The sequence below is a fragment of the Mycobacterium sp. NGS29 genome, from assembly GCF_059812965.1.
Genome location: NZ_JCALDR010000008.1, coordinates 167472 through 211277, shown reverse-complemented (window position 1 = coordinate 211277; position 43806 = coordinate 167472). Strand labels below are relative to the sequence as shown.

At 66.4% G+C, this 43806-nt stretch carries 42 protein-coding genes (1 of these 42 cut by a window edge); 20 read left to right on the top strand and 22 right to left on the bottom strand.

What is annotated here, in order from left to right; genetic code table 11:
- Positions 1-137: 137 nt before the first annotated feature.
- Positions 138-1367 carry a cytochrome P450 gene (locus AC5Y5Z_RS14045; protein WP_463828644.1) on the bottom strand — a complete coding sequence of 410 codons (1230 nt, stop codon included), beginning with the start codon at positions 1365-1367 and terminating at the stop codon, positions 138-140.
- Positions 1368-1412: 45 nt separating this feature from the next.
- Between AC5Y5Z_RS14045 and AC5Y5Z_RS14040 the strand changes: the two genes are divergently transcribed.
- The gene (locus tag AC5Y5Z_RS14040; protein ID WP_499925652.1) at positions 1413-2123 is read left to right on the top strand and encodes an acetoacetate decarboxylase family protein; all 711 of its coding nucleotides are present in this window, start codon (positions 1413-1415) and stop codon (positions 2121-2123) included.
- A 57-nt stretch (positions 2124-2180) separates the two neighbouring features.
- Here AC5Y5Z_RS14040 and AC5Y5Z_RS14035 read toward each other — a convergent pair whose 3' ends face one another.
- Positions 2181-3212, bottom strand: coding sequence for an LLM class F420-dependent oxidoreductase (locus AC5Y5Z_RS14035; protein WP_499925650.1), 1032 nt, complete (start codon positions 3210-3212; stop codon positions 2181-2183).
- A 69-nt stretch (positions 3213-3281) separates the two neighbouring features.
- On the opposite strand from AC5Y5Z_RS14035, the gene AC5Y5Z_RS14030 reads away from it, so the two are divergent.
- The 6 genes from AC5Y5Z_RS14030 (at position 3282) to AC5Y5Z_RS14005 (ending at position 11358) form a co-directional block, all read left to right on the top strand.
- Positions 3282-4277 carry a Zn-ribbon domain-containing OB-fold protein gene (locus AC5Y5Z_RS14030; protein ID WP_463828641.1) on the top strand — a complete coding sequence of 332 codons (996 nt, stop codon included), beginning with the start codon at positions 3282-3284 and terminating at the stop codon, positions 4275-4277.
- Positions 4278-4293: 16 nt separating this feature from the next.
- Positions 4294-5355: a thiolase family protein gene (locus tag AC5Y5Z_RS14025; protein WP_473140334.1), complete on the top strand. Its 1062-nt coding sequence runs from the start codon at positions 4294-4296 to the stop codon at positions 5353-5355.
- The gene (locus AC5Y5Z_RS14020; RefSeq protein ID WP_473140335.1) at positions 5355-6548 is read left to right on the top strand and encodes a thiolase family protein; all 1194 of its coding nucleotides are present in this window, start codon (positions 5355-5357) and stop codon (positions 6546-6548) included. Before AC5Y5Z_RS14025 ends, AC5Y5Z_RS14020 begins: the two co-directional genes overlap by 1 nt.
- Entirely contained in the window at positions 6545-7426 is an 882-nt protein-coding gene (locus AC5Y5Z_RS14015) for a TIGR03619 family F420-dependent LLM class oxidoreductase (protein ID WP_463828638.1), read from the top strand. Before AC5Y5Z_RS14020 ends, AC5Y5Z_RS14015 begins: the two co-directional genes overlap by 4 nt.
- The gene (locus tag AC5Y5Z_RS14010; RefSeq protein WP_463828637.1) at positions 7423-7833 is read left to right on the top strand and encodes a nuclear transport factor 2 family protein; all 411 of its coding nucleotides are present in this window, start codon (positions 7423-7425) and stop codon (positions 7831-7833) included. Before AC5Y5Z_RS14015 ends, AC5Y5Z_RS14010 begins: the two co-directional genes overlap by 4 nt.
- A gap of 273 nt (positions 7834-8106) precedes the next feature.
- Positions 8107-11358, top strand: a complete 3252-nt coding sequence (locus tag AC5Y5Z_RS14005) for a PE family protein (protein ID WP_499925647.1) — start codon at positions 8107-8109, stop codon at positions 11356-11358.
- Positions 11359-11449: 91 nt separating this feature from the next.
- On the opposite strand, the gene AC5Y5Z_RS14000 is transcribed toward AC5Y5Z_RS14005, so the two are convergent.
- The gene (locus tag AC5Y5Z_RS14000; protein WP_499925645.1) at positions 11450-11977 is read right to left on the bottom strand and encodes a gamma carbonic anhydrase family protein; all 528 of its coding nucleotides are present in this window, start codon (positions 11975-11977) and stop codon (positions 11450-11452) included.
- Between the two features lie 128 nt (positions 11978-12105).
- On the opposite strand from AC5Y5Z_RS14000, the gene AC5Y5Z_RS13995 reads away from it, so the two are divergent.
- Both AC5Y5Z_RS13995 and AC5Y5Z_RS13990 read left to right on the top strand, forming a co-directional pair.
- A complete protein-coding gene (locus tag AC5Y5Z_RS13995) occupies positions 12106-13275 on the top strand; it encodes a 3-ketosteroid-9-alpha-monooxygenase, oxygenase component (RefSeq protein WP_463828634.1) in 1170 nt (389 codons plus the stop codon).
- Positions 13276-13279: 4 nt separating this feature from the next.
- Complete coding sequence (locus tag AC5Y5Z_RS13990) at positions 13280-13729, top strand: hypothetical protein (protein ID WP_499925642.1); 450 nt, start codon at positions 13280-13282, stop codon at positions 13727-13729.
- Between the two features lie 135 nt (positions 13730-13864).
- Here the strand turns inward: AC5Y5Z_RS13990 and AC5Y5Z_RS13985 are convergent, their stop codons facing one another.
- The 7 genes from AC5Y5Z_RS13985 to AC5Y5Z_RS13955 form a co-directional block, all read right to left on the bottom strand.
- On the bottom strand, positions 13865-15010 hold the full coding sequence (locus AC5Y5Z_RS13985) for a sulfotransferase family protein (RefSeq protein WP_463828632.1): 1146 nt from the start codon (positions 15008-15010) through the stop codon (positions 13865-13867).
- Positions 15010-15792 (bottom strand): SDR family oxidoreductase, encoded by a 783-nt coding sequence (locus tag AC5Y5Z_RS13980; protein WP_463828631.1) that lies wholly within the window; start codon positions 15790-15792, stop codon positions 15010-15012. The genes AC5Y5Z_RS13985 and AC5Y5Z_RS13980 overlap by 1 nt, the downstream gene beginning before the upstream one ends.
- Positions 15789-16928, bottom strand: coding sequence for a hypothetical protein (locus AC5Y5Z_RS13975; protein WP_499925640.1), 1140 nt, complete (start codon positions 16926-16928; stop codon positions 15789-15791). Before AC5Y5Z_RS13975 ends, AC5Y5Z_RS13980 begins: the two co-directional genes overlap by 4 nt.
- 91 nt (positions 16929-17019) lie before the next feature.
- On the bottom strand, positions 17020-17301 hold the full coding sequence (locus tag AC5Y5Z_RS13970; protein WP_499925638.1) for a hypothetical protein: 282 nt from the start codon (positions 17299-17301) through the stop codon (positions 17020-17022).
- A gap of 113 nt (positions 17302-17414) precedes the next feature.
- The gene (dmpG, locus tag AC5Y5Z_RS13965; RefSeq protein ID WP_473140339.1) at positions 17415-18464 is read right to left on the bottom strand and encodes a 4-hydroxy-2-oxovalerate aldolase; all 1050 of its coding nucleotides are present in this window, start codon (positions 18462-18464) and stop codon (positions 17415-17417) included.
- Entirely contained in the window at positions 18461-19375 is a 915-nt protein-coding gene (locus tag AC5Y5Z_RS13960; protein ID WP_473140340.1) for an acetaldehyde dehydrogenase (acetylating), read from the bottom strand. Before AC5Y5Z_RS13960 ends, dmpG begins: the two co-directional genes overlap by 4 nt.
- A 47-nt stretch (positions 19376-19422) precedes the next feature.
- Entirely contained in the window at positions 19423-20208 is a 786-nt protein-coding gene (locus tag AC5Y5Z_RS13955; protein ID WP_463828626.1) for a 2-keto-4-pentenoate hydratase, read from the bottom strand.
- Positions 20209-20280: 72 nt separating this feature from the next.
- Here AC5Y5Z_RS13955 and kstD point away from each other — a divergent pair, with 72 nt between their 5' ends.
- Positions 20281-21975, top strand: coding sequence for a 3-oxosteroid 1-dehydrogenase (gene kstD / locus AC5Y5Z_RS13950; protein WP_499925635.1), 1695 nt, complete (start codon positions 20281-20283; stop codon positions 21973-21975).
- A gap of 1 nt (position 21976) precedes the next feature.
- Complete coding sequence (chsH3, locus tag AC5Y5Z_RS13945) at positions 21977-22837, top strand: enoyl-CoA hydratase ChsH3 (RefSeq protein ID WP_463828624.1); 861 nt, start codon at positions 21977-21979, stop codon at positions 22835-22837.
- Positions 22838-23181: 344 nt separating this feature from the next.
- Here the strand turns inward: chsH3 and AC5Y5Z_RS13940 are convergent, their stop codons facing one another.
- The 7 genes from AC5Y5Z_RS13940 to AC5Y5Z_RS13910 all read right to left on the bottom strand — a co-directional run bounded on the left by AC5Y5Z_RS13940 (position 23182) and on the right by AC5Y5Z_RS13910 (position 30383).
- On the bottom strand, positions 23182-24048 hold the full coding sequence (locus AC5Y5Z_RS13940; RefSeq protein ID WP_499925633.1) for a hypothetical protein: 867 nt from the start codon (positions 24046-24048) through the stop codon (positions 23182-23184).
- A 400-nt stretch (positions 24049-24448) separates the two neighbouring features.
- A complete protein-coding gene (ltp2, locus tag AC5Y5Z_RS13935) occupies positions 24449-25618 on the bottom strand; it encodes a 17-hydroxy-3-oxo-4-pregnene-20-carboxyl-CoA lyase (protein ID WP_473139805.1) in 1170 nt (389 codons plus the stop codon).
- The gene (locus tag AC5Y5Z_RS13930) at positions 25618-26019 is read right to left on the bottom strand and encodes a MaoC family dehydratase (RefSeq protein ID WP_463828622.1); all 402 of its coding nucleotides are present in this window, start codon (positions 26017-26019) and stop codon (positions 25618-25620) included. The genes ltp2 and AC5Y5Z_RS13930 overlap by 1 nt, the downstream gene beginning before the upstream one ends.
- On the bottom strand, positions 26016-26969 hold the full coding sequence (locus AC5Y5Z_RS13925; protein WP_499925630.1) for a bifunctional MaoC family dehydratase N-terminal/OB-fold nucleic acid binding domain-containing protein: 954 nt from the start codon (positions 26967-26969) through the stop codon (positions 26016-26018). The genes AC5Y5Z_RS13930 and AC5Y5Z_RS13925 overlap by 4 nt, the downstream gene beginning before the upstream one ends.
- Positions 26966-28129 (bottom strand): acyl-CoA dehydrogenase FadE29, encoded by a 1164-nt coding sequence (gene fadE29, locus AC5Y5Z_RS13920; RefSeq protein ID WP_463828620.1) that lies wholly within the window; start codon positions 28127-28129, stop codon positions 26966-26968. Before fadE29 ends, AC5Y5Z_RS13925 begins: the two co-directional genes overlap by 4 nt.
- Positions 28120-29133, bottom strand: a complete 1014-nt coding sequence (locus AC5Y5Z_RS13915; protein ID WP_499925628.1) for an acyl-CoA dehydrogenase family protein — start codon at positions 29131-29133, stop codon at positions 28120-28122. Before AC5Y5Z_RS13915 ends, fadE29 begins: the two co-directional genes overlap by 10 nt.
- The gene (locus tag AC5Y5Z_RS13910; RefSeq protein ID WP_499925626.1) at positions 29133-30383 is read right to left on the bottom strand and encodes a cytochrome P450; all 1251 of its coding nucleotides are present in this window, start codon (positions 30381-30383) and stop codon (positions 29133-29135) included. Before AC5Y5Z_RS13910 ends, AC5Y5Z_RS13915 begins: the two co-directional genes overlap by 1 nt.
- A gap of 122 nt (positions 30384-30505) precedes the next feature.
- Here AC5Y5Z_RS13910 and AC5Y5Z_RS13905 point away from each other — a divergent pair, with 122 nt between their 5' ends.
- Genes AC5Y5Z_RS13905 through AC5Y5Z_RS13890 form a run of 4 tightly spaced genes read left to right on the top strand, consistent with a single transcriptional unit; the run spans position 30506 to position 33777 of the window.
- Complete coding sequence (locus AC5Y5Z_RS13905; RefSeq protein ID WP_463828617.1) at positions 30506-31681, top strand: steroid 3-ketoacyl-CoA thiolase; 1176 nt, start codon at positions 30506-30508, stop codon at positions 31679-31681.
- A gap of 7 nt (positions 31682-31688) precedes the next feature.
- A complete protein-coding gene (locus AC5Y5Z_RS13900) occupies positions 31689-32075 on the top strand; it encodes a DUF8021 domain-containing protein (protein ID WP_499925624.1) in 387 nt (128 codons plus the stop codon).
- 8 nt (positions 32076-32083) lie between these two features.
- Positions 32084-32539, top strand: coding sequence for a nitroreductase family deazaflavin-dependent oxidoreductase (locus AC5Y5Z_RS13895; protein WP_473139811.1), 456 nt, complete (start codon positions 32084-32086; stop codon positions 32537-32539).
- 11 nt (positions 32540-32550) lie between these two features.
- Positions 32551-33777, top strand: coding sequence for a class I SAM-dependent methyltransferase (locus AC5Y5Z_RS13890; RefSeq protein ID WP_499925622.1), 1227 nt, complete (start codon positions 32551-32553; stop codon positions 33775-33777).
- A 4-nt stretch (positions 33778-33781) separates the two neighbouring features.
- Here the strand turns inward: AC5Y5Z_RS13890 and AC5Y5Z_RS13885 are convergent, their stop codons facing one another.
- Positions 33782-34702, bottom strand: coding sequence for an SDR family oxidoreductase (locus AC5Y5Z_RS13885; RefSeq protein WP_463828613.1), 921 nt, complete (start codon positions 34700-34702; stop codon positions 33782-33784).
- A gap of 16 nt (positions 34703-34718) precedes the next feature.
- Positions 34719-35516 (bottom strand): SDR family oxidoreductase, encoded by a 798-nt coding sequence (locus AC5Y5Z_RS13880; RefSeq protein WP_499925620.1) that lies wholly within the window; start codon positions 35514-35516, stop codon positions 34719-34721.
- 66 nt (positions 35517-35582) lie between these two features.
- Here AC5Y5Z_RS13880 and echA20 point away from each other — a divergent pair, with 66 nt between their 5' ends.
- From echA20 to AC5Y5Z_RS13855, 5 genes are read left to right on the top strand one after another with little or no spacing between them, the layout of a single operon-like run.
- The gene (echA20, locus tag AC5Y5Z_RS13875) at positions 35583-36344 is read left to right on the top strand and encodes a (7aS)-7a-methyl-1,5-dioxo-2,3,5,6,7,7a-hexahydro-1H-indene-carboxyl-CoA hydrolase (protein ID WP_499925619.1); all 762 of its coding nucleotides are present in this window, start codon (positions 35583-35585) and stop codon (positions 36342-36344) included.
- Positions 36337-37218: a cholesterol ring-cleaving hydrolase subunit IpdA gene (ipdA, locus tag AC5Y5Z_RS13870; protein ID WP_473139815.1), complete on the top strand. Its 882-nt coding sequence runs from the start codon at positions 36337-36339 to the stop codon at positions 37216-37218. Before echA20 ends, ipdA begins: the two co-directional genes overlap by 8 nt.
- The gene (gene ipdB / locus AC5Y5Z_RS13865; protein WP_499925617.1) at positions 37215-37961 is read left to right on the top strand and encodes a cholesterol ring-cleaving hydrolase subunit IpdB; all 747 of its coding nucleotides are present in this window, start codon (positions 37215-37217) and stop codon (positions 37959-37961) included. The genes ipdA and ipdB overlap by 4 nt, the downstream gene beginning before the upstream one ends.
- Positions 37958-39025, top strand: a complete 1068-nt coding sequence (ipdC, locus tag AC5Y5Z_RS13860; protein WP_463828608.1) for a (3aS,4S,5R,7aS)-5-hydroxy-7a-methyl-1-oxo-octahydro-1H-indene-4-carboxyl-CoA dehydrogenase — start codon at positions 37958-37960, stop codon at positions 39023-39025. The genes ipdB and ipdC overlap by 4 nt, the downstream gene beginning before the upstream one ends.
- A 34-nt stretch (positions 39026-39059) precedes the next feature.
- The gene (locus tag AC5Y5Z_RS13855; RefSeq protein ID WP_499925615.1) at positions 39060-41066 is read left to right on the top strand and encodes a fatty acid desaturase; all 2007 of its coding nucleotides are present in this window, start codon (positions 39060-39062) and stop codon (positions 41064-41066) included.
- A gap of 130 nt (positions 41067-41196) precedes the next feature.
- Here the strand turns inward: AC5Y5Z_RS13855 and AC5Y5Z_RS13850 are convergent, their stop codons facing one another.
- The 3 genes from AC5Y5Z_RS13850 to kstR2 all read right to left on the bottom strand — a co-directional run.
- Positions 41197-42057, bottom strand: coding sequence for a type IV toxin-antitoxin system AbiEi family antitoxin (locus AC5Y5Z_RS13850; protein WP_473139818.1), 861 nt, complete (start codon positions 42055-42057; stop codon positions 41197-41199).
- Positions 42058-42229: 172 nt separating this feature from the next.
- Positions 42230-43390 (bottom strand): steroid 3-ketoacyl-CoA thiolase FadA6, encoded by a 1161-nt coding sequence (fadA6, locus tag AC5Y5Z_RS13845; protein WP_463828606.1) that lies wholly within the window; start codon positions 43388-43390, stop codon positions 42230-42232.
- 1 nt (position 43391) lies between these two features.
- Positions 43392-43806, bottom strand: the 3' portion of a protein-coding gene (gene kstR2, locus AC5Y5Z_RS13840) for a TetR family transcriptional regulator KstR2 (RefSeq protein ID WP_463828605.1). 188 nt of this gene lie beyond the right edge of the window; 415 of the gene's 603 nt are visible here — the last part of the coding sequence; its start codon lies beyond the right edge, outside the window — the gene reads right to left on this strand; the stop codon is at positions 43392-43394.

Sequence of the window (43806 nt, the reverse complement as noted above, 5' to 3'; positions counted from 1 at the left end):
CCTTCGCGCTGCCCTGCAGCCATAACGATAGGGATTAGCCGGACGACGTACCCATGAACCTCAAATTTTCTGGCATCGTCGGATCAGGTCGGGCAAATCGCGCCGCAGCCCGCCGGGACCGGATGCGCGAACGCTCTTCAGCAGACTCGCGGGCTCGGGGTGAATACCACCGGCATCGACTCCAGCCCGGACACGAAGTTCGCCGGACGCAGCGGCAACGCCGATTCATCGGCAAGCCGCAGATCGGGTAGCCGCTCGAGCACCCGCGACGTCATCAGCGACAGCTCCAGGCGGGCCAGCTGATTACCCATGCAGAAATGGGTGCCGAATCCGAATGCCAAGTGGCTGTTCGGGTTTCGTCGGATGTCGAAGTTCTCCGGCTGGTCGAACTGCGACTCGTCAAAGTTCGCCGACTCGAAGAGCAGCATGATCTTCTCGCCCGCCCGCATCGAGGTGCCGTGAAATTCCGTGTCACTGGTCAGCGTCCTGCACATGTTCTTCACCGGCGACGTCCAGCGCAGCATCTCCTCGATCGCCCCCGGCAGCAACGACGGGTCGGCGACCAGCGCCTCCCACTGATCGCGATGCCGTACCAGTTGCTCGGTCCCCCCGCTCAGCGTGTGCCGGGTGGTCTCGTCGCCGCCGATCAGGATCAGCAGTGTCTCCATCACGATCTCGTCGTCCGACATCCGCTGACCTTCGACCTCGGCGTTGATCAGGATGGAGTACAGGTCGTCGGTCGGTTCCGCACGGCGCTTACCGATCAGATCCATCGTGAAAGCGGTGTACGCGGCGAAGGCTTCCATCACCGTCTGGAATTCCGCCGACGTCGGGTCGATGTGCGAGCTGAGCCCGCAGACCAGGTCATCCGACCATTTCAGCAACATCCCGCGGTCCTCGGGCAGTACGCCCAGCATGTCGCCGATCACCGCCATCGGCAGCGGCGCGGCGATGTCCCGGACGAAGTCGCACTCGCCACGCTCGCACACCGCGTCGATCAGGGTGTCGCACAGCTCGCCGATCGATGCTTCTTTGTCCTTCACCCGCTTGCGGGTGAACCCGGCGTTGACCAATTTCCGGCGGATCAGGTGGGCCGGGTCGTCCATGTCGATCATGTAGGGCATGCCGGGCTGATCGGGGCGGATACCGCCGGTGCTGGAGAACAGTTCCGGGTTGCGTTCGGCGTCCAGGATTGCTTGATAGGTGGTGGCTCCGGCCAGTCCGTTGCGATCCCGAAACACCGGCTGATTGGCCCGCATCCAGCGGTAAGCTGCCCGCGCCGCGACGCCGTCGGCATAGAAATTGCCGTCCGCCAGATCGATGTTCAGGATCGTCTCGGGAATGGTTTCACCCACAACGTCAGTCATCTACAGCCTCCAGTTCGCTACGTCGAGCCCATTACAGTAAGCCCCATGAATGTCTCGCAACACACCATCGCCGGAACTGTGCTCACCATGCCGGTGGTGATCCGCAAGGCCGATCAGCATTCCGCGATGTTCTCGGTCCCCGCCGGCGCCGCGCAGCGTCTGATCGACTACAGCGGCCTGCAGGTCTTCGAATACCTGCCGGGCCGGGCGATTCTGGTGCAGCTGCTGGTCCGCTACCTCGACGGCGATCTCGGCAAGTACCACGAGTACGGCACCGCCTTCCTGGTCAACCGGCCGGGAACGCACGCCAAGGGCTTGCGGGCAATGGCCGATGCCGCTACTTTCATCCATCGCCTGCCGGTCGACCAGGAGTTCACCCTCGAGGCCGGGCGCACCATCTGGGGATATCCAAAGATCATGGCGGACTTCACCGTTCGCGAGGGACGCAAGTTCGACTTCGACGTCAGCGCCGACGGTCAGCTGATCGCCGGGATCGAGTTCAGCCCCGGCCTCCCGCATCCGGCCATGAAAGCGCAGCACCTCACGACGTACTCCCACCTGGACGGCGTCACCCGGGAGACCTCGTCGACGATGCAGACCTCGGGGGTGCGCACCCGCCTCGGCGGCGCCCGGATCAGGCTGGGCGAGCACCCCTACGCCAAGGAGTTGGCATCGCTGGGCCTGCCCAAGCGAGCGTTGATGACGCAGTCGGTGACCAACGTGGAGATGTCGTTCGGCGACGCGCACGCCGTCTGAGCCCATCCCCATCGAGTCAATCTAGAACGCGTTCTAGCGGTACCGCAAGGCCGCCGCTCAGATCAACGCGGCGAGGTCCCGTACCTGCTCAACGCTGCGGGCACCCACCACCATCATGGTGACGCCCGCCGCCTCCCAGGCGCCGATCTGCTTACGCACGTAGTCCAGATCGCCGACGATCATCGCGTCGTCGACGAGCTCGTCCGGGATGGCCTTGCCGGCTTCGTCCTTGCGGTCGGACCGGAACAACCTGGTGACCTCCTCGACCACCTCGGCGTATCCCATCCGGCGATAGACGTCGGCGTGGAAGTTGGTGTCCTCGGCACCCATGCCGCCCATGTAGAGGGCCAGGAACGGCTTGATGCCCTCGAACGCCGCAGCCCGGTCTTCGGTGACGACGATCTGCGCGGTCGCACAGATCTCGAAGTCCGCCCGGGAGCGTCGGGCGCCCGGCCGCGCGAACCCCTCGTCGAGCCACTCGTTGTACATGTCGGCCATGCGCGGCGAGTAGAAGATGGGCAGCCAGCCGTCGCAGATCTCGGCGGCCAGCGCCACGTTCTTGGGCCCCTCGGCCCCCAGCATGATCGGGATGTCGGCGCGCAGCGGGTGGGTGATCGGTTTGAGCGGCTTACCCAAACCTGTTGTGCCGGAACCGGACAGCGGCAGCGGATAGTGCGGACCGGTGCTGGTGACCGCCTCCTTGCGGGCCCACACCTGGCGCACGATGTCGATGTATTCGCGGGTGCGGGCCAGCGGCTTGGGGAAGCGCTGCCCGTACCACCCTTCGACGACTTGGGGTCCGGACACGCCCAGGCCCAGAATGTGCCGGCCGCCGGACAGGTGGTCCAGCGTCAGCGCGGCCATCGCACAGGCCGTCGGGGTGCGCGCGGAAAGCTGGACCACCGAGGTGCCCAGCCGCACCCGTTGCGTCGAGGACCCCCACCACGCCAGCGGCGTGTAGGCGTCCGAACCCCATGCCTCGGCGGTGAACACCGCATCGAACCCGGCTTCTTCGGCCACGGCGACGAGCTCTGCGTGGTTCTCCGGCGGTTGAGCGCCCCAGTAGCCGAGTTGCAGTCCGAGCTTCACAGCTTGCCTCCTACGGCCTTGGTAAAGGGCTAGTTGAAACCATTCTTAGAACCTGTTCTACTCGAAGGCGTGACAGCCAGTTCGAGCGGCCCGACCCTGATCGACCACCCTGAGCCGCCTCTCTCCGCACCGTTGACGTTGTCTTTCGACTACACCCGTTCGGTGGGTCCCACGCTCGGTGAGTTCTTCACCGCGCTGCGGGACCGCCGGGTGTTGGGGGTCCGTGGCTCCGACGGCCGGGTTCATGTGCCGCCGGCGGAATACGACCCCGTCACCTACGAACCGCTGCGCGAGATGGTACCCGTGGCCAGCGTCGGCACCGTGGTGTCCTGGACGTGGCAACCCGAGCCGCTCGGTGGGGAGCCGCTGGACCGACCGTTCGCCTGGGCGCTGATCAAGCTCGACGGCGCGGACACCCCGCTGCTGCACGCGATTGATGTCGGAGCCGCGGGTCCTTCGTCCATCAAGACCGGTGACCGGGTGCGCGTGCACTGGGCCGAGCAGACCGTGGGTGCCATCACCGACATCGCCTACTTCGTGCCCGGCGAAGACACCGAGCCCGAAGGCGAGCCGTCCGAACAGGATCCGGTCACCATGATCGTCACGCCCGTCTCGCTGACCATCCAGCACACCGCGTCGCACGAGGAAAGCGCCTACCTGCGGGCCATCGCCGAGGGCAAGCTGCTGGGCGCCAAGACCGGCGAAAACGGAAAGGTCTACTTCCCCCCGCATGGCGCCGACCCGGCCACCGGCCTGCCCACCACCGATTTCGTCGAACTGCCGGACAAGGGCACGGTGACGACGTTCGCGATCATCAACATCCCGTTCCAGGGTCAACGCATCAAACCGCCCTACGTGGCGGCCTACGTGCTGCTCGACGGCGCCGACATCCCGTTCCTGCACCTGGTCGCCGACGTCGACGCGCACGAAGTCCGGATGGGCATGCGGGTGGAGGCGGTGTGGCGTCCTCGCGAAGAGTGGGGCTTCGGCATCGACAACATCGAGTTCTTCCGGCCGACCGGCGAACCGGACGCCGACTACGACACCTACAAACACCACCTGTAAAGGGCTTACTCACACCATGAGCACTCGCAATGTCGCGGTGGTCGGCTTCGCTCACGCGCCGCATGTACGCCGTACCGACGGCACCACCAACGGCGTCGAAATGCTGATGCCGTGCTTCGCCCAGCTCTACGGCGACCTCGGCATCACCAAGTCCGATATCGGATTCTGGTGTTCGGGGTCGTCGGATTACCTTGCTGGACGGGCATTTTCGTTCATCTCCGCGATCGACTCGATCGGCGCGGTGCCGCCGATAAACGAATCCCACGTGGAGATGGACGCCGCCTGGGCGCTGTACGAGGCTTACATCAAGATCCTCACCGGCGAGGTCGACACCGCGCTGGTATACGGGTTCGGCAAGTCGTCGGCCGGCATCCTGCGCCAGATCCTGTCGCGCCAGACCGACCCCTACACCGTGGCGCCGTTGTGGGCGGACTCGGTGTCGATGGCCGGACTGCAGGCGCGCATCGGACTGGACTCCGGCAAGTGGACGCACGAGCAGATGGCGCAGGTCGCCCTCGACTCGTTCGCGCGGTCGGAACGGACCGACTCCGAGCAGCCGGCCGACAGCATCGACGAACTGCTGGCCCGGCCGTTCTTCAACGATCCGTTGCGACGCCACGACATCGCGCCGATCACCGACGGTGCGGCAGCGATCGTGCTCGCGGCCGACGACCGGGCGCGCGAACTACGCGAAAAGCCGGCCTGGATAACGGGAATCGAGCACCGCATCGATACCCCCGCGTTGGGTCTGCGCGACCTGACCATCTCGTCGTCCACCGCGGCTTCGGCGAAGGCGGCCACCGGTGGTGACACCGGCATCGACGTTGCCGAGATCTGCGCGCCGTTCACCCACCAGCACCTGATCCTCGCCGAGGCGATCGGCCTGAGGGAGTCGACGAAGGTCAACCCGTCCGGCGGTGCACTGGCCGCCAACCCGATGTTCGTCGCGGGCCTGGAACGCATCGGTTTTGCCGCACAACACATCTGGGACGGCTCGGCGGGACGGGTGCTGGCACACGCCACCAGCGGCCCTGCGCTGCAACAGAACCTGGTCGCGGTCATGGAAGGGAAGAACTGATGGCTGGCGCAGGAGCGAACCTCGCCGCGGTGCTCGGCACCGGACAGACCAAATACGTGGCGAAGCGCAAAGACGTTTCGATGAACGGGCTGGTGCGCGAAGCCATCGACCGGGCGTTGGCGGACTCCGGGTCCACTTTCGACGACATCGACGCTGTCGTCGTCGGTAAGGCGCCGGACTTCTTCGAGGGCGTCATGATGCCCGAACTGTTCATGGCCGACGCCGTAGGAGCCACCGGCAAGCCGTTGATCCGCGTGCACACTGCAGGTTCGGTAGGCGGATCCACCGGCATCGTCGCGGCCAGCCTGGTGCAATCGGGCAAGTATCGCCGGGTGCTGGCGATGGCCTGGGAGAAGCAGTCGGAGTCGAATGCCATGTGGGCGTTGTCGATTCCGATCCCGTTCATCAAGCCGGTGGGTGCCGGCGCCGGTGGCTATTTCGCCCCGCACGTGCGGTCCTACATCCGCCGCTCCGGTGCCCCGCTCAACATCGGTGCCATCGTCGCCGTGAAGGACCGACTCAACGGCGCCAAGAATCCGTTGGCGCACCTGCACCAACCCGACATCACCGTGGAGAAGGTGATGCAGTCCCCCATGCTGTGGGACCCGATCCGTTTCGACGAGACCTGCCCGTCGTCCGACGGCGCCTGCGCTGTGGTGATCGGTAACGAGGAGATCGCCGATGCCCGGCTGGCAGAGGGGAACCCGGTGGCCTGGATTCACGCCACCGCGCTGCGCACCGAGCCGCTGCAGTTCTCCGGACGCGACCAGGTCAGTCCGCAGGCGAGCCGGGACGCCGCGGCCGCGCTGTGGAAGGCGGCCGGCATCACCAGTCCCATCGACGAGATCGACGCCGCCGAGATCTACGTTCCGTTCTCCTGGTTCGAGCCGATGTGGTTGGAGAGTCTGGGCTTTGCCCCCGAGGGTGAGGGCTGGAAGCTGACCGAAGCCGGCGAGACCGCGATCGGTGGACGGTTGCCGGTCAACCCGTCGGGCGGGGTGTTGTCGTCCAACCCGATCGGCGCGTCGGGCCTGATCCGCTTCGCGGAGTCCGCGATACAGGTGATGGGCAAGGGTGGAGACCATCAGGTGCCGAATGCGCGTAAGGCGTTGGGCCACGCCTACGGCGGGGGTTCGCAGTACTACTCGATGTGGGTGGTCGGATGCGACAAGCCGGAACAGGCCGGCGCATGAAATACACCCTCAGCATCGCGTTCAGCCCGATCGACCAGCTGACCGAACTCGCCAAAACCGCAGAGGAAGTCGGCTTCGACTCGATCGCGCTGCCGGATTCGATCTTCTACTTCGAGAAGCAGTCCGTCGACTATCCCTACACCGCCGACGGCAAGCGGATGTTCGACGAGAACTCCCCCTGGGTCGACCCGCTGATCCTGGCGGGCACCATGGGCGCGGTCACCTCGAAACTGCGGTTCTACACCAACGTGATGAAGTTGGGGTCACGCAACCCGTTGCTGCTGGCCCGCCAGGTCGGCTCGGTGGCCAACCTGACCAACAACCGGTTCGGATTCGGTGTCGGAATCGGCTGGGCGCCCGAAGAATTCGAATGGTGCGGGGTACCGTACGCGCGTCGCGGCAAGCGGGTCGACGAGATGATCGACGTGATCAAGCTGGTACTCGCCGGTGGCATGGTCGAATTCCACGGCGAGTTCTACGATTTCGACCGTCTGCAGATGAGTCCGGCGCCCAGTGAGCCGGTGCCCTTCTACGTCGGCGGGCACACCGACGTGGCACTCAAGCGGGCGGTGCGCGTCGGCGACGGCTGGACCAGCGCGATGATGACGCACGCGCAACTGGACGAAACCATCGGCAAGCTCAAGGCGCTGCTCGCCGAAAACGGCCGTGCGGAAGACCCTTTCGAGTACCAGGCCGTGTGCATGGACAAGTTCGGCGTGGACGGCCACCGCGAGCTCGCCGACATCGGGGTGACCGACTACATCACCATTCCCTGGGTTTTCGACGGCCTGAGCTTCGATGCGCCGCTGGACAAGAAGCAGGATTCGATGAAGCGGTTCGCCGACACCTACATCCACTCGGGTTGGCAGGACGCGTGACTCATCCGGCGCACGAGGCCGGCCGGCGCTCCCGCGAGGCGGTCGGCGCGCGCGACAAGGAGGCCTGGCTGGCGGTATTCGCCGACGACGCGATTGTCGAAGACCCTATCGGGCCATCGCATTTCGACCCTGAGGGCAAGGGGCATCGCGGCAAGGAGGCGATCTCGCGGTTCTGGGATCTGGCCATCGCGCCCACCGACAAGATCGAGTTCTTCTTCCAAGACAGCTATCAATGCGGAAATGAGGAAGCGAACGTCGGGCACATCCTGATCACTGCGGGCGGTTACCAGGTCACCGCCCAGGGCGTGTTCACCTACCGGGCCGACGATCAGGGGCAGCTGCTGGCGCTGCGCGCCTACTGGGAGTTGGACCAGGCGACCGCGTCCGCTCGCCCAGTCTCCAGCTGAGTGTGAATCACACGACACAACACGGCGATTCTGCGTCGCCGACTTCACTTTCGCTGTGGTGAAGTCGAATATGGACCAGCTACGCATCGTGTCAGTTTCCCTCCCTTTCTGTCAGCAAGGGGCTAGAGTCCGTTGGACTTCCATTCGCACGGGTCAGGTGTCGCCGGCAACAAGCGTGCGATGAGCTAACTCTGGGTTCCGTCGGGCGGGATGCGCAGAGCCACGATCAGGGCCGCGTGTAAATCTCGCGACCACAGAGTTTGAGGGAGCCAAATGTCGTTTGTCATTGCAACACCTGACTTGGTGGCGGCTGCGGCTGATAATTTGGCCGGGATCGGGACGGCCGTTCAGACGGCAAACCGGACGGCGTCGGTCGCGACGACGCGGCTGGTGGCTGCCGCCGGTGATGAGGTGTCGGCGGCCATCGCGGCCCTGTTCGCGGCGCACGGCGAGGAATATCAGGCCTTCAGTGCGCAGGCGACGGCGTTCCACGATCAGTTCCTGCAGACCCTCGCGAGCGCCGGCAAGGCGTATGCCACAGCCGAAACCAGCGGCATTGATGCGCTGCTGCTCGAGGTAGTCAATGCGCCGACACAGACATTGCTGGGACGCGCGCTGATCGGCAATGGCGCCGACGCGACCGTCCCGGGTGGCCGGGGCGGCGACGGCGGGCTGTTGTGGGGCAACGGCGGCAATGGGGCCGCTGGCGCGGCTGGTCAAAGCGGCGGAGCAGGTGGCTCGGCGGGTTTGGTCGGCACGGGCGGGGCCGGCGGGGCCGGCGGTGCCGGACAGGCCGGTGCGGCCGGTGCGCCGGGGATGGCCGGCGCCAATGGTGGCGCGGGTGGCGCCGGTGGATTGTTCTTCGGTCAGGGCGGAGCCGGCGGGATCGGTGGCGGAGGCGGCGAAGGTGGGGCGGGCGCGTCGGCTGTCGCGGGTAGCGGTGCGGCCGGTGCTACGGGCGGCGCCGGCGGGGTCGGCGGCCAAGGGGGTGCCGGCGGAGCACGCGGACTGCTGTTCGGCCAGGGCGGTAGCGGCGGTCTGGGCGGTCACGGAGGTCTGGGCGGCAACGGCGGAGACGGCGCCTCGGCTAGCGGCGCCGCGGGCGGTGATGGCGGAGCCGGCGGTGCCGGCGGTGCGGCCGGTGCCGGTGGCGCCGCTGGGGCTGGCGGCGTGGCGGGCGCATCGGGTAACGGTGGGCACGGTGGTGACGGCGGCAATGGAGCTATCGGCGCGAACAACACCGACATACCGACCAAGGGCAACGGCGGTTCGGGCTTTGCCGGGGGGTCGGGCGGGGCTGGCGGCGCGGGCGGGAACAGCGGTGCCGGCGGTATCAACGGCAGCGGCGGGCTCGGCGGCAATGGCGCCGCCGGCGGGCGCGCGGCCGACGGCTCCGCTGGCGCATTGACCGGCGGCGACGGCGGCACCGGCGGTCGCGGCGGCAACGCCGGCGCCGGCGGCGCCGTCGGCACCGGAGGCACCGGAGGTACCACCGGCCCCTCAGGTACCGGTGGTACCGGAGGCCGAGGCGGCGACGGTGGCTCTGTGTTCACCTCCGGTTCGAGCAACGTCGTGGGAGGTAACGGCGGCTCGGGCGGCGCCGCAGGCACCGGCGGGAACGGTGGCAACGGCGGCAACGGCGGCGACGCCCGGACCGACGGGTCGGGCAGCGCCACCGGCGGTAACGGCGCCGCGGGCACCGACGGGGCCACCGGCGGCAACGGCGGCAACGGCGGCAGCGCTGAGACCTCCGGGTCCGGGCAGGTCACTGCCGGTGCCGGCGGGGTGGGCGGTCACGGCAGCGCCGGGCGCGGCGGCAACGGCGGAAACGGCGGCTCCGAATACGTCTACTCCGAATCGAAGCAGCACGCGGTGGGCGCCAACGGTGCGGCGGGCGGCACCGGCACCACCGGCGGCGGCAACGGCGGCAACGGTGGCAACGCCCAGACCAACGGGCCGGGCAGCGCCACCGGCGGTGCCGGCGCCGCGGGCACCGCAGGGGCCACCGGCGGCAACGGCGGCGACGGGGGGAACGCCAGGACCACCGGGTCCGGGCAGGTCTTTGCCGGTGCCGGCGGGGTGGGCGGTGACGGCAACGCCGGGCGCGGCGGCAACGGCGGCAATGGCGGCTCCGAAACCGTCTCCAACACCGGTTCGGCGCAGAACGTGGTGGGCGCCGACGGTGCGGCGGGCGGCAAGGGCACCACCGGCGGCGGCAACGGCGGCAACGGCGGCAACGCCGCGACCGACGGGTCGGGCAGCGCCACTGGCGGTAACGGCGCCGCGGGCACCGCCGGCGCCACCGGCGGCAACGGCGGCAACGGCGGCACCGCCCAGACCTCCGGTTCCGGGCAGGTCAATGCCGGTACCGGGGGCGTGGGCGGGCACGGCAGCGCCGGGCGCGGCGGCAACGGCGGCAACGGCGGCTCCGAATACGCGTTGGCCACCGATTCGAAGCAGAACGTCACGGGTGCCGACGGTGCGGCGGGTGGTACCGGCACCACCGGTGGCGGCAACGGCGGCAGCGGCGGCGATGCCGCGACCAACGGGTCGGGCCGCGCCACCGGCGGCAACGGTGCCGCGGGCACCGCCGGGGCCACCGGCGGTAACGGCGGCAACGGCGGCTCGTCGATCTCGGTGTCCGGGCAGGTCGCTGCCGGTGCGGGCGGGGTGGGCGGTGAGGGCAGCGCCGGGCGCGGCGGCAACGGCGGCAACGGCGGCAGCGTATTACTCGCCGACCCCAGGTCGGCGCAGAACGTGGTGGGCGCCGACGGTGCGGCGGGCGGCAAGGGCACCACCGGCGGCGGCAACGGCGGCAACGGCGGCGATGCCTCGACCTTCGGGTCGGGCAGCGCCACCGGCGGCAACGGCGCCGCGGGCACTAACGGGGCCACCGGCGGCAATGGCGGCAACGGCGGCAACGCCACGACCGATGGGTCCGGGCAGGTCACTGCCGGAGCCGGCGGTGCGGGCGGTCACGGCAGCGCCGGGCGCGGCGGCAACGGCGGCAACGGCGGTTCCGAAACCGTCTACTCCGGGTCGGCGCAGGACGTGGTGGGCGCCAGCGGTGCGGCGGGTGGCACCGGTACCACCGGCGGCGGCAACGGCGGCAGCGGCGGCAACGCCCAGACCTCCGGGTCGGGCAACGCCATCGGCGGCAACGGCGCGGCGGGCACCGGCGGGGCCACCGGCGGCAACGGCGGCAACGGTGGCAACGCCGCGACCGCCGGGTCCGGGCAGGCCACTGCCGGTGGCGGCGGGGTGGGCGGTGAGGGCAGCGCCGGGCGCGGCGGCAACGGCGGCGACGGCGGCGACGCGACCATCATCAATTCAGCGTCCACCGCCACGGCGACCGCCGGCGGTGGAGGAAACGGTGGTGCAGGGAACGGCGGCGCAGGTGGCGATGGGGGTGACGGCGGGAATGCGACCACCGATTCTGTTTTCGGCAACGCCATCGGCGGCAGCGGCGGATCGGCGGGCCGCGGAACACCCCCCGGCTCACCCGGCACCCACGGAACCCCGTAGATCCACCCCGTCAGATGCCGATGACCGACGTCGTAGCAGCGCCCACGCACTTACAGGTGTGTTCGTCGTTGGCCTCGTTGCCGAACCCGAATCACAAGACCGGCTCGACCCCCGCGATGTGCCGCTGCGCGAGGTCCCGGTAGGCCTGCGGATTCACGTTCACCCATAGCTCCGCGCCGGTCCCCTCGATCGGCCCCTTCACCTTGGCGGGCGCACCCACCACCATCATCCCGGCCGGAATCTGCGTGCCCCCGACCACCAGCGCACCCGCCGCCACCATGCACCGCGCGCCGATCACCGCGCCGTCCAGCACCGTGGCGTGGTTGGCGATCAGCGCCTCGGACCCGATGTGGGCGCCGTGGATCACGCACAGATGCGCGACCGTCGCCCCCGGACCGATGTCGACGGGGATGCCGGGCGGGGCGTGCAGCACCGACCCGTCCTGCACGTTGGCGCCCTCCCGGATCACCACCGGGGCATAGTCGCCGCGCAGCACAGCGTTGTACCACACGGACGCGCCGGCCTGCACGGTGACGTCGCCGATCAGCGTCGCGGTAGGTGCCACAAATGCGGTCGGATCGACGCGCGGCGAGCGACCTTCGAAAGAGAACAACGGCATCAATTACATATACCGTAACGCGCATATACCGTGGTTAGCCTCACCGTCGTTGCGCACCTCCGCCCCAAAACTGTAACGTGTTCTAGTTAGCAGCCCCTTTTTTGCGATACAACCGCGGAGGTAACAGGGTGAGTACCGACACAAGCCACGTCGGTGTCCGGGAAATCGACCCCGGCGCCTTGCCGACCAGGTATGCCCGCGGCTGGCACTGCCTGGGCGTCGCGAAAGACTTTCAGGACGGCAAACCGCACTCGGTGCAGGCGTTCGGCACCAAACTAGTGGTGTTCGCCGACTCTCACGGTGACATCAAGGTGCTCGACGGCTACTGCCGGCACATGGGTGGCGACCTGTCCGAGGGCACCATCAAGGGCGACGAGGTCGCCTGCCCGTTCCACGACTGGCGCTGGGGTGGCGACGGCCGCTGCAAGCTGGTGCCGTACGCCAAACGCACCCCCAAGACGGCGCGCACCCGGGCGTGGACCACTGATGTCCGCAGCGGTCTGCTGTTCGTGTGGCACGACCACGAAGGCAACCCGCCGGACCCTGCGGTCCGGATTCCGGAGTTGGCCGAGGCGGCCAGCGACGAGTGGACCGAGTGGCGGTGGAACAGCATCCTCATTGAAGGGTCGAACTGCCGCGACATCATCGACAACGTCACTGACATGGCGCACTTCTTCTACATCCACTTCGGGTTGCCGACGTACTTCAAGAACGTCTTCGAAGGCCACATCGCTTCGCAGTACCTGCACAACGTCGGCCGGCCTGACGTCGACGATCTGGGCACCACTTACGGTGAGGCGCATCTGGATTCGGAGGCTTCGTATTTCGGCCCGTCGTTCATGATCAACTGGCTGCACAACAGTTACGGCGGTTACAAGGCCGAGTCGATCCTCATCAACTGCCACTACCCGGTCACTCAGAACTCGTTCGTGCTGCAGTGGGGCGTGATCGTCGAGAAGCCCAAGGGCATGGACGAGAAGATGACCGACAAGCTGTCCCGGGTCTTCACCGACGGCGTGAGCAAGGGCTTCCTGCAGGACGTGGAGATCTGGAAGCACAAGACGCGCATCGACAACCCCTTGCTGGTCGAGGAAGACGGCGCCGTCTATCAGCTGCGCCGCTGGTATCAGCAGTTCTACGTCGACGTGGCCGACATCCAGCCGGAAATGGTGGAGCGCTTCGAGATCGAGGTCGACACCACCCGCGCCAACGAGTTCTGGAACGCCGAGGTTGCGGACAACCTGAAGGCACGCGACGCCGAGCCGGCCGCCGACGACGTACCTGCGCAGCAACACTGAAGTCGTGGCCGACGACCAGGACGTACCCGACGTCGACCGGCTGGCCCGGTCGATGCTGGCCCTGCACGGCGATCACCATGATCATGACGACGCACCGTCGCACAATGGCCGTAGCGGTTCCGGAACGTGGTCCAAGTCAAGGGATTTCACCAATGACCCGGAGCGCGCCGCCTCGGTGGCCGAAGCCAGCCGCGTCGACCGGGACCGCTACCTGAGCGCAGGGTTACGGCCGGTGGACTGCCGGTTCTGCCACGTCACGGTGACGGTGCGGCGGCTCGGGCCGGGACACACTGCGGTGCAATGGAATACCGAGGCAGCTCAGCGCTGTGCGCACTTTGCCGAGGTGCGCGCCGGGGGCGGCGACACCGCACGCACCAGGGCCTGCCCGCGGCTATCCGGCAGCATCGAGCACGCGGTGGCCGAGGGCATTCTCGAGCACGAAGCGGCCGACTGAGCCTTCATCAGCGCGCCTCGGATCCGGGCACGATACCGGTGTCCGATTCGGAGCGACTTTCTCACCTGACAGCGACTTTCACCGTCGGCACGGATTGTCGCTACTGGTGGGCAAGTCGCTCGCAGCCGGGCACGCTCACAGGCCGGCGAACCGCTCCTTCACCGCTTCGGCGGTCAGCCCGTAATCGGCCAGCGAATACCGGTGTTTCGGCGCCCGATCACCTTGCTGGCTCGCGGCGTGACTGGCTTCCATCGCCTGCCGGGCCTCGTCTGTCAGGGCGATACCGAAGTGCCGGTAGATGTCGGCCACCGTGCCCAGTGGGTCGGCGATCAATTCCTGATAGTCGACGTCGTAGAACTGCGCCGAATCATATTTGGCGCGCGCAGCATTGAACCGTTCCAGCCCGCGCGACCAGGTCTCCATCGAGTCGGCCCCGATCTGGGCCCCGGTATACGTGGTGGACCATCCCTCGGCGGTGTGCTGGGCCAGCGAGCACATCGACGCCATGATCGTCTCGACCGGTCGGTGCGTCTGGATCACCAGCGCGTCAGGATAAGTCGCCATCAGCGCGTCCAGCGCAAACAGATGACTCGGATTCTTCAGCACCCAACGCTTGTCCGTGTCGTTCATGCCGATCAATTGAAGGTTGCGCTTGTGCCGCTGGTACGACGGCGTCCAATCCTGTTCGGACAGCCACTTCGCGTAAGTCGGCAGGTGGGCAAGGGTCTCATAGGACACCGAGTGCAGCGACTGCCGCAGCAACTGCCAGCACTCCTCGAGCTCGTAGGCCGCCATGAAGTGCAGGCCGGTGTAACCGGGGTTCTCCGCATGGTGCTGGTTGAACTGGTCATCAAGCCTGCGGTACAACGGATTCGAGTCCCAGGTGTCGCGCGGCGGGCGGGGCTGCGGGAACTCCGCCAGCCACATGTGCAGACCCTGGTGCGCCGGATCGGCGCCCAGCAGCCGGTGCAGCGCCGTCGTCCCGGTGCGCACCAGTCCGGTCACGAAAATCGGCCGCTCGATCACGACGTCCGCGTATCCCGGATGCTGTTTCCACGCCGATTCGGACAGCAGCCTGGCCACCAGCGCGCCGCGCAGGAAGAACCTGTTCATCTTGCTGCCCAACACCGTCAGGCCGGCTTCGGTCCGATACGAGTCGAGCAACACCGTCAGCGCTTCGCGGTAGTTGTCGTCGTCAGAGCCGAAATCATCCAACCCGGTGAGTTTGGTTGCCGACGCGTGCAATTCGTCGACCGTCGCAATGTCAGTTCGCTCGGCCATTACGTGTGATACTCCCCGCAGTTGACGTCCAGGGTCTGTCCGGTGATGCCACTGGACAGATCGCTGGCCATGAACAGGATCGCCGACGCCACCTCGTCCTCGGTGGGCAACCGTTTGAGGTCGGAGTTGGCCGCGGTGGCCTGATAGATCTGCTCGGCGGTGGTGCCGTACTTGCCCGCCTGGTGATTGAAATAACCCTGCAGGGTGTCGCCCCAGATATAGCCAGGTGCAACGGAATTGACGCGGATACCCTGCTCACCGAGTTCTGTCGCCAGGGACTGCGACATCGACAGCAGGGCCGACTTGGCCATCTTGTACGCCCCGTATTTGGCCTGCGAGTGCCGGATCACCATGGAGTTGACGTTGACCACGGAGCCATGCGACTCCGCGAGCGCCGGAGTGAAGCCCTGAATGAGCCGCAACGCACCCAGCGCACTGAGTTCGATCGCATCCCGGATGTGCTGAAACGTGGTGCCGGCCAGCGGTTTCATCGACGGCACCCGGAACGCGTTGTTGACCAGCACGTCGACCTTGCCGAATGCCTCCAGCGAGGCGTCAACGAGGTTGCTCACCTGTTCGTCGTCGGTGATGTCGGTGCGTACCGCAACCGCTTTGCGGCCGATGTCGACGACCTGCTTGGCGACATCGTCCAACCGGTCGGCACTGCGGGCCGCCAGCACCAGGTCGGCCCCGTCGAGGGCACATCGGCGCGCCAGCGTGGTTCCCAGACCGGGGCCGACCCCGCTGATCACCACTACCTTGCCGTCGAGCAGATCGGTCATCCGAGCATCCTTGCCGCTATTTGTTGCTGCCGCAACGCGATTCGCGCCCGCCAGTCTTCCTCGGAAATCTTGTTGTGGTCGAAGTACGGCAGCGCGGCCGGCACGTTGTCGACGTCCACCAGTTCGACGGCGGGACCGTCGGCGTCGGTGAGCTGCCTGGACACCCGCTGCCAGCGGAACTGCAGGAATCCGCGCCGATGTCCCAGCGTCTCAACCCAATTGGTGACCCCGGGGTTGTGGTCACTGACCACTATGCGCACCTTCCCGTCCGGATCGGCTTGAGCCTGAGTGTTGTTCAATGATGTCTGGTGATTGATGTAGTCCAGCGAGATGTACCACAGGCTGCCCAGCTGGAAGCCCAGGTACGGCGCGTCACTGACCGGCACTGTGATCACCAGCGCCTGATCGGGCCGTAAGTCGAAGTGGCCCACCGACGAGTACTGCGTCGCCAGTCCGCCGGGGGTCAGCCGGGGCGGCACCATGGTGTTGACCGGTATGTCGAGATAGAACCACTGCGGGAACTGCAGCCACGTCTTGACGCGATTCACCAGCTGTTTTCCGGCTGTGGCGTAACGCTTTTCGATCGTTTGACGGGTGAGCGGGGGCGGTGCGGTGCCGGCGGTGTCGAGCCGCTCGATGGTCAGCGTGCCGCGTCGCGCCGACCAGTCGCCATACACTTCACGCATCACCAGCTGGCCGGGACTGGTCGGGCGCACCCGCCACTCGAAGGTGCCGTCCGGCGCGATGTCGAGTTCCCGGTCGTCGAACGCGGCCTGGCTGGCAGGCACGTTGTCGTCGGTGTACTCGCCGCCGAGCAACTGGAAGCTCAGATCGGTAGTGGTACCGCGCACACCCCGGACCACGTAGTCGCGATCGGCATGCACGCGGGTGCCGAAGTACAGGGTGTCGGGATTGTCCAGGGCCATCTTGGTGAACGGCCCGGTGCCCGACTGCAGGAACGGGTGGTCACGCTCGTAGTCGAAGGCCAGATGCAGACAACCGGACACACATCCGGCCAGGTATTGCAGCCCCTCGAGGAGGTCGGCTTCGGTCTCGATGAACGGGGCGGCGGCGACCAACCTCTCGGCTTCGGCGATCGCCTCGGTCAGTTGGTCGGAGACAAGGGGTGCGGACACGGCTCTGACGCTAGAACGTGTTCCTGTTTTGAGTCAACCGCTAACATTTCCGCGCGTCGCAGGCGCGGAGGGCCGACGAATCCTGCTCACCTCACGAGGTGCACTGATTGGCCAGCGTGATCAGCGCCTGCCGCACATCGGGGTGCCGGTTGAGGTAGTCGTTGAGGTCCGTGCCCGACCCGGCCCGGGCCTGTAGTTGGGCTCTGACGTCGGCGTGGCGGTCCAAGTAGCCGTTCACCTGCTCCCCCGCGGTCTGTCCCACGGTGGTGTTGCAGGGATCTGCGTTGGCCACCGGCATCGCGATCAGTGCCGAGGCGCAAGCACCCAGCAGGCCGCCAAGGAGCAGGCGGGAAATCCTCGAAGTCACGATCATCGGAAGTCTCCTTCACGAGGCGAAACGGTGCAGTCGAGAGTACCCACGCAAGTTAGGCAGAAGCTGAGGAATTCGAGCTGCTCAGCGCGCCCGCGCCGACCTCGGAGCGGGCTCTAGCTGCGTGCCGCTTCCTGCTCGCGCTTGATCTCCAGCGCGATGTCGATCAACTGGTCCTCCTGACCGCCGATCAGTTTGCGCTGTCCGGCCCGGTGCAGCAGTTCGTGCGCCGGGACGCCGTACCGCTCCCCTTGCCGTACGGCGTGCTTGAGGAAGCTGGAGTAGACGCCGGAATACCCCATGATCAGCGCGTTGCGGTCCAACAGGCACTCGGCCGGCATGGCGGGACGCACCACGTCCTCGGCGGCGTCGGCGATGTCGAAGAAGTCGATGCCGGTCTTCACACCGATCTTGTCGAAGACGCCGATCAGCGCCTCGACCGGGGCGTTGCCCGCGCCGGCGCCGAACCGGCGCACGCTGCCGTCGATCTGCTTGGCACCGGCGCGTACGGCTTCCACCGAGTTGGCCACTCCGAGCCCGAGGTTCTCGTGGCCGTGGAAACCCACCTGGGCGTCGTCGCCGAGCTCGGCGACGAGGGCGGCCACCCGGTCGGCGACACCGTCGAGCACCAGCGCGCCGGCGGAGTCGACGACGTAAACACACTGACAGCCGGCGTCAGCCATGATTCGGGCCTGCGCGGCCAGCTTCTCCGGCGGGATGGTGTGCGCCATCATCAGGAATCCCACCGTTTCCAGACCCAGTTCGCGCGCCAGCCCGAAGTGCTGAATCGAAACGTCGGCCTCTGTGCAGTGGGTGGCGATCCGGCAGATGGACCCGCCGTTGTCCTGGGCCTCCTTGATGTCCTCCTTGGTGCCCACCCCGGGCAGCATCAGGAAGGCGATCTTGGCATCCCGGGCGGTTTCGGCGGCGAGCTTGATCAGCTCCTGCTCGGGTGTCTTGGAGAAGCCGTAGTTGAACGACGAGCCGCCCAGGCCGTCGCCGTGCGTCACTTCGATCACCGGCACCCCGGCGGCGTCGATCGCCGTCACGATCGCCTGCACCTCGTCCTTGGTGAACTGGTGACGCTTGTGGTGCGACCCGTCCCGCAGCGACGTGTCGGTCATCCGGACGTCCCAGACCGGGTTGAAGAAGATGTCGGTCGTCATCGTGCGCCTCCTTGCACGGCCAGCGTCTCCTTGGCGATCTCCTCGCCGACTTTCGTCGCTGCCGCGGTCATGATGTCGAGGTTGCCGGCGTAGGGCGGCAGGTAGTCCCCGGCGCCTTCTACCTCCACGAACGTGGTGACCACGTGATTGCCGCCGTTGACCACCGAGGGCTCATCGAATTGCGGCTCGTTGAGCAGGCGGTAGCCGGGCACGTAAGTCTGCACTTCGGCGACCACGTCGTGGATGGACTTGGCGATCGCATCACGGTCGGCGTCCTCGGGGATGGCGCAGAAGATGGTGTCGCGCATGATCATCGGCGGATCGGCCGGGTTCAGGATGATGATGGCCTTGCCGCGAGCGGCGCCACCGATGGTCTGCACCCCGCGCGACGTGGTCTTGGTGAACTCGTCGATGTTGGCCCGCGTTCCGGGGCCTGCGGACACCGACGCCACCGACGCCACGATCTCGGCGTACGGAACATCGACCACTCTGGACACCGCGTGCACGATCGGGATCGTGGCCTGTCCGCCACAGGTGATCATGTTGACGTTGGGGGCGTCCAGGTGCGCGCGCAGGTTCGCGGGCGGGATCACCGCAGGGCCCACCGCGGCCGGAGTCAGATCGATGGCACGGATACCGGCGGCCTCGTACTTGGGAGCGGCGTCGCGGTGCACGTAGGCACTGGTCGCCTCGAACACCAGGTCGGGTTTCTCGGACTGCTCCAGCAGCCAGTCCGCACCTTTGTGGCTGGTCTCCAGACCCAGCTTGCGGGCCCGGGCCAAGCCTTCGCTGTCCGGGTCGATGCCGACCATCCAGCGCGGCTCCAGCCAGTCCGATCGCAGCAGCTTGTAGAGCAGGTCGGTGCTGATGTTCCCCGACCCGACGATGGCGACACTCGCCTTACCAGGCATGTTGCTCCTCTACTAACTTGTCGCGATCCGGCGGCTGCGATCGCTCGCTACTGAAATGTAAGACGGACCGCACCCAGACCCGCGAAGTCGGCGACGAATTCGTCGCCACCTCGCACGTCAACCGCTACGGTGCACGATCCCGGCAACACGATGTCACCCTTTCTCAACCGCACCCCGAAACTTTCCACCTTGCGGGCCAACCAGGCCACTGCTGTGGCGGGATTGCCCAGCACGGCGTCGCTGCGCCCCTGCGCGATCAACTCCCCGTTGCGGGTCAGCTTCGCGTCGATCCCGGTGATGTCGATGTCGTTCGGCCCCACCCGCGCTTCACCCAGCACGAAACCGGCCGAGGAGGCGTTGTCGGCGATGGTGTCACACAGCGCGATCTTCCAGTCCCTGATCCTGGTGTCGATCAACTCGATCGCCGGGGCGACGGCTTCGGTGGCAGCCAGCACGTCGTCCTCGGTGCAGCCTGCGCCCGGCAGGTCCTCGCCCAGGATGAACCCGACCTCGACTTCCACCCGCGGCAGCAGATAACGACTCGTCTGCACCGGCGTCGACTCGAACACTTCCATCTCGTCGAGCAGATGACCGTAATCGGGTTCGTCGACGCCCATCATCTGCTGCATCACCTTCGAGGAAAGGCCGACCTTGTGCCCCACCACGCGGGCGCCTTCGGCCACCCGTTGGCGGATGTTGATCAGCTGGATCTCGTAGGCGTCGACGACGTCGATATCGGGGTATGCGGCGGTCAACGGGGCGATGCCGCGGCGGCTTCGTTCCGCCTCCGCCAGGTCGGCAGCGAGCTCGTCGCGGGTGGCCACATCGAGCATTTACCGAATTCCCTTCGCGCTTGTGACCGGGCCAGTAGCGCCCGACCCGGGCAATTCTATAACGTGTTCTACATGACCGCACAGGAGTACGACGTCGTCGTGGTCGGCAGCGGCGCCGCCGGCATGGTAGCTGCCCTGACCGCCGCCCACCGCGGCCTCTCGACAGTAGTCGTCGAGAAGGCTGCGCACTTCGGTGGCTCCACCGCCCGCTCCGGCGGTGGCGTGTGGATCCCCAACAACGAAGTGCTCAAGCGCGACGGAGTCAAGGACACACCCGAAGCCGCCCGCACCTACCTGCACGGCATCGTCGGCGACAAGTCGGTGAGCGGGGTCGAACCCGAACGCATCGACACCTATCTGCAGCGCGGACCGGAGATGCTTTCGTTCGTCCTCAAGCACACACCGCTGAAAATGTGCTGGGTGCCGCGCTACTCCGACTACTACCCCGAGGCACCGGGCGGCCGCGCGGAAGGCCGGTCTATCGAACCGAAGCCGTTCGACGCCCGCAAGCTCGGACCCGACGAGGCCGGACTGGAGCCCGCCTACGGCAAGGTCCCGCTCAATGTGGTTGTGATGCAGCAGGATTACGTGCGACTGAACATGCTCAAGCGACACCCGCGGGGCGTGGCCCGCAGTTTGAAGGTGGGCGCCCGCACCATGTGGGCCAAGGCGACCGGTAAGAACCTGGTCGGCATGGGTCGCGCGTTGATAGCGCCCCTGCGCATCGGTTTGCAACAAGCGGATGTTCCGGTGGTACTCAACACCGCGCTGACCGACCTCTACGTCGAGGACGGTGTGGTCCGCGGAATATATGTGCGCGACACCGCGGCGCCCGAGTCCGCCGAACCCCGGCTGATCCGCGCCCGGCGCGGCGTGATCCTGGCCTCGGGCGGTTTCGAGCACAACGAACAGATGCGAGTGAAGTACCAGCGGGCGCCCATCACCACCGAGTGGACGGTCGGCGCCAAAGCCAACACCGGGGACGGCATCATCGCCGGCGAAAAGCTCGGTGCCGCACTGGATGTCATGGAGGATGCGTGGTGGGGCCCGACGGTGCCGCTGGTCGGCGCACCGTGGTTCGCGCTTTCCGAGCGCAATTCGCCGGGCTCGATCATCGTCAACATGTCCGGTAAGCGATTCATGAACGAGTCGATGCCCTACGTCGAAGCCTGCCATCACATGTACGGCGGCGAGTACGGCCAGGGCCCCGGGCCGGGTGAGAACATTCCGGCTTGGCTGGTGTTCGACCAGCAGTACCGGGACCGTTATATCTTCGCCGGACTGCAGGCGGGACAACGTATTCCGCGAAAGTGGATGGAGTCGGGAGTGATCATCCAGGCGGACACTCTGGAAGAACTGGCCACCAAAGCCGGCCTGCCGGTCGATGAATTCAACAAGACAGTGGCCCGCTTCAACGGCTTCGCCCGCTCCGGCGTCGACGAGGACTTCCACCGCGGCGAGAGCGCTTACGACAGGTACTACGGCGACCCGACCAACAAGCCGAACCCGAACCTCGGAGAGATCAGCCACGCACCGTATTACGCCGCCAAGATGGTCCCGGGCGACCTGGGCACCAAGGGCGGTATCCGCACCGACGTGCACGGTCGGGCTCTGCGCGACGACGGCAGCGTCATCGACGGCCTCTACGCCGCAGGCAACGTCAGCGCACCGGTGATGGGTCACACCTATCCGGGTCCGGGCGGCACGATCGGTCCGGCCATGACATTCGGATACCTGGCGGCGTTGCACATAGCGGGGAACAACTGACATGCCCATCGATGTTGACGTCGCGCTGGCCGCCGAGCTGGAGCCGATCGAGTTCTCTTGGACCAGTAGCGATATACAGCTCTACCACCTCGGGCTGGGCGCCGGCAGTGATCCGATGGACCCACGCGAACTGCGCTACCTGATCGACGACACACCGCAGGTGTTGCCGACGTTCGGCAATGTGGCCGCGTCGTTTCATATGACGGAGCCGCCCACCGTGCAGTTCCCCGGCATCGACATCGAGTTGGCGAAAGTGCTGCACGCTTCCGAGCGGGTCGAGGTGCCTGCCCCGCTACCGCCGTCAGGATCGGCCACGGCTGTCACCCGGTTCACCGACATCTGGGACAAAGGTAAGGCCGCGGTGATTTGGAGTGAGACGACGGTGACCGCGCCTTCCGGCGAGTTGCTGTGGACGCAGCGACGGTCGATCTTCGCTCGCGGCGAGGGCGGGTTCGGCGGCGAACGGGGGCCGTCGGGGTCGGATACCGCACCGGACCGCGCACCCGATCTCGAGCTGGCGATGCCGCTGCTGCCGCAGCAGGCACTGCTGTACCGGCTGTGCGGCGATCGCAACCCGCTGCACTCGGATCCTGAATTCGCTTCTGCCGCAGGATTTCCCAGGCCGATCCTGCACGGTCTGTGCACCTACGGCATGACTTGTAAGGCGATTACCGACGCACTGCTGGACGGGGACGCTTCGGCGGTCGGGGCCTACGGTGCCCGCTTCGCCGGTGTGGCCTTCCCCGGGGAGACGCTGCAGGTCAACATTTGGAAAGAGGACGGCCGCTTCCTGGCCGGGGTCGTCGCACCGGCACGCGACAACGCTGTCGTGCTGTCCGGGGTGGAACTGATCCCTGCGTAGCGCCTGCTATTTTGCGCCTCCCACCCCCGCCGAGCGTCACGCCTCCCACCCCCGCCGAACGTCACGCCAGCGTGGCTGTCGACGCCGAACGTCACGCCTCCCACCCCCGCCGAGCGTCACGCTAGCGTGGCTGTCGACGCCGAACGTCACGCCAGCGTGGCCTCCGCAGCCGTTTGCCCACAACAGATTTGCTCACCCCCGCCGAACGCCACGCCTCTCACCCCCGCCGAGCGTCACCCCGCCGAGCGTCACGCTAGCGTGGCTGTCGACGCCGAACGTCACGCCAGCGTGGCCCACGCAGCCGTTTGCTCACCACAGATTTGCTCACCCCGCCGAACGTCACGCTAGCGTGACAGCCGCAGCCGGTCTGCGCACCCGCGACTGGCACGCGCCGCTGCGACACGCTTGATGATGTCGGCCGGACGATCCCCAGACAGCACCCGGATGTCAATCCATCCACGGGCCCCGATCTTCTCTTGCCGCGTGCGATCCCAGTTGTACTGCCAACTATTGACTCGGTGCTGTTCCCCGTCGTACTCCACAGCGACTTTCACTTCCTCCCAACCCATGTCGAGATAAGCGAAAGCCTCGCCCGCCTCGTCGCACACCGTTATCTGGGTGCGCGGCCGCGGAAAACCAGCCCGGATCAGCAGCAAGCGGAGCCACGTTTCCTTTCTCGATTGCGAGCCACCGTCGGCCAGCTCGAGCGCAGTCCGTGCCCGCCGGATACCGCGCCGAGTGGGGTAGCGCTGACAGAGCAATTCCACATCCGCATCCTTGATGTCGACCGCGGCGAACAACGCATCCAGAGCCTCAACGGCATCGTCGGTCGGATACCAGCAACCCATGTCCAAGGCAGTCCGGGCCGGAGTTGTCACCGGCATCCCGCGGACGTGAACAACCTCGTCATCTTCGATGCGATCACCCCGAACCTTCAGACCTGGCAACGGGTTCCGATTAGTATGCAGGATTTCCAAAGGCGCACAAGCGTCGACCCACTTCGCACCGTGCACCGCACTCGCCGTCATACCCGCGACGATGCCTCTCCGTCGCGACCACAGCCATGCCGCTCTGGCCCGCACCTCTGGTGTCAACTCGTCATGCGGACCGACGTATACGTCACGAAGTAGCTTCTTGTAGCGCGTTCGTAGTGCGCTCTTGACGATATCGCCGTTGGCGACGGCCTCACTGCCGACAAATGGTTCGGGCATGGAACCGTAGGGTTCCATGGCTGCGACAAGTCGTCAGCTCACCGACAGCGCGCGATCCACAACCCGTCACACTGGCTTGACACTCAACGACCGCCGCCACCCTGGCGTGACGCTCGGCGACCAACAGCGCCGCCGCACCCCCCCACCAATCCTGCCCCGCCACACTGGCATGACACTCAACGCCCGCCGCCACCCTGGCGTGACGCTCGGCGACCAACAGCGCCGCCGCAACCCCCCACCAATCCTGCCCCGCCACACTGGCATGACACTCAACGCCCTCCGCCACGCTGGCGTGACGCTCGGCGACCAACAGCGCCGCCGCAACCCCCACCAACCTTGCCGCGCCACGCTGGCGTGACGCTCGGCGACCAAAGGCGCCGAGCTACGCCAGGGACGACATCTAACCCAGGATCAATCCCGACGTCGGCACCCCGGTACCCGCGGTGACCAGCACATGCTCGACGTCGGGCACCGGGTTCACCGAGGTGCCGCGCAACTGCCGCACCCCTTCGGCGATCCCGTTCATGCCGTGGATGTAGGCCTCACCGAGCTGCCCGCCGTGGGTGTTGATCGGCAACCGCCCACCGATCTCTACGGCGCCGTCGGCGATGAAGTCCTTGGCCTCGCCCCGGCCACAGAACCCCAACTCCTCCAACTGAATCAGCGTGAACGGCGTGAAGTGGTCGTAGATCACCGCGGTCTGGATATCCGACGGCGACAACCCCGACTGCGCCCACAGCTGTTGGCCGACCAGACCCATCTCGGGCAGTCCCAGTTCGGGCCGGTAGTAGCTGACCATCGTGTATTGATCAGGACTCGAGCCCTGTGCGGCACCGTCGATGACGGCCGGACGCTGTTTGAGGTCCTTGGCACGTTCGACCGAGGTGATCACCAACGCCACCGCGCCGTCGGTCTCCTGGCAGCAGTCCAACAGGCGCAGCGGCTCGGCGATCCACCGCGAATTCTGGTGATCCTCAATGGTTATCGGCTTCTCGTAGAAGTACGCCTTGGGGTTCTTGGCGGCGTGCCGACGGTCGGCCACCGAGATGGCACCGAAGTCGCGACTGGTCGCCCCAGACCAGTGCATGTATCGCTGCGCGATCATCGCCACCTGCGCGGCCGGCGTGGAGAGCCCGTGCGGATACGAGAAGGAATTGTCGGCCGACGTCGAATCGGCTTCAGCCGCAGCGCTTCCCACCAAACGTGTCTGTACCTGCCCGAAACGCATCCCGGACCGCTCGTTGAACGCCCGGTAGGCCACCACGACGTCGGCCAGCCCGGTCGCCACAGCCATCGCGGCGTGGGCGACAGTGCCGCACGCAGCTCCACCGCCATAGTGCACCTGCGAGAAGAACTTCAGGTCGCCCATACCGGTGGCGCGGGCGACGGCGATCTCCTTGTTTGTGTCCATCGTGAACGTTGTCAGGCCGTCGACATCGGCGGGCGATAAACCGGCGTCGTCCAACGCATCCCGGACCGCTTCGGCCGCCAGTCGCAGTTCGGACCGACCGGAGTTCTTGGAGAAGTCAGTGGCGCCGATGCCGACGATCGCAGCCTTACCCGAGAGCATTACGCATCCCCGATCGTCAGCGTGACGTTGGCAATCACGTGGTCGCCAAGGCTGTTGCGGCCGAACACCTTCAACGTGATCAGCCCCTCCTCGACCGCGGTAACCTCACCGGAGAAGGTCACCGTGTCGTAGGCGTACCACGGCACACCGAGCCGCAGCCCGATCGACTTGATCCGCGCCGACGGGCCGGCCCAGTCGGTGACGAAGCGTTGCACCAAGCCGGTGTCGGTGAGGATATTGACGAAGATGTCCTTGGACCCCTTGGCCTGGGCCAGGTCCCGGTCGTGGTGCACATCCTGAAAGTCTCTGGTGGCCAACGCCGTTGAAATAATGAATGTCGGCGTGCCCTCCAGCTTCAGTTCGGGCAGCTGCACGCCCACTTCCACCACCGGCGCGCTCATGTCGAAGGCTCCCAAGCGTAAAGCGTCCATTCCGGGCCGCTATCGCCGGCCGGAAAGTCGATATAGGTTGCGCGAACCGGCATTCCGATCTTCACCGCACCAGGATCGACACCCCGCAACTCGCCCAGCATGCGCACCCCCTCCTCAAGCTCCACCAGCGCGATCACGAAGGGCAGCGTGCGGCCCGGCACCTTCGGCGCGTGATGCACCACGAAGCTGAACACGGTGCCGCGGCCGCTGGCCACCGCGTAGTCGACCGGCTCGCCGGGCGGCTGCCAGACCGCCGGCACCGGAGGATGCACCAGGCTGCCGTCGCCGCGGCGCTGGATGCGCAACTCGTGGGCTTTGACGCCCTCCCAGAAGAACGCGGTGTCCCGCGACACCGCGGGCCGCATCATTGCATCGGCATCCAGGTCATCCGGCACCGCAGACACGGCTGCATCGGCCTCGCGCGGCTTGAACTTCAATATGCGCCAAGCCATCTCGGCGACGTCCTCGTCACCGACGCGCCAGGTGATGTGCTGGTTTATGAACCAGCCCTCGCCCAGTCCGGTCTGTTTGGGGCCGACCACGTCGCGCATCTCGGAGTGGATGGTGACCCGCTCGCCGGGGCGCAGATAGCGGTGGTAGGTCTGCTCACAGTTGGTGGCGACAACGCCGATGTATCCGGCGTCGTCGAAGAGTTGCATGATCGGGCCCATGGGGTCGTCGGTCGGGCGTTCGCCACCCTGCCCGAACATCGTCCACACCTGAATCATGGCCGGCGGTGCGACAATTCCCGGATGTCCGGCAGCCTTCGCTGCTTCCTCGTCCACGTAGATCGGGTTACGGTCGCCCAGTGCCTCGACCCAGTTGTTGACGATCGGCTGATTCACCGGGTCGCGGGACACGCGCGGTGCGGCGACGACGGTGGCGGTGATCTCCGCGACCGCTTCCCGAATATCCGTCATCGAGGGACCCTCGGCACCTTCAGCCCGGCGGCAGCGATCATCTCACGCATGACTTCGTTGACGCCCCCGCCGAAGGTGATGACCAGGTTGCGTTTGGTCTGCGAGTCCAGCCATTGCAGGAGTTCAGCGGTCTCCGGCTCCGCCGGGTTGCCGTATTTGCCGACGACCTCCTCGGCCAGCCGTCCGATGTACTGAATCTTCTCGGTACCGAAGACTTTGGTCGACGCGGCGTCGGCCACGTTGATGTCCTCACCGGCTGCGGCCACCTGCCAGTTCAGCAGCTCGTTGATCCGCCACATCGCATAGATCTCGCCCAGCGCCCGCTTGACGTCGTCGTGCTCGATGGGGGTGACACCGTCGCCACCGGGCTTGGATGCCCAGTCGTGCACGCGGTCGTAAATCCCCGCGGTCCGTCCAGCCGGACCCAGCATCACCCGCTCGTTGTTGAGCTGGGTGGTGATCAACCGCCAGCCGCCGTTTTCCTCGCCGACCAGCATGTCGGCCGGCACCCGGACATCGTTGAAGTAGGTGGCGTTGGTGTGGTGGGCACCGTCGGACAGGATGATCGGTGTCCAGGAGTAGCCGGGATCCTTGGTGTCGACAATCAGGATCGAAATGCCCTTGTGCTTAACGGCTTCCGGGTCGGTGCGGCAGGCCAGCCAGATGTAGTCGGCGTCGTGCGCGCCGGTGGTGAAGATCTTCTGCCCGTTGACGATGTACTCGTCGCCCTGGCGCACGGCGGTGGTGCGCAGCGACGCCAGGTCGGTGCCGGCGTCGGGTTCGGTGTAGCCGATCGCGAAATGGACCTCGCCGGCCAGGATCGCCGGCAGGAACTTCTTCTTCTGCAGATCGCTGCCGAATTGCTGCAGGACCGGACCGACCGTCTGCAGCGTCACCGCCGGCAGCGGCACGTCCGCCCGATGCGCCTCGTTGACAAAGATGGACTGTTCGATCGGCCCGAATCCCAAGCCGCCGAATTCTTTTGGCCACCCGACACCGAGCTTGCCGTCTTTCCCCATCCGGCGGATGACCGCGCGGTAGGCCTCGTTGTGCCGGTCGGACTCCATCGCCTTCGCCTCGTCCGACGAAATCAGATTGGAGAAGTATTCCCGCAACTCCGCCTGCAACTGGCGCTGCTCGGGGGTCAGGTCTATAAACATTGCGCTCCCACCAATTCCAGCCGATGAGACGACCCGCCCAGCAGCCGGGTCAGATCTTTGATCGACGAGTAGTACCGGTGCATCGGATAGGTGATGTCCATGCCCATGCCCCCGTGCAGGTGATGGCAGATCTGCATTGCCGGCGGCGCCTGAGCGGCCAGCCAGTACCCGAGGACATCCAAATCGGCGGTGGCGTCGAGCCCCTCGGACAACTTCCACAGCACCGCCTTGGCGGCCAAATCGATGGTGCGCGAAGCGATGTAGACCTCTGCTAATTGCGCAGCAACCGTTTGGAACGTCGACAACGGCTTGCCGAACTGTTTGCGTTCAGCCACGTAGTCGGCGGTCAGCCGCAGCGCGCCGGCCACCAGACCATCGGCGTAGGCGCCGATCATGGCCAGCGCCAACTGATTCACCCGCGCCGGTGCGGCACCGGCCAGCACCTCGGATTCCCCGACCGCAACATCGTCGAAGGTCACCGTGAACTCGTCAGCACCGGTCGACGTCGGCGTCCGGACCAGCCGGACGCCATCGGCCTTCGGCGACACCAACACCACGGCACTGTCGGTGGTCACCACGATCCAGTCGGCCGAATCGGCATATCCGACACCGACTTTGGTGCCGGACAGCCGTCCGTCGACGAGACTCACCGAGGGCCGGTCCGGCAATGCGCGGCCAGGCTCATTCAACGCCGCCGTCAACACCCCGCCCTTGGCGACGCCGGCCAGAAAGCGGTCCTGCTGCTCGTCGGACGCCAACTCCACCAGCGGCACCACGCCAAATCCCAGGGTGGCCAGGGCCGGGGTGATGGCGCCGTGCCGGCCCACTTCGGTCAGCACGGTGCCTACCTCGGAGAGGCCGACACCGTCGCCACCGAGCCGGTCGGGAACCGCCAGCGCCGTGACGCCGCCGTCTGCCAAAGCGGCCCAGGTCGATTCGCGACTCAGAACCGAGGTGACGACATCGGCGACAGCCTCTTGTTCTGCGCTGAGGTCGAAATCCATCAGGAGGTCACCGGGGTCTTACCGGTGTAGTCCACCTGCCAGTGCTTGATGCCGTTGAGCCAGCCGGACCGCAGCCGTTCGGGTTCGGAGATGGGCTTGAGGTCGGGCATGTGGTCGGCGACGGCGTTGAAGATGAGATTGATCGTCATCCGCGCCAGGTTGGCGCCGATGCAGTAGTGCGCCCCGGTGCCGCCGAAGCCGACGTGTGGATTCGGGTCGCGCAGGATGTTGAACGAATGCGGATCGTCGAAGACCTCTTCGTCGAAATTGGCTGAGCGGTAGGACATTACCAACCGCTGGCCCTTCTTGATCTGTACGCCGTTCAGCTCGGTGTCCGCATTGGCGGTGCGCTGGAACGCAGACACCGGCGTCGCCCAGCGGACGATCTCGTCGGCGGTCGTCGAGGGACGTTCCTTCTTGTACAGCTCCCATTGGTCGGGGTTGTTCGCGAACGCGATCATTCCGTGAGTGATCGAATTGCGGGTGGTCTCGTTGCCCGCCACGGCCAGCATGATGACGAAGAAACCGAATTCGTCGTCGGACAGTTTCTCACCGTCGATGTCGGCCTGGATCAAGGTCGTGACGATGTCGTCGGTGGGGTTCCTGCCCCGCTCTTCGGCCATCGCCATCGCGTACATGATCAGTTCCATCGACGACTGCGCGGGATCGATGTCCGCGTACTCCGGGTCCTCCCCGCCGGTCATCTCGTTGGACCAGCGGAACAGCTTGTCGCGGTCCTCCTGCGGCACACCCAGCAGACCGGCGATGGCCTGCAGCGGCAGCTCACACGACACCTGCTCGACGAAGTCGCCGCTGCCCGCTGCGGCCGCTTCCTTGGCGATGTTCTGCGCGCGCCGGGCCAGCTCGTCCTCCAGCCGGCCCACCGCCCGCGGGGTGAAGCCGCGGGAGATGATCTTGCGCAACCGGGTGTGGTGCGGGGCGTCCATGTTGAGCATGACGTTGCGCTGCAACTCGACGCTCTCCCGCGTCATCTCTTTGGGCCACGTGGGGATGGCCCCGTTCTGCCAGCTGGAGAACATGTCGCTGCGGCGCGACACTTCCTTGACGTCGGCGTGCTTGGTCAGCAGCCAGTAACCGTTGTCCTCGAAGCCCCCGCACCCGTCGGGCACCTCGACCCAGTGGATAGGTTCGGACGCGCGGAGTTGCGCGAGTTCGGCTACGGGCAGGCCGGCGAGGTTGATGTCGGGATCGAGGAAGTCGAAGTCAGCCGAAATATTTGCGGGTGCCATTCGAGTGTTCTCCTAAAATTGCAACGAGTTCTAGTTCCAGTAAAACACGCCTCCACCGCAGACAAAAGGCGGTCCGGCATCCTCGCTTGTCATAGTAATGAAACGTGTTCTAGCCTGGCTGCATGGGTAACCCGGTAATCGTCGAAGCCACCCGCAGCCCGATCGGCAAGCGCAACGGTTGGCTCTCTGGACTGCACGCCACCGAACTGCTCGGAGCTACGCAGAAGGCGCTGGTCGACAAGGCCGGAATCTCGTCTGAATTTCAAGCCGGCGAGGTCGAGCAGATCATCGGCGGCTGCGTGACACAGTTCGGCGAGCAGTCCAACAACATCACCCGGGTCAGCTGGCTCGTCGCCGGGTTGCCGGACCACGTGGGTGCGGTGACCGTGGACTGCCAGTGCGGCAGCGGCCAGCAGGCCAACGGTCTGGTCGCCGGCCTGATCGCCGCCGGCGCCATCGACATCGGTATCGCCTGCGGGATCGAGGCGATGAGCCGGGTGGGCCTCGGCGCCAACGCCGGCCCCGACCGCAGCATCCTGCGGCCCGCCTCGTGGGACATCGACCTGCCGGACCAGTTCACCGCCGCCGAGCGAATCGCCAAGCGGCGCGGCATCACCCGCGACGAAATCGACGAATTCGGCTACCAGTCGCAAGCGAAGGCCAAGCAGGCGTGGGCGGAGGGCCGCTTCGACCGCGAAATCTCGCCGATCGAAGCCCCCGCGCTCGACGAGAACAAGCAACCGACCGACGAACGCGTCACGATCAACCGCGACCAGGGCCTGCGGGAGACCTCGCTGTCGGGGCTGAGCGCGCTGAAGCCCGTGCTGGACGGCGGAATTCACACCGCAGGCACATCGTCACAGATCTCCGACGGTGCCGCGGCGGTGCTGTGGATGGACGAAGACAAAGCCAAGTCGCTCGGACTCAAGCCTCGCGCGCGAATCGTCAGCCAGGCACTCGTCGGCGCCGAACCCTACTACCACCTCGACGGTCCGGTGCAGTCAACGGCCAAGGTGCTGGAAAAGGCCGGCATGAAGATCGGTGACATCGACATCGTCGAGATCAACGAGGCGTTCGCATCCGTGGTGCTGTCCTGGGCGCGGGTGCACGAGCCCGACATGGACCGGGTCAACGTCAACGGCGGCGCGATCGCGCTGGGTCACCCGGTGGGCAGCACCGGCAGCCGGCTGATCACCACCGCGCTGCACGAGTTGGAACGCACCGACAAGAGCACCGCGCTGATCACGATGTGCGCGGGCGGCGCGCTGTCGACCGGGACCATCATCGAGCGCATCTGATCGGGCCGTGCCGGTTTCCGACGAGCACCGCATCGCGGCCGCGCAGAGCTATATCGACGCACTGGTGAGCCACGACGCGGACGCGGTGCCGTTCGCCGCCGGTTGCACTCGCATCGAGTTGGGTGTGAAGAACGGTTTCTCCGGAAATCACCTGCGGCGCAGCCTGAGTCGCAACCCGCAGTACTGGATCATCGCCGACGCAACACCCCCGCAATACCGCATCGAGGGCGACGACGTGCACGCGGAGTACGACGTGCTGACCAAGGTGGCGTTCGCCGGCCGCCGGGTCGTCGGACGGGTCACCGAGACCTTCGTGATCCCGGCCGAAAGTCCCAGCGGCAAGGCCGAGATCCAGCACATCCGGGCACGGTTCGTGCCGTTCATCCAGCGCTAGGAACCAAAATGCCGAAAGCCCAACCGCGGTACCTGAATTCGCCGTTCACCGATTTCTTCATGAAGTGGATGGCCAAGCTCAATACGTGGATGTACCGCCGCAATGGCGGCGACGGTCTGGGCGGCACCTTCGGCAACAGCCCGGTGGCACTGCTGACCACCACCGGTCGCAAGACCGGTGAACCCCGGGTCAGCCCACTGCTTTTCCTGCGCGACGGCGACCGGGTCATCCTGGTGGCCTCCCGCGGCGGCTCCGACAAGCACCCGATGTGGTACCTGAACCTCAAGGCCAACCCGGAGGTGAAGGTGCAGATCAAGAAGGAAACGCTGGAACTGACCGCCCGCGACGCCACTGACGACGAGCGCGAGCGGTACTGGCCGCAGCTGGTCGCGATGTATCCGTCGTTCGACGACTACCAGTCCTGGACAGACCGCAAAATACCGATCATCATCTGCGACCCCTAACATCTCTTGGCATGACTGACCGGCTGAACGACGTCGTCGCCAACCAGTACGAGAAGTGGACGTATCCCGAGCCGATACAAGATCTCGAGGTGTGGTTGCAGGACGGGTGGCAGTGGTTCGACCCCAGTCACGCGTCCATCCAGTTCTGGCCCGACCGGGACTACAAGCCGGACATGGACATCCTGATCGCGGGCTGCGGCAGCAATCAGGCGGCCATCGTCGCCTATAACAACCGCGCCTCCCGCGTGATAGGGATCGACGTCAGCCAGCGGTCGCTGGACCACGAGCAGTACCTCAAGGACCGGCACGGGTTGTCCAATCTGGAGTTGCACCGCCTCGCGATCGAAGAGGTCTCGACGCTGGGCCGGGATTTCGACCTGATCATGTCAACCGGGGTGCTGCACCACCTGGCGGATCCCGACCTGGGTATGAAGGCGCTGGCCGATTGCCTGCGCCCGGACGGCGCCGTCGGACTGATGCTCTACGCCAGGTACGGCCGCATCGGAGTGGAGCTGGTGCAGTCGGTCTTTCGCGATCTCGGGCTGCAACAGGACGACGAAGGCATCCGAAAGGTGAACGAGACCATCGCGATGCTCGATCCCAACCACCCCTTCCTGGTCTACCGCGATACGGCCCCGGACCTGTATTACGAGGCGGGACTGGTCGATACCTGCCTGCACGGCCGCGACCGGAGTTTCACCACGGGGGACTGTCTGGACCTGCTCACCTCGGCTGGCCTGGAGTTCCAGCGCTGGTTCCACAACGCGCCGTACTACCCGCACGATGTCAACAGCCTGGCCAACCCGGCTACCGAGTTCTACGAGATCATCAGCGCACTGCCGCAGCGGCAGATGTGGTCGGTGATGGAGCGGCTGCGCACGGCCAACGCCTGCCACTTCTTCATCGCGACGCACCGCGACCGGCCCAAGGCCAGCTACACCATCGACTTCAGTGCGGCCGAGGCGCTGGACTTCGTTCCGCGAATGCGCCTGAGCTGCAACCTGTCCGGGGCTGTCATCCACCGACCGCACTGGGACATGACCCTCAACGCCACCGAACTGCCCTACGTCCAGTACATCAACGGTCAGCGCACCATCCGCGAAATCGCGGCCGCGGTCGCGCACAACGAAACGGACCCGTTCAAGCTCGGGCTGTATGAGAACTTCGGCCGCGGGCTGTTTCAGTCGCTGTGGCGACTGGACTTCATCGAGATGAGTCTGGAAGCGGTGCGCCGCTAGGGGGTCAGGAACCCGCCCCGTACACTGGAACCGGCGGCCGCGACTTGGCCAGCAGGTCGGTGACGACCGGCCCCAGTTCGGCCGGGTCCCACTTGGCTCCCTTGTCGATCTGCGGTCCGTGCGCCCAGCCTTCGGCGACCCGGATCAGGCCGGCCTCGACCTCGAACACCTTGCCGGTGACGTCCCGGGACTCCACGCTGCCCAGCCAAACCACAAGTGGGGAGACGTTTTCCGGCGCCATCGCGTCGAACCCGCCGTCTTCGGGTGCGGCCATGGTCTCGGCGAACACCGCCTCGGTCATCCGGGTGCGGGCGGCCGGCGCGATCGCGTTGACGGTGATGCCATAGCGTCCCAGTTCAGCGGCACCGACCAGGGTCAGCGCCGCGATGCCGGCCTTGGCCGCCGAGTAGTTGCCCTGCCCGACACTGCCCTGCAGGCCGGCCCCCGAGCTGGTGTTGATGATGCGAGCGTTGAGGTCGTCGGGACCGACGGTGCCGCCCTTGATCTGCCGGCGCCAGTAGCCCGCGGCGTGCCGCAGCGTCGCGAAGTGTCCCTTCAGGTGGACGCGGATCACCGCATCCCACTCGGATTCACTGGTATTGGCCAACATTCGGTCACGAATGAACCCGGCGTTGTTGACCAGCACATCCAGGCCGCCGAAGGTATCGACGGCGGTGTCGATCAGGTTCTGGGCACCCGTCCAGTCGGCGACGTCGTCACTGTTGACCACAGCCTCGCCGCCGGCGGCCTTGATCTCGTCGACCACCTGCTGCGCGGGGCTCTCGCCGGCGGACCCGTCCAGCCCGACGCCGATGTCGTTGACCACGACGCGCGCGCCCTCGGCGGCGAACGCCAAGGCATGCGCGCGGCCGATACCGCGGCCCGCTCCGGTGACGATGACAACCCGGCCGTCAACCACTCCCATGAGTTTCCCCTGTCCTCTACTTGACCGCGCTTGCGTTCGTTGTGGCTAGATAGTGCGGTGGTTCGCCGCCACCGTGTACCTCGAGCGTGGCACCGCTGATGTAGGACGCTGCGTCGGAGGCCAAAAATGCTGCGGCCCAACCGATGTCGTCGGGGCGGGCCAGCCGGCCCAGCGGCACATTCTTGGAGATCGCGGCGATCGACTCGGCGTCGCCGTAGAACAGGTCGGCCTGCTCGGTCTCGACCATGCCGACCACACACGCGTTCACCCGGACCTTCGGCCCCCACTCCACGGCCAGCGTCTCGGTCAGACTCTCCAGGCCGGCCTTGGCCGCGCCGTAGGCCGCGGTGCCCGGACTGGGCCGCCGCCCGCTGAGGCTGCCGATGTTGACGATCGACCCGCCGCTGGGCTGTGCCTGCATCTTGTCGTTGGCGTACTGCGAAACCAGCAGTCCGCCAATCAGATTGAGCTCGATGATCTTGCGGTTGAACTTCGGGCTGGATTCCGCGGTCAGCACGTACGGCGAACCGCCGGCATTGTTGACCACCACATCGAGGCGGCCGTGTTGTTGCACGATCGTCTCGATCAGCGCCTGGACGGCCGCTTCGTCACGGATGTCGCAGCTGTGAAACTCGTGCGGAAACCCCTCGACCGGACGACGGGCACAGGTCACCACCGTCGCGCCCTGCCCGGCGAAAACCGAGCTGATACCGGCCCCGACGCCGCGCACCCCGCCGGTCACCAGGACCACTCGCCCCGTCAGACCGAGGTTGATCCCACTCGCATTCGGGGGGGCTGCTTGCGGATTGGTCACTGTGCTAGCGTACCAAGCAAGTGCTTGCTTAGGTAGTTGACCCCAGCGGACCCAGCAGGAAGTGCCATGACGATCACCTCCACCACCCTCGAACCCGGAATAGTCGCGGTCACCGTCGACTACCCGCCGGTCAACGCCATTCCGTCCCAAGGATGGTTCGAACTCGGCGACGCCATCACCGCCGCGGGCCGGGACCCGGAAAACCACGCGGTGATCCTGCGGGCCGAAGGCCGCGGCTTCAATGCCGGCGTGGACATCAAGGAAATGCAGCGCACCGAAGGCTTCACCGCGCTCATCGACGCCAACCGCGGCTGCTTCCACGCGTTCCGCGCGGTCTACGAGTGCGCGGTGCCGGTGATCGCGGCGGTCAACGGTTTCTGCGTCGGGGGCGGCATCGGCCTGGTCGGCAACTCCGATGTCATCGTCGCCTCCGACGACGCGGTGTTCGGACTCCCGGAAGTGGAGCGCGGTGCACTCGGCGCGGCCACCCACCTGTCCCGGCTGGTGCCCCAACACATGATGCGGCGGCTGTTCTTCACCGCCGCCACTGTCGACGCAGCCACCCTGCACCACTTCGGTTCGGTGCACGAGGTGGTGCCGCGGGGCGAGTTGGACGAGGCCGCGCTGAAGGTGGCCCGCGACATCGCCGCCAAGGACACCCGGGTGATCCGCGCCGCCAAAGAGGCGCTGAATCTCATCGACGTGCAACGGGTCAACGCGAGTTATCGCATGGAGCAGGGGTTCACCTTCGAGCTCAACCTCGCCGGCGTGGCCGACGAGCACCGCGACGCGTTCGCCGGCACGGCGAAGGGCAAGAAAGATGAGTGACAAGCGGACCACCCTGGACGACGCCGTCGCCCAGATCGAGAGCGGCATGACCATCGGCATCGCCGGCTGGGGTTCCCGACGCAAGCCGATGGCGTTCGTCCGCGCCCTGCTGCGCACCGACGTCACCGACCTCACCGTCGTCACCTACGGCGGGCCAGATCTGGGTCTGCTGTGCTCGGCCGGCAAGGTGAAGCGGGTCTACTACGGGTTCGTCTCACTGGACTCGCCGCCCTTCTACGATCCCTGGTTCGCCAAGGCACGCACGACCGGCGCCATCGAGGCCCGGGAGATGGACGAAGGCATGCTGCGCTGCGGGCTGCAGGCGGCGGCACAACGCTTGCCGTTCCTGCCGATCCGCGCGGGGCTGGGCAGCTCGGTGCCGGACTTCTGGGCGGGCGAACTGCAGACCGTCACCTCGCCGTACCCGACCGACGGCGGTTACGAGAAGTTGATCGCGATGCCGGCTCTGCGCCTGGACGCGGCCTTTGCCCACCTCAACCTCGGCGACGCCCAAGGCAACGCGGCCTACACCGGCATCGACCCCTACTTCGACGACCTGTTCCTGATGGCCGCCGACCGGCGGTTCCTGTCCGTAGAACGCGTGGTGCCCACCGAGGAGCTGGTCAAATCGGTTCCCCCGCAAGCGCTGTTGATCAACCGGATGATGGTCGACGGTGTGGTGGAGGCTCCCGGCGGCGCCCACTTCACCACCGCCGCACCGGATTACGGACGGGACGAGAAATTCCAGCGACACTATGCCGAGGCCGCCTCGACCGACGAGGGCTGGCAGCAGTTCAAGGCGACCTATCTGTCCGGCAGCGAGGACGACTACCAGGCGGCGGTGCGCAAGTTCGGTGAGGAGGCTTCGAAATGAGCGCGACCAGAGCCGAAGTCTGCGCGATCGCCTGCGCTGAATTGTTCAGAGACGCCGGCGAAATCATGATCAGCCCGATGACGAATATGGCGTCGGTGGGTGCACGGTTGGCGCGACTCACCTTCTCGCCGGACATCCTGCTGACCGACGGGGAGGCCCAACTGCTGGCCGACACCCCAGCGCTGGGCAAGACCGGAGCCATCGAGGGCTGGATGCCGTTCGGCCGGGTGTTCGAGACGCTGGCGTGGGGCCGGCGGCACGTCGTCATGGGCGCCAATCAGGTTGACCGCTACGGCAATCAGAACATTTCGGCGTTCGGGCCCCTGCAACAGCCGACCCGGCAGATGTTCGGGGTGCGCGGCTCGCCGGGCAACACCATCAACCACGCGACCAGTTACTGGGTCGGCAACCACTCCAAGCGCGTCTTCACCGAAACCGTCGACGTGGTGTCCGGCATCGGCTACGACAAGGTGGACGCGGACAACCCGGCGTTCCGGTTCGTCAACGTCTACCGGGTGATCTCCAATCTCGGCGTCTTCGACTTCGGCGGTCCGGACCGGACCATGCGGGCGTTGAGCCTGCACCCCGGCGTCGGGCCCGACGAGGTTCGCGAGGCGACCTCGTTCGAGGTGCACGGCCTCGACGAGGCCGGCGAATCCAGGGAGCCGACGGAGGACGAACTGCGCCTCATTCGGGACGTTATCGATCCGAAAGCGCTGCGCGACAGAGAGATCCGCCAGTGAAGCTGCGTACCCCGCTGACCGAGCTGGTCGGCATCGAGCATCCGGTGGTACAGACCGGGATGGGCTGGGTGGCCGGTGCCCGGTTGGTGTCGGCGACGGCCAACGCCGGCGGCCTCGGGATCCTGGCGTCGGCCACTATGACGCTGGACGAACTGGCAACAGCGATCGGCAAAGTCAAGGCCGCCACCGACAAGCCGTTCGGCGTCAACATCCGGGCCGACGCCGCCGACGCCGGCGACCGCGTCGAGTTGATGATCCGTGAGGGCGTCAAGGTGGCGTCGTTTGCGCTGGCGCCCAAGCCGGAACTGATTGCGCGGCTCAAAGAGGCCGGTGCCGTGGTCATTCCGTCGATCGGCGCCGCCAAACATGCCCGCAAGGTGGCCGGCTGGGGTGCGGACGCAATGATCGTGCAGGGCGGCGAGGGCGGCGGACACACCGGTCCCGTCGCAACCACGCTGTTGCTGCCCTCAGTGCTCGACGCCGTCGAGGGCAGCGGGATTCCGGTGATCGCCGCGGGTGGTTTCTTCGACGGACGGGGACTCGCCGCCGCACTTTCCTACGGCGCGGCCGGGGTGGCCATGGGCACCCGGTTCCTGCTCACCTCCGATTCCACCGTGCCCGACGCCGTCAAGCAGCGATACCTGGACGCCGCGCTGGACGGCACCGTGGTCACCACCCGTGTCGACGGCATGCCGCACCGGGTGCTGCGCACCGGTCTGGTGGAGAAACTCGAAGGCGGCTCTCGGGCAAGGGGTTTCACCGCAGCCGTGGGCAACGCGGCCAAGTTCAAGAAGATGTCACAGATGTCGTGGCGCTCGATGATCCAGGATGGTCTGGCCATGCGGCACGGCAAGGAACTGAGCTGGTCGCAGGTGGTGATGGCGGCCAACACGCCGATGCTGCTGAAGGCCGGTTTGGTCGAGGGCAACACCGAAGCGGGTGTGCTGGCGTCGGGCCAGGTAGCCGGAATTCTGGACGACCTGCCGTCCTGCGCGGAGTTGATCGAGTCCATCGTGGCGCAGGCGATCGAGCATTTACACAAGGCCGCCAACTTCGTGCAGTAGCCGCCCGTGTCAAGTGGGTTACGCTTTCGCATTTATGGCGACCGTCGAGATGGACCAAGCGGCTCCAGAGTCCGCTGCGCACCACGCGCTGCCCGATCCGGGTGAAGCGGTACCCAAGCTCGCGCTGCCGACGATCGGCATCTTCCTCGCATCTTTGACCGGCTTCGTCACAGCGACGCTCGGCTATGTCAACGGATGGTCGCCGTGGTGGGTGACGGTTCCGGTCAACGCCGCGGTGACGTTCGTGATGTTCACCGTGGTCCACGACGCGTCGCACTACTCGATCAGTTCGGTCCGCTGGGTCAACGCCCTGATGGGTCGGCTGGCCTGGACGTTCGTCGGTCCGGTGGTGGCCTTCCCGTCGTTCGGCTATATCCACATTCAGCATCACCGGCACTCCAACGATGACGACCAGGACCCGGATACCTTTGCCTCACACGGGAAGTGGTGGCAGCTGCCGTTGCGGTGGTCGCTGGTGGAATACTTCTACATCCGCTACTACCTGCCGCGCGTCCGCAGCCGGCCGGTCGGTGAGGTGGCCGAGACGCTGCTGATGTTGGCGCTGAGCATCGCCGGGGTGGTCGCGGCCATCGCCACCGGAAACTTCTGGACGCTGGCGGTGGTGTTCCTCATCCCCCAACGGATCGGCTTGACCGTCCTGGCCTGGTGGTTCGACTGGTTGCCGCATCACGGGCTGGCGGACACCCAGCGCACCAATCGATACCGGGCCACCCGCAATCGCGTTGGCGCAGAATGGCTTTTCACACCGTTGCTGCTGTCGCAGAACTACCACCTGGTGCACCACCTGCACCCGTCAGTGCCGTTCTACCGTTACATCCGCACCTGGAAGCGCAACGAGGAGGTGTACCTGGAGCGCAACCCCGCGATCAACACGGTCTTCGGGCAGCAGCTCAATCCCGACGAGTTCCGGGAGTGGAAGGAGCTCAACGGCAGGCTGGCCGCGGTGCTGCCAGTGCGGATGCCGACCAGGTCCAACTCGCCGCACGCGATGCTGCACCGGATCCCGGTGGCGTCGGTCGACCCGATCACCGCCGACAGCACGCTGGTGACCTTCGCGGTGCCCGAGCCGTTGCAGGATGCGTTCCGGTTCGAACCGGGCCAGCATGTGACGGTTGTCCGGGAGGGTGCGCGTCGCAACTACTCGATCTGTGCGCCCGCCACCCGGGCCCAGTTACGCATCGCGGTGAAACACATTGCCGGCGGAGTTTTTTCGACATATGTCGCCGAGCAGTTGCAGGCCGGCGATGTGCTGGAGCTGATGACGCCGTCCGGGCGGTTCGGCGCCCCGCTGCATCCGCTGCACCGGAAGCACTACGTGGGACTGGTGGCCGGCAGCGGCATCACCCCGGTGTTGTCGATTCTGGCAACCACGTTGGAGATCGAGACCGAAAGCCGGTTCACCTTAATCTACGGCAACCGCACCAAGGAGTCGACGATGTTCCGGGCCGAGCTCGACCGGTTGGAATCGCGCTATGCCGATCGTCTGGAGATCCTGCATGTGCTGTCCGGCGAGTCGATGCACACTCCCGAGCTCCGTGGCCGTATCGATCGTGCCAAGCTCGGCAACTGGCTGACGAGTTCGTTGCCCCCCGACAGCGTGGACGAGTGGTTCATCTGCGGCCCAATGGAAATGACGACGACAGTGCACGAGCTGCTGGTCGAGCATGGCGTGGACACCGAACGGATCCACCTCGAGCTCTTCCACGGCTTCGAGACGTCCACTGTCGCCGGCGGCCGCTACGAGACTGCGACGGTGACGTTCACGTTGTCCGGCACGCAGTACACCTGCGACCTGACCCCGGGCGACTCGGTGCTCGAAGGTGCGTTGCAGGTGCGTGACGACGCGCCGTACGCCTGCATGGGCGGCGCTTGTGGGACGTGCCGGGCCAAGCTGGTCGAGGGCGACGTGGAGATGGATCACAACTTTGCGCTGGGCCGCGCCGAACTCGATGCAGGATATGTGCTCACCTGTCAGTCCCGCCCGACCACGCCGTTCGTCGCCGTCGACTTCGACGCCTGACCGGCGCTCCCCGCCCTCCCGGCGCTCCCCGCCCTCCCCGCTCCCCGCTCCCCGCTCCCCGCTCCCCGCGCGAGTGTGCATCCGGCGACGCTTCACCTGGGGTTTGCGTCGGCGATTTCACAGTCGGCATTCAGGTCCGCCAACCAGCGGCATGCATCGCGGCGAACACCCGCGAGATGAACGTGCCCTCTCGGTAACGCAGTAGGTCGTTGTGGACCCGAATGATCGTCCACCCCAGATCTGCCAACGCGACCTGCTTATCGGCGTCCGCCGCGCGTACCGCGGGGTCGGTCCAGTGTTGCGACCCGTCGTATTCGACTCCGACAAGAAACTCCTTGTAGCCCATATCGATTCGGGCCACGAAGTCGCCGAACTCGTCCCGCACCACGATCTGCGTCTGAGGTGCCGGCAACCCGGCATCGATCATCGCTAACCGCGTCCGCGTTTCCGGTGGCGACTCGGCGCCACTGTCGACGAGCGGCAACACCCGCCGAAGTCTGGCCAGTCCCCGTGCGCCGGAATGCTCGGCGATAACTGCCTCGATGTCGGTGATCTTCAGATCAGTCGCATTCGCCAAAGCATCGATCCGCTCGATGGCCCGAAGTCTGTTCGGTGTTCGTCGGCCGATGTCGAAGGCGGTGCGTGCCGGGGTGGTCACGGCCATCGCTCCAATCAGCAGCGTTTCGTGGGGCGCCAGGACGTCGGAGTGGACGATGATGCGCTTTGGCGGTCTTCGGTTGTCGTGCACCAATTCTGCGTCGAGCTCGGGGCCGACCCACTTCGCACCGTGCAGCGCCGATGCGGACGTGCCGGCCAGTACACCGCGCCGACGCGACCAGAGCCACGCCGCCCGCGCGCGCTGGCGCGCACTGAGCCTGATACCGGAGGGGGCGTAGACGCCTGGGTACACCGGTTCATACAGCGCCCGCATGGTGCGCTCCGGGATAGCGCCTGCGGCGAGTGCTTCCGCGGCCCGAAACGGCCAGTCCATCGACGGATCGTGCGCCCGCCCTGCGGTCGCGGCCAGTCACTCATCCCCAACCCCGCTGACAGTGCGATTCGCGACGCAAAACCCAGGTGGAGCGTCGCCAGACGCACACTCGCGCGGGAGGGCGGGCACGCGGGAGGGCGCGCGGGAGGGCCACCGGGTCGGGCGCGCGAAACTACAGCCGTTCGATGATGGTGACGTTCGCGGTGCCGCCGCCCTCGCACATGGTCTGCAGGCCGTACCGACCGCCGGTGCGCTCCAACGTATTCAGCATGGTGGTGAACAGCTTGGCTCCGGTGGCACCTAGCGGATGCCCGAGCGCGATCGCGCCGCCGGACGGGTTGACCTTCTCCGGGTCCGCCTTGATCTCCTTGAGCCACGCCATGACCACCGGCGCGAACGCCTCGTTGATCTCGACCGTGTCGATGTCGTCAATGGAAAGCCCGGTCTTCTCCAACGCATACCGGGTGGCTGGGATGGGACCGGTGAGCATGAACACCGGGTCGGCGCCGCGGGTGCTGATGTGGTGGATGCGCGCACGCGGGGTCAGGCCGTGCTCCTTGACGGCCTGCTCGGAAGCCAGCAGCACCGCCGAAGCGCCGTCGGATATCTGACTGGCCATCGCCGCCGTCAGCCGGCCGCCCTCGACCAATGTCTTCAGCCCCGCCATCTTCTCCAGCGATGACTCACGTGGTCCTTCGTCGACCCGGAACGACCCGGATTCGGTTTCCACGGTGAGGATTTCGTTGTCGAAGTTACCCCCGCGGATGGCCGCGAAGGCACGCTCGTGACTGGCCAGCGAATACTGCTCCATCTCCTCGCGCGAGAGGTTCCACTTCTCGGCGATCAGTTCGGAGCCGCGGAATTGGGAGATCTCCTGGTCGCCGTAGCGGTGCAGCCACTGCTTGGACTCGTTGGTCGGCGAGGTGAACCCGAACTGCTCGCCGACGGTCATCGCCGAGGAGATCGGGATCTGACTCATGTTCTGCATGCCGCCGGCCACGATCAGATCGGCGGTACCCGACAGGATCGCTTGTGCCCCAAAGGAAATAGCTTGTTGACTTGAGCCGCACTGCCGGTCGACGGTGACGCCGGGCACCTCTTCGGGATATCCCGCGGCCAACCACGACAACCGGGCGATGTTGCCGGCCTGGCCGCCGACGGCGTCGACGCACCCGGCGATCACGTCGTCGACGGCGCCCGGGTCGACGTCGTTGCGGTCGAACAGTCCGCGCCAGCCCAGCGCGCCCAGGTCGACGGGATGCACCCCGGCCAATGCGCCCCCGCGCTTGCCAACCGCGGTACGCACAGCGTCGATGACATAGGCCTCCGGCATTTCAGACTCCTTCTTTTGCGATCCCGCCCAGCACAATGGCGAGGTATTTCCGACCGACTTGCTGGGCGGTGAGCGGTCCGCCCGGTTGGTACCAGCGCACCGACACCCAGGTCGTGTCGCGGATGAAGCGGTAGACCAGGTCGACGTCGAGATCGGGCCGGAAGTAACCCTCCTCGATGCCCTGGTGCAGCACGTCGACCCACATCTTGCGCTGCTGTTTGTTGCGGTCCTCGAGGTAGGAGAACCGCGGCTGCGACGACAGCCGTTGCGCTTCGTCCTGGTAGATGACCACCTGGGCGTGGCGGTGCTCGATCGCCTCGAAGGATGCCATGAACAGGCCCTTGAGCCGCTCCAGCGGGTTGGGTTCGCTGTCGACGATTTCCCGGTAACGCAGAAAGAGCCAGTCCAGGAAGCCG

Coding starts and splice junctions, on each gene's coding strand:
- AC5Y5Z_RS13985 (WP_463828632.1), bottom strand. CDS start 15,010: ATGGCCGAGCGAACTGACATTGCGACGGTCGACGAATTGCACGCGTCG.
- AC5Y5Z_RS13915 (WP_499925628.1), bottom strand. CDS start 29,133: ATGGATTTCGACCTCAGCGCAGAACAAGAGGCTGTCGCCGATGTCGTC.
- AC5Y5Z_RS13905 (WP_463828617.1), top strand. CDS start 30,506: ATGGGTAACCCGGTAATCGTCGAAGCCACCCGCAGCCCGATCGGCAAG.
- AC5Y5Z_RS13885 (WP_463828613.1), bottom strand. CDS start 34,702: ATGGGAGTGGTTGACGGCCGGGTTGTCATCGTCACCGGAGCGGGCCGC.
- fadA6 (WP_463828606.1), bottom strand. CDS start 43,390: ATGCCGGAGGCCTATGTCATCGACGCTGTGCGTACCGCGGTTGGCAAG.
- AC5Y5Z_RS14015 (WP_463828638.1), top strand. CDS start 6,545: ATGAAATACACCCTCAGCATCGCGTTCAGCCCGATCGACCAGCTGACC.
- AC5Y5Z_RS14025 (WP_473140334.1), top strand. CDS start 4,294: ATGAGCACTCGCAATGTCGCGGTGGTCGGCTTCGCTCACGCGCCGCAT.
- ipdA (WP_473139815.1), top strand. CDS start 36,337: ATGAGTGACAAGCGGACCACCCTGGACGACGCCGTCGCCCAGATCGAG.
- AC5Y5Z_RS14000 (WP_499925645.1), bottom strand. CDS start 11,977: ATGCCGTTGTTCTCTTTCGAAGGTCGCTCGCCGCGCGTCGATCCGACC.
- AC5Y5Z_RS13925 (WP_499925630.1), bottom strand. CDS start 26,969: ATGACGGATATTCGGGAAGCGGTCGCGGAGATCACCGCCACCGTCGTC.
- AC5Y5Z_RS13890 (WP_499925622.1), top strand. CDS start 32,551: ATGACTGACCGGCTGAACGACGTCGTCGCCAACCAGTACGAGAAGTGG.
- AC5Y5Z_RS14040 (WP_499925652.1), top strand. CDS start 1,413: ATGAATGTCTCGCAACACACCATCGCCGGAACTGTGCTCACCATGCCG.
- chsH3 (WP_463828624.1), top strand. CDS start 21,977: ATGCCCATCGATGTTGACGTCGCGCTGGCCGCCGAGCTGGAGCCGATC.
- AC5Y5Z_RS14045 (WP_463828644.1), bottom strand. CDS start 1,367: ATGACTGACGTTGTGGGTGAAACCATTCCCGAGACGATCCTGAACATC.
- ipdB (WP_499925617.1), top strand. CDS start 37,215: ATGAGCGCGACCAGAGCCGAAGTCTGCGCGATCGCCTGCGCTGAATTG.
- dmpG (WP_473140339.1), bottom strand. CDS start 18,464: ATGACGACCGACATCTTCTTCAACCCGGTCTGGGACGTCCGGATGACC.
- AC5Y5Z_RS13980 (WP_463828631.1), bottom strand. CDS start 15,792: ATGACCGATCTGCTCGACGGCAAGGTAGTGGTGATCAGCGGGGTCGGC.
- AC5Y5Z_RS13960 (WP_473140340.1), bottom strand. CDS start 19,375: ATGCCTGGTAAGGCGAGTGTCGCCATCGTCGGGTCGGGGAACATCAGC.
- kstD (WP_499925635.1), top strand. CDS start 20,281: ATGACCGCACAGGAGTACGACGTCGTCGTGGTCGGCAGCGGCGCCGCC.
- AC5Y5Z_RS13855 (WP_499925615.1), top strand. CDS start 39,060: ATGGCGACCGTCGAGATGGACCAAGCGGCTCCAGAGTCCGCTGCGCAC.
- ltp2 (WP_473139805.1), bottom strand. CDS start 25,618: ATGCTCTCGGGTAAGGCTGCGATCGTCGGCATCGGCGCCACTGACTTC.
- AC5Y5Z_RS13955 (WP_463828626.1), bottom strand. CDS start 20,208: ATGCTCGATGTGGCCACCCGCGACGAGCTCGCTGCCGACCTGGCGGAG.
- AC5Y5Z_RS13895 (WP_473139811.1), top strand. CDS start 32,084: ATGCCGAAAGCCCAACCGCGGTACCTGAATTCGCCGTTCACCGATTTC.
- AC5Y5Z_RS14020 (WP_473140335.1), top strand. CDS start 5,355: ATGGCTGGCGCAGGAGCGAACCTCGCCGCGGTGCTCGGCACCGGACAG.
- AC5Y5Z_RS13940 (WP_499925633.1), bottom strand. CDS start 24,048: ATGCCCGAACCATTTGTCGGCAGTGAGGCCGTCGCCAACGGCGATATC.
- AC5Y5Z_RS13850 (WP_473139818.1), bottom strand. CDS start 42,057: ATGGACTGGCCGTTTCGGGCCGCGGAAGCACTCGCCGCAGGCGCTATC.
- AC5Y5Z_RS13930 (WP_463828622.1), bottom strand. CDS start 26,019: ATGAGCGCGCCGGTGGTGGAAGTGGGCGTGCAGCTGCCCGAACTGAAG.
- AC5Y5Z_RS14005 (WP_499925647.1), top strand. CDS start 8,107: ATGTCGTTTGTCATTGCAACACCTGACTTGGTGGCGGCTGCGGCTGAT.
- AC5Y5Z_RS13970 (WP_499925638.1), bottom strand. CDS start 17,301: ATGATCGTGACTTCGAGGATTTCCCGCCTGCTCCTTGGCGGCCTGCTG.
- AC5Y5Z_RS13910 (WP_499925626.1), bottom strand. CDS start 30,383: ATGGCACCCGCAAATATTTCGGCTGACTTCGACTTCCTCGATCCCGAC.
- echA20 (WP_499925619.1), top strand. CDS start 35,583: ATGACGATCACCTCCACCACCCTCGAACCCGGAATAGTCGCGGTCACC.
- fadE29 (WP_463828620.1), bottom strand. CDS start 28,129: ATGTTTATAGACCTGACCCCCGAGCAGCGCCAGTTGCAGGCGGAGTTG.